The following is a 57,671-nucleotide window of genomic DNA, read 5'->3' on the forward strand; positions in this document are numbered from 1 at the left end:
TCGCTACCAGGGTTTCTACCTGCGGGGCAAGTTGCTGGGAAACGGTTAAATAGGCAGGCAGATGGCGAGTACGCAACCAGGCTTCCGGCAGGCCCATGGCCATGCGCGTGCCGCTAATGGCGGTAGGCTTGCTGACGCGCATGCGCTTATCGTTATGCTGGGCGCCGCGACCACGGCTGGCGATGTATTCGTCGTCGGCGAAGGGGCAGATAATGACCGCGTGTTCGGGACGACCTTTGATTAGACACACCACTGACAGTGCAAAGCCCTTACCGGCAACGGCTAAATTGGAATAACCGTGCATTGGTTCAATTTTCCAGACGATATCCGCGCCTTCGCCTTCACCTGCGCGGTGCGGAGTAAAGCGACCGGTAACACCGTGCTGTGGGTAACCGCGCTCCAACTGCTGAACAATCGTCGCTTCGGCCTTGCGCGCCGTTTCGTCGAGTAGGCGGTCAAGGTTAAATTCATCGTGAGCGTTTTCAATGCGCTCGCGTACACGTAGGAAATGTTCGACAGCGCTGCGTGCAGCACGCAGCGTAAATTGGACCATCGGATTCATGATCGGGCCTTGTGACAGTGATGTTAAAGAACGTGATGCTAGTGATAAAGCATAAACATAGGCGCAGGTGCCGCCTTTGGCGCGCAATTCTAGCAGACCCCTCTCGGGCATACCACCGAGTCATGCTAGACTTCGCGCTTTACCTATTAATGATTTCACCGAGCCTTATCATGCTTGAGCGCATTCGCATTGTTCTTATCGGCACCAGTCATCCTGGCAATATCGGCGGCGTAGCACGCGCCATGCACAACATGGGCTTGGCAGATTTAGCCCTGGTTGCCCCCCGGTGTGAGGTGATTACCCAGGACAGTATTTCCCGTGCATCGGGTGCTGATCATTTGCTTCACCAAGCCAATGTGCATGCCACGCTGGAAGACGCAGTGGCTGACTGCACCCTGGCCGTGGGCGCCAGTGCGCGCTCGCGTACCCTGCCGTGGCCGATGCTTTCACCCAGGGAATTAGCTGACCGACTACCCACCGAGTGTCAGCCTGCCGACTCCCGCGTGGCGCTCGTCTTTGGCCGCGAAGACAGCGGCCTGACCAATGCCGAGCTGCAGCGTTGCCATGCCCATGTGCATATTCCGACGAATGCCGATTTCAGCTCGCTCAATTTGGCCGCGGCGGTACAAGTACTCGCCTATGAGTGCCGCATGGCATGGCTTAGTCAGGCTCAGGCTGATACCCCTTCCGTTGCGCAGAGCGATGACGATAATCTGGCGACCCACGCCGAGCTTGAGCGTTACTTTGAACACTTAGAGCGCACCTTGATTGGCATTGACTTTCATGACCCGGCTCAACCACGTCAGCTAATGGCGAGACTGCGCCGGCTCTATCTGCGCGCCCGCCCTGAGCGGATGGAAATGAATATTTTGCGCGGCATTTTGTCAGCCACCGAGAAAGCCGCGAGCACCAAGCAACCCAAGCCATAATTTATTAGACTTGAAAAGCTAGCTTTGAAGCACTTGGCTTGAAGTACCTTATGCCTGCCCCCATTTCTCGGAGTCAGTTCAGATCGCCTCTTGCGATGCTCTTGCAGATGAGTGACTGCACCTCTACCGCCCAAGGATCACCTCATGTTTCAACGTCTACGTGAAGACATCAACAGCGTATTTGACCGCGACCCAGCCGCACGTAACTTTCTTGAGGTGCTGACCAACTACCCCGGCCTGCATGCCCTCCTGCTGCATCGCTGCGGCCACTGGCTTTGGAAGAAAAATCTCAAGTGGCTAGCGCGGACCCTGTCGACGTTTTCACGCTGGCTCACCGGCATTGAAATTCACCCCGGCGCCACCATCGGACGACGCTTTTTTATCGACCACGGTATGGGCGTGGTGATTGGTGAAACGGCCCACGTCGGCGATAACGTCACGCTTTATCAAGGCGTAACACTAGGCGGCACTAGTTGGAACAAAGGCAAGCGACACCCAACGCTGGGCGATGGTGTGATTGTCGGCGCAGGCGCCAAAATATTGGGCCCTTTCACCGTTGGCGCCGGCGCTAAAATCGGTTCTAACGCGGTCGTCACCAAAGAAGTGCCGCCGGGCGCCACCGTCGTCGGCATCCCAGGCAAGATCGTGAAGCGCGCCGACCCCGATGTGGAAGAGGCGCTGGATGTCGACCCGGCACGGCGCGAAGCCATCTGCCAGAAATTTGGCTTCGACGCTTATGGTGTCAGCCAGGACATGCCCGACCCGGTGGCCCGCTCCATGCAGGCCATGCTCGACCATATGCACGCCGTGGATGAGCGCATTGAGCGCATGTGTTCTACCCTGCGCAAGCTAGACGATAATTACCGCGACGGGCGGTTACCGGCGCTACGTGACGAAGATTTTGCTGACATTCTCGATGAGCACGATACCGGCTGCCCAGACGTCGACCAACGCTCTACAGCACCGACATCTGCTAAGTCATCCGCTGAATCATCGAATACGCCAGAAAATGAGCCAAAAGCGGAGCAAGAAACGCTGCCGCCGCGTAATGGTTGACCAAAGCACTCAGGTTTTCCCATAATGGCGACACATTTGCCGTTAGTGCGCTGAGCGTTCAGCGTCGAGGGGCTTGCCATGCGCTTGACCACCAAAGGCCGTTACGCCGTTACTGCCATGCTCGATTTAGCCCTGCATGCTCACAGCGGCCCGACCAGCCTAAGCGATATCTCCCAGCGCCAAGAGATATCGCTCTCCTATTTAGAGCAGCTTTTTGCTCGCCTGCGCCGTGCAGGCTTGGTCAACAGCGTACGCGGACCGGGCGGCGGCTATCTGCTTTCGCAGCCACCCGAGGCAATTAGCGTTTCCAAGGTGATTGACGCCGTCAATGAAAGCGTTGATGCCACCCGCTGCCAGGGGCTTTCAGACTGCCAACAAGGCGACACTTGTTTGACGCACCATTTATGGTGTGAGCTTTCCGTGCAGATACGCCATTTCCTTGACGATATGACGCTGGCACAACTGATGCTGCGTCCTGATGTCATACGCATTGCATCGCGACAAAAACAGCGTGCTGAGGCGGGTATTCTCGCCTCTTCACTCTGAGCCAGTTCATTCAAATCAATGCACCGATCAACCGCCGGAACGTAACGATGACCACTCCCACGCTGCCCATTTACCTGGATTACGCCGCCACTACGCCGGTGGATGCCCACGTGGTCGAGGTTATGCAGCGTTATCTAACGGTTGATCAACTGTTCGCCAACCCTGCTTCGCGCAGCCATATGCTGGGTTGGCAGGCAGAGCAAGTGATTGAGCAAGCGCGTCGCCAAGTAGCCGATGTCATTGGTGCCGATCCCAGGGAAATCGTCTGGACCAGCGGCGCGACCGAAGCAGACAACTTAGCGTTGATTGGCTTTATGCGCGCCAATCGCGAACGTGGTTTGCACTTGGTCACTTCCACCATTGAGCATAAAGCGGTGGTAGACACGGCCCAGGCGCTAGAAAAAGAGGGTTTTGAGGTGACGTGGCTCACGCCTGGGCGGGATGGCTGCATTCAGCCTGATCAGTTGCGTGCAGCCATGCGTGACGATACCGCACTTGTCTCAGTCATGGCCGTTAACAACGAGCTGGGCAGTATTAACGATATTGCCGCCCTCGCCGACGTTGCCCACGAGTTTGGTGCGGTCTTTCACACCGATGCCGCTCAGGCGGTAGGACGCATTCCCCTGGATGTGGTGGCCCAGCAGATTGACCTGATGTCGCTTTCTGGGCACAAAACCTACGGTCCCAAAGGCGTCGGGGCGCTATATGTGAAGCGCCACCCCGATATGCGTGTTGAAGCATTGATTCACGGCGGCGGCCACGAACGCGGCATGCGCTCAGGTACCCTGCCCACGCACCAAATTGCCGGTATGGGTGAAGCCTTTGCGCTGATACAGCAGCATTACGATGACGACAACGCCCATATTACCCGTTTGCAGCAGCGTTTTTTGCGCGGCCTTGAGGATGTGGAAGGTGTGTTTTCAAACACCCCGCTAGACGATGCTGAAAAACGTGCCGTCCCGAACATCCTCAACCTGGCGTTTGAAGGCGTCGACGGCGAATCGTTGCTGATGGCGCTTCGCGATGTCGCGGTCTCGACTGGCTCGGCGTGCAATTCAGCCAGCGTCGACCCCTCTTACGTACTGCTCGGCATCGGCACGCCGCGAGCCCTTGCGCTCTCGTCGCTACGCTTCAGCTTTGGTCGCTTCACCACCGAAGCCGAGATTGATCATGCGCTAACGCTCATTCGCCACGCGGTGAGCGGTTTACGTACACCGCCCCGTTAAGCGGCTGACTATTTTTAAGGAGGACGCCTCATGGCAACACTCAATATTACCCCGGCTGCCGCACAACAAATTCGTCACGTGCTCGATGAGCGCGGCCAAGGGCTTGGCCTGCGTGTTTCGGTCAAACCAAGCGGTTGTTCCGGCTATAGCTACGTGCTCGATTTTGCCGATACCGTTAGCAGCGATGAAGTACATTTTGAAGCCCACGGCGCCAGCGTCTATGTCGCTCCCGATGCCGTAGAGATGCTCAACGGCAGCGAAGTGGACTATGTGAGCGAAGGCCTGAACCGCTTTTTCCGCTTCAATAACCCGAATGTTAAAGACGAATGCGGCTGCGGCGAGAGCTTCACTGTCTAATCTTTGCTTGGCCAGGTTTCATCACCGGTATTCAACCCCCGGCTTAAGCGTTATAATCGCGCCCCTGGATACCTAACATCAGGCAGCGGGGCTTTCCCGTGCGCTGATAAACGCTAGCTGCTGAAACGCTATTAGCCGAATCATTTTCTAGGCCGCCCCGGCTTTCTGGGGCGGCAATTTTGCTTAACCCCCTTTTAAGGAGACCACTACCATGGCTACTGAACGCACTCTTTCTATCATCAAGCCTGATGCCGTTGCCAAAAATGCAATTGGTGACATCATCGCTCGCTTCGAGAAAGCCGGCCTGAAGGTTGTGGCCGCCAAGATGGTACATCTCTCTGAAGAGAAAGCTGGCGGCTTCTACGCTGAGCACAAAGAGCGCCCGTTCTTTAAAGACCTAGTCGGTTTCATGACGTCTGGCCCGGTGGTTGTGCAAGTACTGGAAGGTGAAGGCGCCATCGCTAAAAATCGTGACCTGATGGGCGCGACCAACCCGAAAGAAGCGGCTCCCGGCACTATTCGCGCTGATTTTGCGGAAACAATCGACGCGAACGCTGTCCATGGTTCTGATTCTCCGGAAAGCGCTGAGCGCGAAATTAACTACTTCTTTGGCAACGACGAAATCTGCCCGCGCTAAGCCTGTTAAGGTAGCGCCGCCGTATCAACTTTCGTTGCCGGCCATTTTGCGGGGGCCATGCCCCCGCCCCTTTCTATAACGCTGACCGCCATGACCACCACTGTAGCCCAACATACGCCCGCCCCCCGCCCCGGCGCCGACAGTACTGTAACTGATCGTTCTGACGCCGCCGCCCGCACACCTGCTGCAAAAGCGACGCCTGAGCGCCAAAACCTGCTTGGTATGTCCCGTGAGCAGATGGAAGCTTTCTTTTTGTCAATCGGCGAAAAGAAGTTCCGTGCTGCGCAGCTAATGAAGTGGATTCATCAAGAAGGCAGCGATGATTTTGCTGCCATGACAAATCTCTCCAAACCGTTGCGTGAAAAACTGGCGCAGGTGGCAGAAATTCGTGGCCCCGGCGTGGTTTATGAAGGCACCTCCAGCGACGGCACGCGCAAGTGGGTGCTAGAGGTAGAAGATGGCAGCTACGTAGAAACGGTATTGATTCCGGCCGAAAATGGTAAACGCCGAACACTGTGCGTCTCGTCACAGGTTGGCTGCTCGCTGGATTGCAGCTTTTGCTCCACCGGCAAGCAGGGGTTTCAGCGCAATTTAACCGCCGCTGAAATCATCGGCCAGGTCTGGGTCGCCCAGCGTAGCGTTGGACCACGCCGGGATACGGCGAATCGCCCGGTGACTAACGTCGTGATGATGGGCATGGGCGAGCCGTTGCTCAACTTCGATAACGTTGTACCTGCCATGAAGCTGATGCTTGACGACAACGGCTACGGACTGTCCAAGCGCCGTGTAACGCTGTCGACCTCTGGCGTGGTGCCGATGATCGACAAGCTCGGCGATGAAATGGACGTCAGCTTGGCGATTTCGCTGCACGCCTCGACCGACGAGCTGCGCAACGAGCTAGTGCCGATCAACCGCAAGTACAATATTCGTGCCCTGCTGGATGCGTGTCATCGCTATCTGGCCAAGTGCCCGGATAATCGTCAGGTCACCATCGAGTATACGCTGATCAAGGATGTTAACGATCAGCAGGAACACGCCGAGCAGCTCGCCGCACTGCTTAAAGAGCTACCGTGCAAGATCAACCTGATTCCGTTTAATCCGTTCCCCAATTCAGGGTACGAAAAGCCATCGCGTAACCAGGTCATGCGCTTTCAGCAGTGGCTCTACGATTTGGGCTACAACGCAACCGTTAGAACGACCCGTGGTGAAGATATTGACGCAGCCTGTGGCCAACTCGTTGGGCGCGTAAAAGACCGCACCAAGCGTAGTGCGCGTTATATCCAATCGGTACAACTTGATGCGGACTAACGTTATACGGACAGTTTGTGCGGTTGGTCTGTTGAGTCCAAAACAGGGCTTATCTTGACTTCCGCTTAGCACGGCGCTTTGATGGTCACGGTTTTTATGTAGCATCAGGTTAGTTGTAGGACGTTCACCACAAGAGGATTTACATGATCGCTCACCGCAGGCGCCAACACCCATTTCGGGTGACCATGCTAACCGTTCTTATCGGTAGCTTGTGGCTAGCCGGCTGTGCCTCGTCCAATACCCTGACACCGCAAGCCAACCCAGCGGCGGCAGATGCCTATACCCAGCTTGGCGTCGCCTATCTGGAACGCAACAATCTTCCCCGCGCACTCAATGCACTGGACCGGGCGCTTGAAATTGCCCCACGCCATGCAGAAGCACTGCAGGCATTGGCTCTGGTTTATCAACGCCAGGGCGAGAGCGCGCTTGCTAACGACTATTTTCAACAAGCGGTTAATGCCGAACCTGACTTTACCCGTGCCCGCAACAACTATGCGGCTTTTTTATTCGGACAAGGTGAGTTTACCGCCGCCTGCGAACAGTTAGAAACCGCATCAGAGGATGCCCAGTACGCCAACCGAGCCCAGCTATTCACTAATTTGGGGCAGTGTTACCTGGCGCTGGAAGAATTTGATAAAGCACGTGCTCGATTGGAGCGCGCGCAGAGTATTGATCCGCGTAATTCACGCGGCTATTTAATGTTAGCTGAACTCGAATATTCGCAGGGCAATTATTCTCAGGCCTGGGCGCCGCTGCAAACGTATTTACAGCTCGCCGAGCCCGACCAAGCAGCATTAAGAATGGCGGTCGATATCGCCCATTCACGCGGCGAGTATAATGTCGCCGCTGATTACCAGCGCCAGCTTGGCGATGAATGACGATTAATTGACGCCCTGATCACCGCTTATTTAATGAAGGATGCTCAGCCATGAGCGATACACAGTCACAAGAAAGCGTCATTGATAGCACCAGTACTAGCATTAACGCCTCCCCCGGCGAACTGCTTTCTCACCAGCGTGAGCAGCTCGGCATTCCCCTCGCCGATGCAGCCCGTGCACTAAATCTGCGCCCCGCTGTGGTGGGAGGGCTTGAGCAGGATGATTATCAAGAGATACCGGTCGCCGCTTATCGACGTGGCTATCTACGCGCCTACGCCAAATACTTGGGCATGGACGACCGGCTGGTACTTGAAGCCTACCAAGCTCACAATGGCAATATCGACACCGAACGCAAAGTTACACCGGTGTCGACTGCAAGGCCCCCTTCCCGTATTGGTGCTTGGTTGTTTAAGCTCGTTACCTTATTGGTTATTGTCGGCCTTATCGCAGTGACCGTTATGTGGTGGCAAAGCCGGGGGGGCAATGAACCGCCTGGCTTTGGCGCTGCTTCTACGGAAGAAACCGCTAACACCCCAGCGGAGCCAGCCGATGAACCGGCTGAAGCAGAGGAAGAAAGTGCTGCGGCTAGCTCAAGCTTCACAAGCGGCGACGAAAGCAGCACCCAGCCGAGTAATGCCACCAGTGTCACGCCTTCGCCGACAGCTTCGCAAGACCAAGCACCCAGTGCGCAAGATGACGCTGATGCAATCGAGGGGCTTAACGAGTCAATACTGGATAGCGATAACGGCACGTCCATTACTGCCGCGGGAAGCGATGAGTTAAGTAGCGCTGAATTGAGTGCTGAACAAAATAGTGCTGAGCAAAGTAGCCCTGAACAGAATAGCCCTGAGCAGAGCGGCGCGGATAGCGAGCAAACCGCTGCTGCCGAGCAGACCGCCAATGCCAATGTGCTTGAGCTGACGTTTAACGAACAGTCATGGACTGAAATTTTTGATGCCAGCAATCAACGTGTCTTCGTTGGTCTGCAAACGCCTGGCACCTCAACGACCGTCGAAGGCGAGCCCCCGTTTCGTTTAACCGTGGGTAATGCCACCGGCGTTGAGTTGCGCTATCAAGGTGAGGAAGTTGATCTTCCCGCCCGCGCAGGTGCCAACAATGTCGCCCGATTCACCTTGGGAGAGTGATCCGTCCTATGCACGCCCCTTCTCCGATAAAACGCCGCTTTTCCCGCCAGATCCAGGTCGGTAACGTTCCTGTAGGCGGTGACGCCCCCATTGCCGTGCAAAGCATGACCAACACCGACACACTGGATGTTGCCGCCACCGTGGCACAAATCCAGCAGTTGGAAAAAGCCGGTGCCGATATCGTGCGTGTCTCCGTGCCCGATATGGACGCTGCCGAAACCTTTGGTCAGATCAAAAAGCTCGTCAATGTACCGCTCGTTGCCGACATACATTTTGATTACAAAATAGCCCTACGTGTCGCCGAGCTAGGCGTCGACTGTCTGCGCATCAACCCAGGCAACATCGGTCGTGAAGACCGCGTACGCGCAGTGGTTAGTGCGGCCCGTGACCATGGCATTCCGATTCGCATTGGTGTCAATGCCGGCTCATTGGAAAAAGACCTACAGAAAAAGTATGGCGAGCCAACGCCTGCCGCGCTGGTGGAGTCCGCCATGCGCCATATCGATTATCTCGATCGTCTCGACTTCCCAGATTTCAAAGTCAGCGTCAAAGCCTCAGACGTGTTTATGGCGGTAGCCGCCTATCGCGACCTTGCCGCACGCATTGAGCAGCCGCTACACCTGGGCATCACCGAAGCGGGTGGGCTACGTTCAGGCACGGTGAAATCATCGATTGGCCTCGGCATGCTGCTGATGGATGGTATCGGCGACACGATCCGCGTATCGCTGGCCGCAGACCCGGTAGAAGAAATTAAAGTCGGCTTTGATATGCTGCGAAGTCTCAAGCTGCGCTCTAAAGGTATCAACTTTATTGCCTGCCCCAGCTGCTCGCGCCAGAACTTCGACGTCATTGGCACAATGAACCAGCTCGAAGAGCGGTTGGAAGACGTGATGACGCCGCTGAACGTCTCGGTGATTGGCTGCGTGGTCAACGGCCCCGGCGAAGCCAAAGAGACCGACATTGGCCTGACCGGCGGCAGCCCCGCCAACTTGGTGTATATCGATGGCAAGCCAGCGAGCAAGCTGCGCAATGACCATCTGGTAGACGACCTGGAGCAGCTGATTCGTGAAAAAGTACGCGAAAAACAGCAGCAGCAAGACGCTATGATTGCCCGCAGCGTTTAAGCGTTGGGGGTCGCTGCCAGCTTGGGCGGCCAGTGCCTGATGGCAGAATAAGGAGTTTTCTTTGAGCAAGTCCGCCGTTAAAAAGATTCAAGCCATTCGCGGAATGAACGATCTATTGCCCAGCGATAGCCCGCGCTGGCAGTTTTTTGAAGCCAAAGTTCGCCAGCTAATGCTGCGTTACGGTTTTAATGAAATCCGCACGCCTATCGTTGAGCAAACCGCGCTGTTTGCGCGCTCTATCGGCGAAGTCACCGATATCGTCGAAAAAGAGATGTACACCTTCGATGATCGCAACAACGAGAGTTTGACGCTACGTCCCGAGGGCACTGCAAGCTGCGTGCGCGCGGCAATGGAACACGGCCTGCTGTATAACCAAACGCAGCGGCTGTGGTACCAGGGCCCTATGTTTCGCTACGAGCGCCCGCAAAAAGGCCGCTACCGTCAGTTCCATCAAATTGGTATTGAGGCCTTCGGTTTTGATGGCCCCGATATCGACGCTGAGGTAATTCTGCTCTCAGCTCGTCTGTGGCAAGAACTGGGGCTGATGGAGCACGTTACCCTCGAGCTAAATTCGCTGGGTTCGTCTGAGGCGCGGGCGGCTTATCGAGACACGTTGGTGGCCTATTTCGAGCAACACCATGAAGTCCTTGATGAAGACTCCAAGCGCCGCCTAACCAGCAATCCGCTACGCATTCTCGATTCCAAGAATCCGGCCATGGCCGAGATGTTGGATGCTGCGCCGCAGTTGATGGATCATCTGGATGAAGAGTCCCGCGCGCATTTCGATCAGCTAACCGCGATGCTTGAAGCGGCGGGGATCGATTATGTGATCAACCCTCGCTTAGTGCGAGGGCTGGACTACTACTGCCGCACTGTCTTCGAGTGGACGACAACGGCACTGGGTAGTCAGGGCACCGTTTGCGCAGGCGGCCGCTATGATGGCTTGGTGGAACAGCTAGGCGGCAAATCGACCCCGGCGGTTGGCTTTGCGATGGGCATTGAGCGTTTGATCCTGCTGCTCGAAACCCTTGAGCTAATTCCTGATGAAGCCCTCGGCGGCTGCGATGTTTATGTGTTGCCGATGGATGATAACGCCACCATTACGGCTATCACCCTGGCTGAGCAGTTGCGTGGCGAACTACCTGAATTGCGTTTACAACTTCATTGTGGCGGCGGCAGTTTCAAAAGCCGGATGAAAAAAGCCGATAAAAGTGATGCTTCGATGGCCATCCTGCTCGGCGAAGATGAAATCGCACAGCAATCGGCAACGCTCAAATTTTTACGCGATGACCGCGAACAGCAAAATGTCCCTCAAGCAACATTAGGCCGCACGCTGCGCGGACTATTAGCCCCTGGTGCTTAGTAAGCGTCTATACGAGCCCAGATAGACAAGCTTAGACATACGAACATCACAACACGAACGTCGACAAACGAATTTAGCAGACTAGGAGCCCGCCCGTGGTGGAGCTGAGAAGCGAAGAAGAGCAGCTAGACGCGGTAAAGCGCTGGTGGAAAGAGAACGGCATGTCGTTGATTGCAGGCGCAGTCCTGGCGGCGGCGGGGGTGTTCGGCTGGAATGCTTGGCAGAACTACCAGCAAGGTCAGGCCGAAGCCGCCTCCATGCGCTATCAACAATTGGTCAGCATTAGCACGGGCAATGAGCTTAGTGACGAACAGTTGGCCACTGCGCGGGAACTGGTTAGCGACATTACCGACGAACATGGCGATACGCTCTACGCTGAACTCGCCCTGCTACTTGATGCACGCCTGGCGGTTCAACAAGGCAACTTGGAAGGTGCGCGTACCGCACTGGAAAACGCTGCCGAATCGTCGCGACGCTATGTGCAAAGCCTTGCATGGCTGCGCCTGGCCCGTATAGAACTCACCGACGGTAATCCTACACAGGCACATGCGCTGCTAGACGAGCCGATCAGCGACGCATTAGCAGCCCAGCGTGCGAACGTGCGGGGCGATGCGTTTGCCGCCCAAGGCGATACTGATGCGGCCCGCGATGCCTGGGAAACCGCCTTGGAAGTGTCTCAAACCCAAGACCAGCCGCTTTACGGCGTACAGTTCAAGCTTGACGATCTCGGCGCTGAGGAGGCGACACAATGACTTTAGGTATCCCAACGAAACAGCTGATACGGGTAAGCTTAGGCGCACTGACGCTGGCTCTATTGGCCGGTTGTGCCAGCAAAGGCGAGTCGGCCTATTCGCCTAAAGAATTGCGCAGCTTCGACGAGACCTCTTCACTAGACACTCAGTGGGATCGCAAGGTGGGTGAAGGCCTGGGTCACGCTCGCTACCCTATTGCACCAGCACGTGAAGGTGACACCGTATTTGCAGCGGGCGTTGAAGGCGTGGTGATGGCCATGAATGCTGATAGTGGCGACGTTGAGTGGAAAATCGATCTGGATACGACTATCTCCAGCGCGCTCACCGCAGTTGCAGGCCAGGTTTACCTAGCCACTGGTAACGGCGAAGTGATCGCATTGGATCAACGTGACGGCAGCGAAGAATGGCGCTCACGGGTTTCCAGCGAAGTGCTTGCCGCGCCCCAGGCCAACCAGCAACTGTTGGTCGTGCAAAGTGTCGATGGCCGTGTGACTGCCTTGGATCGTGCCAGCGGCGAAGAGCGTTGGGTATACACCAGTTCGCAGCCGTCACTCACCCTGCGCGGCACCGGCACGCCGATGGTCATTGACCCGGTCAGCTTTGTCGGCCTAGCCAATGGCCGCCTGGCCACGCTGGATAACCGTAGCGGCCAGCCGCTATGGGAAATGCAGGTTGCCACACCGCGCGGACGTAGCGAAGTAGAGCGCTTGGTTGATCTTTCCGGCCAGCCGATCATTAGCCCTGATGGCCGTCTGTTTGTGACCAGCTATAACGGCCGTGTGGTAGCGCTGGAAGCGACCCAAGGCGACGTGCTTTGGGAAGCGGATCTCTCCAGCCGCCATACCCCGATTCTGGTCGGCGACTTCCTGTTCGTTGTCACCGATGACAGCCAGGTTGTTGCACTGGATGCCAACAATGGCCGCGAAATTTGGCGTAATGACGAACTTCAAGACCGTTGGTTAACGGCACCCGCCTTTGCCGATGGCCGTTTAGTCTTCGGCGATTTTGAAGGTTATGTTCACCTGATCGACGCTCGCGAAGGCGATATCGTGGGTCGCACTCGCGTGCATAGCTCGGGCATCACCGTACGCCCGGTCACTGACGGCAGCACCATTCATGTCCAGGCCAACAATGGTCGCCTGGAAACCCTGGAAGTAACTCCATGACACCCGTCATTGCTTTAGTCGGTCGACCCAATGTGGGCAAATCGACGTTGTTTAACCGCCTAACGCGCTCGCGTGACGCCCTGGTGGCCGACTTTCCTGGCCTCACCCGCGATCGTAAGTACGGCAACGGCATGCTGGGCGATAAGGTCTATACCGTGATCGATACCGGCGGTATCAGCGGTGACGAAGAGGGCATCGACGCGGCCATGGCTGAGCAGTCTCTCGCTGCCATTGATGAAGCCGATATTGTGCTGTTTATGGTCGACGCACGCGCCGGCCTCATCGCCGCAGACCAGGCGATTGCGAACCACCTACGCGTTAATCAGAAAAAGACCTGGCTGGTGGTGAATAAAACCGACGGGCTGGAAGAACATTCGGCGATGGGCGATTTTTGGTCGCTGGGGTTAGGCGACCCCTGGCCGATTGCTGCCGCCCACGGACGCAACGTTTCTACCCTGATGGATGTAGTGCTCGAACCGTTTCCCGAACGTGATGCCAGCATCCCTGCCGACACCGGTAGCAAAGGCATTCGCATCGGCGTGATTGGTCGCCCCAATGTGGGCAAATCGACCCTCGTTAATCGCCTGCTGGGTGAAGATCGGGTGGTGGTCTTTGATGAAGCAGGCACGACGCGCGATGCCATTGAGATTCCCTTTGAGCGACGCGGCAAGCCCTATGTGCTGATTGATACCGCGGGTATCCGGCGCCGCAAGAACGTGCGCGAAATCGCCGAAAAATTTTCCATTATCAAAACCCTGGATGCGATTAAAGAGTCGCATGTAGTGATCATGGTACTGGATGGTTCCAGCGGCTTGGTGGAGCAGGATCTGCACCTGCTCGACTACGTGCTGACCACAGGGCGCGCGCTGGTGCTTGCGGTCAATAAGTGGGATGGGCTGGAGACCGAAGCCAAAGACAAGATGCGCACCGAGGTTAAGCGCCGCCTGGGCTTTGCAGATTACGCCGAGCTGCACTTTATCTCTGCTTTGCATGGTACCGCGGTAGGCGATCTCTACCCGTCGATTGACCGCGCCTTTGATGCGGCCAACGCACACTGGTCGACTAACCGCCTCACCACGCTGCTGCAGGATGCGGTCAGCCAAAACCCGCCTCCCATGGTACACGGGCGGCGGATTAAACTACGCATGGCCCACCAGGGCGGCAGCAATCCACCGATTATTGTCGTCCACGGCAATCAAACCGAAGCGCTGCCAGAAGCCTACCGTCGCTATCTGACCAATACGTTCCGTAAAGTATTAAAAGTGCGCGGCACACCGATACGTTTTGAGTTCCGCTCAGGCAGTAACCCGTTCGATAACATGGCGGGTGCCAGCGATAAAGAGAAGGCTAAAAAGCGCGAGCTTAACCGCACCAAAGAGGCGCGCAAGAGCCGTCGCTAAGTCGCACATCACGTTTTCTTCTTTTACGCCCGTTTGCAACGTCAGACGGGCGTTTTTGTAAGCGACCTAACGAGCTTCATTAGCGATTAATTTTTCTTGACAGTGGGTGGTTTCGGCACTCAAATAGCGGCGTTTTAACGGTCCTACCACACTTTTCCTACCAAATATTAACACCACGTTTGCCCTACTGCTGTGCTACCTGTGCACGCCGTAGGGGGAGATATCTTATGCTTTATGCTGCTCGCCGCTGGCTAATCCTACTGGGCGTTGCCAGTCTGTTAACTGGCTGCCTCGCCCTACCCCAAACCGGCCTATTTGCTTTTCGCTTAGCCGTTACCTCCCTGGGCATTGAAGATGTGCGAATCGGCCCTTACAGCGTTAACGCTGGCTTGGATACTAGCGATTTAACCAGCCTGATTGCTTCCAGCCTAGGCGCAGGCAGCCTGCCTGTGCAGGCCACTATTGCCATGGGTTTGGGGCTGCCCGCAGGCATGCCACCGGTAGAGATGTCAGGTTTTCGCTGGTCACTGGATATGCCCGGCGTTGACCCTGTGCAGGGGCATTATAAGCAGGACGTTACGCTAACCTCCGGCAACGATGCCAACTTACGCTTACCCGTCGCCTTCGACGTGCTGACCACCGGCCCCCAACGCATGACGCCGATGCTGGAGCTTGCCAGCCAGCTAGCAACGCAGGGCGAACTGCCGGCCGGTAGTGAGCTGGCCATTACCCCTGGAGATCTACGTGGCTTGGGCATGAAACTCCCATCTGGGCTACTGACGCCCAAGATTCGCCTAAACGTAGGCGCTGACGGGCAGTTAGTTCCGCAGCACTAAGGGCTACTCAGGTCAGCATCCATGTCATCCTCCAGGTGGGTTATGATGGGGGATTGATTTACTGCTACCAGCGGTTATCTTGTGTGCAGGAAAACCATTCGTCTATAAGGAAACCATCTCATGCGCTGGCTTCGTCCCCTCGCTGTTACTGCTCTATGTGCTTCTATCGCCGCTTGTACTACCTCGCCCACCGGGCGCTCACAGCTGTTGCTGCTCTCAGACAGCGAGCTGAATCAGATGGGCCGTCAGGCGTTCACTCAATACCAGCAGGAACTTCCCAGCGCTGGTCAGGCTAGTCAGCGCTATGTCCAGTGCATTGCGGATGCCATCGTGGCGGAACTTCCCGCCGAGCAGCAGCAGTTAGACTGGCAAATCCGCGTATTTGAATCCGAGCAGCCCAACGCGTTCGCGCTTCCCGGCGGCTATATGGGTGTGAATACCGGCATGCTGGATATTGCCACTAACCAAGACCAGCTCGCCTCGGTCATAGGCCACGAGATTGGTCACGTACTGGCGAACCATGCCAATGAGCGCGCCTCTACCGAAAGTGCCACCTCACTTGGCCTATCGGTAATTTCCAGCACCTCCGGCATGCAGTCCGCCGGTGGCCAGCAGCTGATGGGGGTGCTTGGCATGGGCGCGCAGTACGGTATCGTCCTACCCTTCTCGCGCGCCCATGAGAGCGAAGCCGATGTGATTGGGCTGGATCTGATGGCACAAGCTGGCTTCAATCCCCGTGAGAGCGTCACCCTATGGGAAAATATGCAGGCAGCGACAGGCGGCGGTGCACCCCCCGAGTGGATGTCGACCCACCCTGGTCAAGGCCAACGCATTCAAGGCCTGCAGGGCAATATGGATCAAGCGCTTGCCCTGTATGAGCAGGCTCGCAGCAATGGTCATACCCCCAACTGCCCACGCCCGTAAGGCTCACGTTGTGGTCTGACGGCGTCAGGCTCTTGAGGTTTAAATGATTAAATTAGGGTTACTATTGCTGGTGCTGCCGCTGTTTGTGCTGATGGGCGTTTATTTCTGGGAGTTGAACGATGTGCGCGCCTGTCAATTGGATGGCGGATATTGGGATTATGTCGCGCATGTTTGTAGGGACACGCCACAGCCGTTTGTTTCTTGGCTGGAGCGCTCACCGCTACTCGTCAATGGCGGCATGCTGCTCTCGGTGGTTGGCCTAGCAATGTGCATGGTGGGGTTATACGTAAAACGCGCTAATTGAAGCGTTTTTAGTATCTGTATCATGACAGCGGGGTCGGATAAGTCATCCGACCCCGCTTTCTTTTGCGGCGTTATTGAGTTCGCTTATTGATAATTAAGCGATTGGCGTAATATTTCGCGCACAGGAGCTGTTTCCGGACGCACGTTGCGCCATAGGAAAAACGACTCAGCGGCTTGCTCTACCAACATGCCTAAGCCATCAAGCAGCTTCGCGCCACGTGGTCCCGCCCATTGTAAGAACACCGTCGGTTCGGCCCCGTACATCATGTCGTAAGCCCAGGCATGCGGCGGAAATACTGTGTCTGGTAGGGGCAGCAGCTCCCCGGCGAGACTGGCGCTAGTGCCGTTAATTACTACATCAAAAGTACCGTTCAGGGCATCAAAACCGCCGCCACTAATCCGCCCCAGATCGGCAAAATCACTGACCAACTGCTCGGCTTTGGCAGCGGTACGGTTCACCACGACGATTTCGCTTGGCTGTTCGGTAAGCAGGGGTTCCAAAATGCCCCGTACGGCCCCGCCCGCTCCCACGACTAAAAGTCGTTTTCCGGCTAACGCAACACGGTGATAGGTCAAATCGCGTACTAGGCCTACCCCATCGGTGTTATCGCCATAGGTACGTCCATTGCCACCCAGAATCAGCGTATTCACCGCGCCCGCCCGGCGAGCACGATGGCTCAGAGTATCGCACAGCGCCAAAGCGTCTCCTTTGAATGGCACGGTGACGTTGGCACCGCGTCCGCCCGCATCGACAAACGCACGCCATGCATCCGCAAAGCCATCCAACGGCGTCTCTTCGGCGGTGTACTCAAACGCCTGCTGGGTTTGGTGGGCAAACTCAGCGTGGATCAGCGGCGACTTGGAGTGATTGATCGGGTTGCCAAACACACAGTAACGATCGGTCATAGCGCTTCTCCGCTAATGCTTAACGTTGCATCGCCAGCGGCTTCATCGAGCCATTCACGAGGTTGTAAGAAATCCTGCAAACGCGCTTCAGCGCTACCAGGCATCGGCTCGAAGGCATACTCCCAGCGCGCGAGTGGCGGCATCGACATCAAGATAGATTCGGTGCGTCCACCGCTCTGCAGGCCAAACAGCGTGCCGCGGTCCCATACCAGATTAAATTCGACGTAGCGGCCACGGCGATAGAGCTGAAAATCGCGTTCTTGATTGTTCCACGCATCATTCTTGCGGCGCTTAACGATGGGCAAATAAGCGTCTAGAAAACTGTCGCCCACCGCACGCTGAAAGGCAAAACATTCTGCAAAGCTACCTTCGTTCAAATCGTCGAAAAACAGCCCACCCACACCGCGCGTTTCATCGCGGTGCTTAAGGTAGAAGTACTCGTCGCACCAGGCTTTATAACGCGGGTAAACCTCATCACCAAACGGATCACAGGCGGCTTTTGCTACACGGTGCCAGTGCACTACATCTTCCATCACAGGGTAAAATGGCGTTAAGTCAAAACCGCCGCCAAACCACCAGACCGGCGGCTCGCCAGCTTTCTCAGCAATAAAAAAGCGAACATTGCCATGGCTGGTGGGCACATGCGGATTCTCCGGGTGCAATACCCAGGAAACACCCACCGCGTGGAAGCTGCGCCCGGTCAGTTCTGGGCGCGCGGCAGTGGCCGAAGGCGGCAGTTGGGCGCCATAGACGTGGGAAAAGTTGACGCCGCCTTTTTCAAACACCCCACCATTGGTCATTACTCGCGAGCGACCGCCGCCGCCTTCTTCACGCTCCCAGCTATCCTCTTGGAACCGAGCAGCGCCATCCGCCTCGGTCAATCCAGCGCAAAGCCGTTCCTGTAGATCAAGAAGGTAGTGTTTAACGTCATCGAGGTGCTCGTGGGCCACGGTAACTCCTGGGTGGTGAATAGTGAATGAGAGTAGTAAGTGGTGGGCAGTAAGTGGTGAATAGTTAATTAATGGCGCACTGCTTAAGGTCGCATGATTTTGCCAGTGGCTAAATCTCTAATGGTGCTAGGTTTGGCATTGCCGCCAAGGTCGCCTTTCACCACATAGGCCACTTCATCGCCAAAGATTTTAGTGATCTCAGTGGCGCTCATAGCCGGTGGCTCCCCCGAACGGTTGGCTGAGGTCGACACCAGCGGGCCACCAAACGCTTCGCATAGGGCTTTCATCAGCGGATGGTCGGTCACTCGCAGCGCCACGCGCTCATGGGCACCTCGTACCAGACCATGGCTGCGTCCATTGTCAGGCACTAACCACGTGTTAGGACCCGGCCAACTGGCAGCCAAAGGCGCATGCATCGCGAGCGGAAGTTGGCTCAACCAGGGTAGGAACTGCTCGATACTGGCGGCAACGAGAATGACCCCTTTTGCTGGGTCGCGTTCTTTTATGCGCATTAAGTGGGCTAGGGCTTCATCGTTTTCGGGGTCACAGCTCAGCCCCCAAACCGCTTCGGTAGGGCAGGCAATCACTCCCCCGGCACGCAGCGCGCGAATCGCAGGGGCTAGATCAGTCGCCAAACTCATGGTCTCTCCTTACGGCAACATGCCTTTAATGGTTTTATCCTATCATGGCCGCGGCAGCCGCACCCAGCCTCCCGCCTGCTGGCTGACCCAACCGTCTAACTCAAGCATCAGTAGCCGCTGCTGGCAGTCGCTGACCGTCACGCCGGTGGCATGCACCAATAGGTCAATAGGCGTCGGCGTGGCCGACAGAGACGCTAACAAGTCATCAGGCAGGGTTTCGGGAAGCGACTCGGGAAGTGGCTCTTGATTAGAAGGTCTTTCTACACCGGCCGATACACCTTGCTTCGCGTCGTCATCGGGCGGAATAAATGCCTCTGCCCAGTGGCCGAGGTCAGCGATGATATCGTCGACACCACAGGCCAGATGAGCACTTCCCTGGCGTAATAGTGCTAAGCATCCACGTGCTTGCACATTGTGCAGTGAACCGGGCAGTACAAACAGTTCGCGATTTTGCTCTAGCGTGAGCCGCGCACTCACCAGCGAGCCGCTTTTTTCGGTGGCTTCAACCACCAGTGTGCCGAGTGAAAGACCGGTAACAATTCTATTCCGCCGCGGAAAAAACGCTGGGCGGGCCACAGTGCCAGGCGGATGCTCCGATAATACTAGGCCACCGGGCAGGCGACTAAGCTGTTCGTGAAGGTCACGGTGGGAGGCGGGGTAGATCACATCCACGCCGCAACCCAGTACGGCAATAGTGCTTCCACCGGCATTCAGGGCTGCGCGTTGGGCAACACCGTCAATCCCCAATGCCATACCGCTGACCACACACCAGCCGCGGCGGGCCAGGTCGCGCGCAAACGCTTGCGCGTTATGTGTGCCCTCGCCTGTCGGGCGGCGGGTGCCCACCATAGCAAGCTTGGGGCCTTCCAGTGCGCCAAGATCCCCCTGCGCCCAGAGTACTACCGGCGGGTCGGGTAATTCATTGAGCAGTGCAGGCCAAGCGGGGTGGTCACGATGCAGTATGTGCCGACTTGGGGCGCTCTGCTGCCATGCCAAGGTCTCATCAATAACGTTTTGCAGCGGGCTGCGTGCGGGGTGCTCAAGCCATAGGCGCAATTCGCTGGCCGCACGGCTAGGCAGTGCGGCCAACCAACCTGCCGGCCACTGTGGTTGGCGGGCCAACAACTGCGCGATACGCAGTGCCCCCATACCCGGCAGCGCATTGACCACCAGCCACTCATGGGCGTCCATATATCCTCCTTATAAACCCATTTTTTGCCGCCCGCTAGTCAGCCGATGACATCACCTGGTCACCCACTTCCAACACGTGCGATGCCTGCATCACCAAGGCGTAACTGACGTGATCATAGGGTTTAAACACCATCACAAAGCCCGCTTCAGTGTTGGGCAGTTGAACCAACTCCTGAGTACGAGGATCGTTGATCAACTCCCCTTGCTGTTTCACTTGCAGCACATGGCCCGGCTGCAAGCCATCCAGAGTGCCACGATCGAGCGTAACGATCTGAAAGCGCCCAATAAAGCGCACGCCACCCGGTACGGCAATAATCCGCCCTTCTATAGCACTTAACGGTGCACGGGGTATTAATTCTGTGCTCAGCTCGTGGTCTTCCAGCGGCAATACGATATCGTTAACGCGCACTTCCTGGTGAGAACTCTCTACCTCAAGCTGAACAATATCGCCTTCACTACTAACATGCCGAGCAGCGCCCACTTTGATTAATTCGTTACCAAGCGGTGTGCCTTCCAGCGTTTGATAGGCCTCCGATTGCCGGTAGATGCCCAACTGGCCATGACGCGGCACGTCACCTCGTGCGTAAAGCTGATCCCCCGCACCACTAATCAAGCGACGATCATCTCCCGCGATGACATAAGCCAACGCTTGCAACGCCTCGGCGTTGTCGACCACACGGTGTTCGCGTAGAAAGGCCCGCGCTATCTCCATAGGGATCGGCTCAACCGCTTCCCCATGCGGCAAGGTGCGCACCTGTGGCGAGAGTTTCACCACGTTTTGCTCTCGCTCCCACGCAGTTGCATCAGCGCTTACCAGCATGACGATAGTCAGCAGTAATGCGCCAAAACCGTCACGATAGGCGTGTTGTTTAGCCGCCATCCTGCTTTCCCCTATTCGCTGATTAAATACGATGAATAAATGCGCTGTTAAAGATGCTCATTGAAGACAGCCCCTATCGGGCGCCCATGCCCAGAAACGTTGACAGCATGATATAGTGACCCATCATAAAGTACCTAGGTTAGAAGACGCTCGTCACTGCCTAGCTTGACTTAATTTAGACTCAGCATAACGGTGATTGTAACGCCATGGCCAAACTTCCTATTCTTGAATTCCCCGATGAGCGCCTGCGCACCAAGGCAGCTGCGGTGGAAACCGTCGATGATGAAGTGCGTAAACTCGTCGACGATATGCTGGAGACCATGTATGACGCCCGTGGTATCGGTCTAGCGGCAACGCAGATTGATGTTCATCGGCGTGTTGTCGTCATGGATGTTAGCGATGATAACTCCCAGCCGCTGGTGCTCATCAATCCACGTTACACCCCGGTTGGCGACGAAAAAGAGCCGCTTTCAGAAGGCTGTCTGTCGATTCCCGAGTACTACGCCGAAGTGCCACGCTATCTTAAAGTGCAGCTCAATGCGTTGGACCGTAATGGCGATGCCTACGAGCTAGAGGCAGATGGCCTGCTGGCACACTGTATTCAACATGAGTACGACCACCTTGAAGGCGTGCTATTTGTTGATTATTTATCGCCGCTTAAGCGTGACCGTATCCGCAAGAAGATGCAAAAACGCCATAAGCAGAGCCAGGACGCTTAGCCCGCTTTCCTACTTACATGTCAGATACGTCAGGTAGCCCTCAACTTATGTCACGATTGCGCGTTGTTTTTGCCGGCACGCCTGAATTCGCCGCTTCTAGTCTTGCAACGCTGCTGCAAAGCCAGCATGAGGTGGTCGCGGTTTATACTCAGCCCGACCGCCCCGCCGGGCGCGGTCGCAAACTTTCGCCCAGCCCGGTCAAACAGCTGGCTTTAGAGCACGGCCTGCCTGTTTATCAGCCCCAGACGCTAAAAGCGCCTGCTGAGCAAGCCGAACTGGCCGCACTCAATGCCGATATTATGGTCGTCGTCGCCTATGGGCTGCTGCTCCCCCAGGCCGTGTTAGACATACCACGACTAGGCTGTGTGAACGTGCATGCTTCGCTGTTGCCCCGTTGGCGCGGCGCTGCCCCCATTCAGCGAGCGATTGAAGCGGGTGATAGCGTCTCGGGCGTCACCATCATGCAGATGGATGCTGGCTTGGATACCGGTGCGATGCTCTCAGAAGTACGAACGCCGATTACGCCACGTACTACCGGTGGTGATTTGCATGACCGACTCGCCATTCAAGGCGCCAATGCGCTGATCAATACGCTGGATGCGCTGACCACTGATTCCGCCCATGCGACACCTCAACCTGATGAAGGCGTCACCTATGCCGCCAAGCTCAGCAAGGCGGAAGCCGAGCTCGACTTTCATCAACCTGCGCAGCAACTTGCCAACAAAATTCGCGCCTTCAATCCCTGGCCAGTTGCCTGGTGCGCGCTAGGCGAAGATCGTCTGCGACTGCTAATGGCTAGCGTGGAAGAAGGCGAGCACACGACGCCTAACGCGCCTGGTACCTTGCTCGACCATGGCGACGATCACCTGCGGATTGCCTGCGGCACCGATGGCCGCGAGGTACTTTGTGTGACCAGCGCGCAGCTGCCCGGCGGTAAAGCCATGGCTGTGCGTGACTTACTGAATGCGCGTCACGCGCGCCTTGCCACGGGCACTCAACTTGGCGCTTGTCTTGACACTCGTCTTGGTGCTCGTCTTGAAAATTCTGCAGCTCAGGTCAGCGAAGGAGACACACCATGAGCCAAAAACGCCCCCCTCAAAGCGGCGGTAGTGGCCAGGAAGTACGCGCCGCCGCTGCGCGCGCGTTGGCCCCCGTGCTCAGCGACCAAGGCTCACTGGCAGGGTTGGATGAACATAGCGTAGTTGCCCGTGACCGCGGGCTGCTAAAAGAGCTCTGCTTTGGCACCTGCCGCCGTTTACCCCGCCTGGAAGCCTTAGCGGGTGTGCTGCTCAAGCAACCGTTTAAAAAGCGCGATAGCGATGTGCAGGCACTGCTCTTGGTGGGTATTTACCAACTTCTTTATATGCGCATCCCCGCCCATGCGGCGGTCGGTGAAACGGCGGGTGCTGCCCGACTCCTGGGCAAAGAGTGGGCCACTCGCGTACTCAATGGCTGCCTGCGACGTCTACAGCGCGAATCCGAGTCACTTCAGGCTCAGGTAGATAAGGATGAGAGCGTGGCGTTAGAGCATCCGCCATGGCTACTCAACGCGTTACGCCAGGCATGGCCCGAACAGTGGCGCGCTATTATTGAAGCCAATAATCATCCTGGTCCGATGACATTAAGGGTCAATCAGCGCTACAACGACCGTGAAGCCTACCTGTCGTTGCTGACCGAACAGGGATTGGATGGCCACTTGTGCCCTCACGCCCCCGACGCCATCACCTTGGAAACACCCTGCGATGTCACGGTGCTGCCCGGCTTTGAAGAGGGCCATGTCAGCGTTCAAGATGAGGCAGCACAGCTATCGGCAGTGCTGCTGGGCCCCGTACTTGCACCACGGCCAGGCGCGCACGTATTGGATGCTTGCTGCGCGCCTGGCGGTAAAACCGCCCATTTACTCGAGCAGTTTGATATTAATCTTACCGCGATTGATAGCGATAACCAGCGCCTGGCGCGGGTGGAAGATACCCTTAGCAGGTTAGGCGTTGAAGCGGTGCTCGAACACGCCGATGCAACCGAACGCGACTGGTGGAGCGGCACACCGTTCGACGCCATTTTGCTCGATGCACCTTGCTCGGGTACCGGCGTCATTCGGCGCCACCCTGATATCAAAAAACTACGTCGTAAAGACGATATCCGCCCGCTCGCCAAGCTTCAGCGTCAGTTATTAGATAACCTGTGGCCGATGCTGCGCGAAGGCGGCACCCTGCTCTACGCCACCTGCTCGGTGCTGCCGGAAGAAAACGGTGAACAGATTGAGGCGTTTCTTGCCCGCACCCCAGACGCACACATCACGACGCCTAACGACGTTGCCTGGGGTATAAACAGCGGTGCGGGACGCCAGCTGTTTCCAGCGCAAAACAGTCACGATGGCTTTTTTTATGCCAGACTAGAGAAGCGGTCTGTCTAGGCACTAGCTGATGCCTTGGCAGTGAATTTATGACGAAGAAGGAGACACTATGAGTCATCACACTTATAAACACGTAGAACTGACCGGTTCCTCCGAGAAGGGTATTGAAGAAGCAGTACAGAACGCATTAGCCAAAGCATCCCAGACTATCCAGCACATGCGCTGGGTGGAAGTGGTCGACACGCGCGGTCATATTGAAGATGGCCAAGTTGCGCACTGGCAGGTCACTGTCAAAGTTGGCTTCACGTTAGAGTAATCCTCACCTGCTTTTTGGCGGTGGCTGGTTTACACTGGCCGCCGTCTTTATTGCAGCGCATGATAGACGTTCCTGACCGACCGATTACGTCTTGAACGTCAGGACAGAGTCTTAAGGCCTCCTTCCGGTCTTACCGACATCGCGCTGGCGCTTTTAATGGAACCGATGCTTAGCAATGAAAATCATCATTCTCGGCGCCGGCCAGGTCGGCGGCACCCTGGCAGAACACCTCGCCCGCGAGGAAAACGACATTACTGTCGTTGATACTGACGCCAAAAAACTGCGTGACCTACACACCAAACTCGATATCCGTACCGTGACCGGGGCGGGTTCTTACCCCATTGTGCTGCGCCAGGCAGGCTGCGAAGACGCCGATATGTTGATCGCCGTCACCAACAGCGACGAGATCAATATGATCGCCTGTCAGGTCGCCCACACGCTGTTTCGGACCCCGACCAAAATTGCCCGCGTGCGCGCCACGGCGTACCTAACCCGCAAAGGGCTGTTCGCCCACGAAGCGATTCCTATTGATGTATTGATCAGCCCCGAGCAGGTGGTCACCGACCACGTGCGCCGTTTGATCGAACACCCCGGTGCCTTGCAGGTATTGGAGTTTGCTGGGGGATTGGTGCAACTGGTAGCGGTAAAAGCATTTTATGGCGGCCCGCTGGTGGGCCAGGATTTGGCTTTTCTACGTCGCCATATGCCCAACGTGGATACCCGCGTGGCGGCTATTTACCGCCGCAGCAGGCCCATTATTCCCCGCGGCGATACGGTCATCGAGGCTGACGACGAAGTGTTTTTCCTCGCTGCCCGTCGGGATATTCGTGCGGTAATGAGTGAACTGCGCCGGGTCGAGCGGGACTTTCGCCGGGTGGTGATTGCCGGGGGCGGCAATATCGGTGAGCGGTTGGCGGAACATCTGGAGCATAGCCACCAGGTCAAGATCATCGAGCATAACCTGGAGCGCTGCACCACGCTGTCCGAGCGGTTGGACCGCACCGTGGTGCTCCACGGCAGCGCCACCAGCAAACGTCTGTTGGAAGAAGAGAATATCGAAGAGTGCGATATTTTTTGCGCGCTGACCAACGACGACGAGGTCAATATTATGTCGTCACTGCTGGCCAAGCGGTTAGGCGCCAAGAAGGTGCTGACGCTAATCAACAACGCCGCTTACGTCGATTTGGTACAAGGCGGTGAAATCGATATCGCCATCTCGCCCCAGCAGGCCACTATCGGCAGCCTACTCACCCACGTGCGCCGCGGTGACATCGTTAACGTCCACTCGCTGCGCCGGGGCGCTGCCGAAGCCATTGAAGCCATCGCCCACGGCGACAAGCAGTCCTCCAAAGTGGTGGGGCGCACCATTGGCGAGATCGATCTCCCCGAAGGCACCACCATCGGCGCCATTGTGCGCGGCAAAGAGGTCATCATCGCCCACGGCAACGTGAGGGTAGAGAGTGGCGACCATGTGATTCTGTTTGTGATCGACAAGCGTCGCATCCGCGATGTCGAGCGACTGTTCCAAGTCGGTCTTACGTTCTTTTGATAACCCCCGAACCCCTGCCACCGGCAGTTAATAACAGGAGCATGCGACAACCATGAGTCTGCGGGTTATTTTGCGCATTTTGGGGCTGCTGCTGATGCTTTTCAGCCTGACCATGCTCCCCCCAACGCTGATCTCTCTCTGGTTTCGCGATGGCGTCTGGAGTGCTTACATCAGCGGCATCGCTATTTCGGTGGCGACCGGGCTGCTGCTCTACCTACCCAATCGACGTTCGCAAAAAGAACTGCGTATCCGCGATGGTTTTATTATTGCCGCCATGTTCTGGACGGTGCTGGCGCTGTTTGGCTCGCTGCCTCTGATGCTCTTCGGTGAAAGCTCGCTGGGAATTACCGATGCCGTCTTTGAGTCGTTTTCCGGCCTGACCACCACTGGCGCCACCGTGATTACCGGTATCGACTTTCTACCCGAGTCCATTCTCTACTACCGTCAGCAGCTCCAGTGGCTGGGCGGGATGGGTATTGTCGTGTTGGCGGTCGCCATTTTGCCCACCCTGGGGGTCGGCGGCATGGCGCTTTATCGCACCGAGATACCCGGCCCTCTCAAAGACTCAAAGCTTACGCCACGCATCACCGAAACCGCCAAAGCACTCTGGTATATCTACGCCACGCTTACTTTCGCCTGTATGGTGGCTTATATGTTGGCGGGCATGAGCTGGTTTGATGCGTTAAGCCATAGTTTTTCAACGGTGGCTATCGGCGGTTTCTCCACTTACGACGCCAGTATTGGCTACTTTGATAGCGCCACGATTGAACTCATCTGTGTCACTTTCATGCTGATTTCAGCATTCAGTTTTAGCCTTCATTTTATCGCTTGGCGTGAAAAAAGCCTGGTGCACTATTTCCTCGACCCCGAAGCGCGCTTTTTGATGCTATTTCTGCTCGCCTTGGCCACGGTGACAGTGATTTCGCTGTGGTTAACCGACACCTACGATACCCTGCGCGGTTTACGACACGGGGTTTTCCAGGTCGTTTCGGTCGCCACCACAGCGGGCTTTAGTGTCGCCGACTTCTCCCTGTGGCCAGGGGCCCTGCCCTTTTTGCTGTTTGTTGCCGCTTTTGTGGGTGGCTGCTCCGGGTCGACCGGCGGCGGTATGAAAGTCATACGGATTATTTTGATTCTTAAGCAGGGAATGCGTGAAATCATGCGACTGATCCACCCCAACGCCGTCATTGCGGTCAAAGTGGGCAAAGTCAGCGTTCCCGATAGTATTGCCCAAGCGGTATGGGGGTTCTTTTCAGTTTATGTGCTGCTGTTCTTTTTAATGCTGGTGGGCGTGATGGCGACCGGGGTGGATCAGGTAACCGCGTGGTCCACGGTTGGGTCAGCGCTCAACAACCTAGGCCCAGCGCTGGGAGAAGCCAGCACCCATTATGGTGACATGCCCACTCTAGCGAAATGGATTTTGGTCCTCGCCATGCTGCTCGGTCGCCTGGAAATTTTTACGGTACTCGTGCTGTTCACACCCGCTTTCTGGCGGCGATAAACAGAACATTGCAGACCACTTATTGATTTTGAGAGCCCTCAATGTCCCACGAAGAAACATCTCACGAAGAAACGTCTCACCAAAAGACGGAGCCGATGGCCGAAACGCCGAGCGCGTTACCGACGACCAGCGGGCCATTAAAAACGTTCACTGTCGGCGAAACCCACTACACCCTGCTGGGCACAGCCCATGTGTCGGCGGAAAGCGCAGAGGATGTGCGTAAACTGATAGATAGCGGTGCCTTTGATGCAGTAGCCATTGAGCTCTGCGACGCTCGTCACCACAGCATGTCCAACCCCGACGCCATGGGCGAACAGGATCTGTTCCAGGTATTTAAAGAAGGCAAAGCGGGCATGGTGGCGGCGAGCCTGGCGCTCGGCGCGTTTCAACAGCGGATCGCCGATCAATCCGGCATTCAACCGGGGGCTGAAATGCGTGCCGCCGTAGAGGAAGCCAGTCGGCGGCAACTACCGCTGTTGCTAGTCGACCGCGATGTAGGCGTGACGCTGAAACGCATCTACAGCAACGTGCCGTGGTGGCAGCGCTTCTCGCTTTTTTCAGGCCTGATAGGTAGTGTGCTTTCCCGCCAGGATGTTTCCAAAGAGGATATCGAAAAGCTCAAAGAGGGCGATATGCTGGAAGCAACCTTCAGTGAGTTTGCCGCCGAATCGGAAGCACTTTATACCCCACTGATTCGCGAGCGCGATCGCTATATGGCTCTCCGTTTAGCCGAAGAGGCGCCGCCGGGACGCTACCAGCACGTACTGGTGGTGATCGGTGCGGGCCACCTAAAAGGCACCGGCGAACACTTGGAAGCACCGCTGCCCGCCGACCCTAAAGTAGAGCGCGAATCGCTGGAAGCCACGCCGCCGCCGTCCAAGCTCTGGAAAGCGATGCCGTGGCTGATTACAGCGCTCGTGCTCACTGGCTTTGCAATTGGTTTCTCGCGTAATACCGACCTTGGCTGGCAGCTGGTACTTGAGTGGTTCTTGATTAACGGTATTCTTTCGGGTGGGGCGACGATTATCGCGTTGGCGCATCCTGTGACAGTGGTTGCCACCTTCTTTGCCGCTCCACTAACGTCGCTAAACCCCACCATCGGCGCTGGTTTTGTGGCCGCGGGAGTTGAGCTTTATATGCGCAAACCCAAAGTGCGCGATTTTTCATCGCTGCGCCACGATGTCACGCAGCTAAAAGGCTGGTGGCAAAATCGCGTATCCCGCACTTTGTTAGTGTTTATTCTTGCCACGCTAGGCTCTGCTGTGGGCACCTGGGTAGCTGGGTTCAGAATCGCTGGCGCGCTGTTTGGCGGCTAGGCGTCGCATCGTTGCAGTAGGCGGGTCGATTTTATGATGCAATCGGCTCGCCGCGTAGCTATCGTTAAACACCTCAAAATAATTATCCAACACATCCGCAGCAACCGTATCCCCGCCCTGACGCAGCAGCTCTATAGCTACTTCTGCAGTACATAAATGCGCTTTTGACGCCGGCTTGCGCAACCGATAGCGGGTTTCCCGCTCGGTGCGCAGTGGCAGCACCGGTAACGCATCAAGGTAAGGGCTTTTGCGGAACATACGCCGCGCCTGACGCCAGGTGCCGTCCAAAATGATAAACACCGGAATACGCGCCTCATGCTTTACGGCGTGCACCACCTCTATATCCACCACACGATCTGCGTAATCGGGCTGATCATCGGGGAAGATCACAAAGGGCGCATAGCGCGGGTCTCCCAACAGCGCAGCCAATTGAGCATCCGGCGCCGTGCGGTACCAGGTAAATACCTGCGTGGTCGGCAGCACATCGCGAATCAAGCGCCCGGTATTAGTCGGTTTGTAATGCTCCAACGGATGCGTCAATAACCATACCTGGGCGACACTTTCCGCCTTCACTTGATACGGGCACAAGCAGTTCAGTATAGGAAGCTGACAGTTATCGCAGCGCGTGACAAAACTGCCACGCGCTTTGAATTCGCGCCGCGGAAGTAACGGATGCTCGGCGGCACCATCTCCAGAAGAGCGGTCTTTAACAGAACGGTCTTTAACAGAGCTATCAAAGGCAGACATCCGCGCTCCATAGGGTTGGCTAACCAAGAGAAGAAAGGGCGCAGAGTATAAATGAGTGCGCCGTCTTTTGACGAATGTTTCCAACGCCACTGTAAACCCAAAAAAACTTCCACGTTGACACCTAAAGTGCAACGCCGCTAAAGTCTCGGCACTGCCTCGTCAACTATTAAAGTTAAGAAGGTTTACATCATGACCGTGCCCCGCGAGCAATTTCACGAACAGCGCCAGCAACAAGGCTTTCAGCAGCGCCACGACTGGACGCTAGACGAGATCAATGCGCTTTTCGCGCTGCCGTTCAACGATCTGCTGTTCAAAGCCCAGCAAGTTCACCGCGCCCATTTTGATGCTAACGCGGTACAAATCTCCACCCTGCTGTCGATTAAAACCGGCGCCTGCCCAGAGGACTGCAAGTATTGCCCTCAGTCGGGCCACTACAACACCCAGCTGGAAAAAGAGAAGCTGCTGGAAATCGAAAAAGTCGTCGAGCAAGCCAGGGCCGCCAAAGAAGCAGGCGCCAGCCGTTTTTGCATGGGCGCGGCGTGGCGCAGCCCGCGTGACAAGGATTTACTGCTGGTCGAAGAGATGGTGCGTCAGGTGAAAGCGGTGGGCCTGGAAACCTGTATGACGCTGGGAATGGTGGACGGCGAACAAGCCAGTAGATTGGCCACAGCGGGGCTCGATTACTACAACCATAACCTGGATACCTCACCGGATTACTACGGTGAGATCATCACCACTCGCACCTATAGCGACCGCTTGGAAACGCTCTCCAACGTGCGCGCTGCGGGCATGAAAGTGTGCTCTGGGGGCATTCTTGGCATGGGCGAAGATGCTCAGGATCGAAGTGCCCTGCTTCAACAACTGGCCAAACTGACCCCGCACCCTGAATCCGTACCGATCAACATGCTGGTCAAAGTCCCCGGTACACCGCTCGAAAACGTCGAAGACCTAGACCCCATCGAATTCATCCGTGCCATCGCCGTGGCCCGTATCATGATGCCGCAAAGCCACGTGCGACTTTCCGCTGGCCGCGAGCAAATGAGCGAATCAACCCAGGCTCTGGCGTTTTTGGCGGGCGCCAACTCAATCTTTTACGGCGATAAGCTGCTAACCACAGGTAACCCTCAGGCAGATCGTGACCGCGCCCTGTTTGCCAAGCTGGGCCTGCACCCTGAGAAGCGCGAAACCTGCGAAAGCGAAGCTACCCAAGCGGCACGCCTTGCCCAACAGGCACAGCAGCAGGTGCACGCCGAAAGAGTTGCCGAGCTGGCGGTAGACGCCAGTGTCTGACGCGTGGCAACAGCGCTTGGCAGATGCCCGCGCTAATAGCCAACAAACACAGCGCTGGCGGACTCGGCAGGTAGCCAAAAGCAACACCCTTGACTTTGCCGGTAACGACTACCTGGGTCTTTCCCAGGACCCCCGCGTATGCGAGGCCCAGGCGGCGGGCGCTCACCGTTACGGTGCGGGTGCTGGCGCTTCGCATTTGGTCAGTGGCCATCTGGAGGTTCACGACGCCTTGGAAGAAGCATTAGCGCGCTGGACAGGCCGTGAACGCGCGCTGCTGTTCTCCACCGGCTATATGGCCAATATCGGCGTGCTGCAAGCGTTGGCGGATCGCCATACGGCTATTTTCCAGGATCGACTCAACCACGCCTCGCTCATCGATGGCGCGCCCCTTAGTGGTGCCCGCTCGCGGCGCTTTCATCACCGTGATACAGACGACCTGGAAAGCCTGCTTTCGCGCAGTGAGTCCACTCATAAACTCGTCGTCAGCGATGGCGTGTTTAGCATGGATGGCGATATCGCTGACATCGAAACCTTAGTCACCGCCGCGCGACGCCACAATGCCTGGTTAATGGTCGATGATGCCCATGGCATAGGCGTGCTTGGCGACAACGGCAGCGGCTGCGTGGGCAGCAATTGGGGCAGCGTTGACGTGCCGATTTTAGTCGGCACATTGGGCAAAGCGTTAGGCACCGCTGGGGCCTTTGTGGCCGGAGATGCCGAGTTAATCGATCATCTGACTCAGTTTTCGCGCAGCTATGTGTATACCACCGCCCAGCCACCGGCAATTGCTGCCGCTACGCTAAAAGCGCTGGCGATCGTTCAGGAAGAACCTGAACACCGCACTCGACTCAACGCCAACATCGCTTACTTTCGCCGAGAGGCGCTGGGCTTAGGGCTGCCGCTTAGCACCTCGGCAACGCCCATCCAGCCGCTAATATTAGGCGATGAAGCACGCACTCTGGGCTGGGCGATGCGGCTACAACAGCAGGGCCTACTCGTCGGCGCCATTCGTCCGCCCACAGTGCCTAATGGCAAAGCAAGGCTGCGTATCACGTTAAGTGCTCGTCACACCTGCAGCAACATTGACCATTTGCTGGAAAGTTTAAAGCGCTGCCAGCGCGAGGAGGCAACGTGCCTCGTCAACGCTTAGTGCTGCTTTCAGGCTGGGGAGTCGGCCAGCGTATTTGGCAGCCGCTTGAGGCGCACTGGCCCACCTGCCTAGCTGCCCAGACGGTAGAGTGGCCCGGCTACGGCGATACGCCGCCGCTTGCGGCCGACGCGACGCTGCAAGAGCTGGCAGACGCCATGGCGGAGCCGTTAGCCAGCGATGGGGTCTGGGTCGGCTGGTCACTGGGCGGGCTACTGGCGACAGCGCTACTGGCGCATCTGCCCCCTCCGCGCGGACTGATTCTACTCGGGGCCAGCGATGCTTTCTGCGTCAAGGGGCAGACCAGCGCCCATGGGGGCGTCACTCGCGCCGAGCTGAACGCCTTCCAACACGCCTTTCAGCGCGACCCCGCCGCGACCTGGCAGCACTTCTTGCGCTGGCAGGCACAAGGTGAGCCCAGCCCTCGGCAGGCTTACCGGCAACTGCGTGATCGGCTGGGCGATATGCCGCCTGCCGATAACACCACGCTCACGATGGGCCTGCAGTGGTTAGCGTCGCTTGATAATCGCTCACGCTTAGCAGCGCCGCCTTGCCCGGTTGTGCGTCTTATTGGCGAACATGATCCACTAATCGCCCCTACCCAGCGCAGCAATAGCGTAACCCTAAGCGATGTCGGCCACTGCCCCATGCTCTCACAACCCCAGACACTCGCCGCTGAAATTGCCCGTTATGTCGCCCCAATGACTAACGCCAACACGGCGGTTTTATGAGTGATCTAACGCTGAAAAGCGAAGCTAACTGGCAGGCGCGAGTCGCCCACGCTTTCTCCCGGGCCGCTCCTCGCTACGATGCACTCGCCACGGCCCAGCGCCAGATAGGTCAACGGCTTTGGAATGCGCTACCACCGGTTGCTCGCTACGTGTTGGATATAGGCTGCGGCACCGGCTTCTGGACACAGCGGTTGGCTAAACGTTACCCACGCGCTCAGATCACCGGGTTAGATTTAGCGCCCGGCATGTTGGAACAGGCGCGCCAGCACCACGGTGAAAGCATTTATTGGCAACCGGGCGACGCTGCGGCCCTGCCGTTTGGTAAGCATGCATTTGATCTGGTGTTTTCCAACTTGGCAGTCCAATGGTGTCGCGATATTGGCGCGGTGATGGAGGAGCTTTACCGGGTTCTCTCTCCTGGAGGGCAGGCGCATATCACCACGCTGCTGCCCGGCACTCTGGAGGAGATCGCCTTTGCCTGGCAGCGCCCCGAGGCGCTGCTGCAAACGCCTGTTCGCGCCAGCGTCGGGAAGGCCATAGGTGAAAGCGGCTTAACCATCGCCCGCCAGGCGGCCACCGTTGAGCGCTTTTATTACCCTGATTTGAAGGCGGTGATGGCATCTATCAAAGGTGTCGGCGCCCAGATTGCCCGGCCACAGGCCAGTCTTAGCCGAAATGACATCGCCGCCGCACAAGCGCGATTTGAACAACTCCGCCAGCCGGAAGGCCTACCCGTGAGCTATCACTGCTTAACGCTGCAATTGGAAAAATCGCTATGAACGTCTGGTTTGTAACGGGCACCGATACCGATGCGGGTAAAACCCTGGTGACCAGCGCGCTACTATATGCCGCCCGCCAACAGCAGTTGAGCACGCTGGGCTTAAAACCCATCGCGTCCGGCAGCGAGCGTACTTCACAAGGACTACGCAATGGTGATGCGCTTGCCCTGCAACAGCAGAGCAAGCCTCCGGTGAACTACGCCACGGTTAACCCCATCACCTTTGAGCCCGCGATTGCGCCCCATTTAGCCGCGCTGGAAGCCGGCCAACCACTTAAGGTTGGTTCCCTCTCCCGCTTGTTGCACGACACACTTAGCCAAACACCCAGAGATATCACCCTGATTGAAGGCGCCGGTGGTTGGCGCGTGCCGTTAAACGACCAGGAAGACTTTGCCGACCTGGCGAAGGCGCTTGAACTGCCGGTAATCCTGGTCGTTGGCTTAAAGCTGGGCTGCTTAAATCATGCCTGCTTAACCGCCGAAGCCATTCGCGCCGACGGCCTGGTGATGGCAGGCTGGGCGGGCAGTGTGGTTGACCCCGCCTTTGCCGCCGACGCTGATCGTTTTGAGGCCAATATTGCCCATCTAAACGCCAAACTGGCAGCCCCCTGCTTGGGCATTATTCCGCACCTTGATCGCCCCAACGCCATCACTGCCGCACGCTATCTCTCCCTGGAGCCGTTATGAAAACGTCTGTTTGGCATCCTTATGCACATTTAAAAACCCAGACACCCGCGCCTAAGGTAGTGGGCGGTGACGGCGCGCACTTTGTACTAGAAAGCGGAGAACGCCTGCTGGATGCCACTTGTTCCTGGTGGTGCATGATCCACGGCTACGGCCACCCGCGCTTAGTGTCGGCTATTCGCGAACAGGCGGGCGAGCTTTGCCATGTCATGCTCGGCGGTTTAACGCATGAACCCGCCGACCGGTTGGCCCGTGAACTGGTACGCATTACCCCAGCCGGGCTGAACCACGTCTTCTATTCGGATAGCGGCTCGGTGGGCATGGAAGTGGCGATGAAAATGGCCCTCCAGTACCAGGTACTCACCGGCCACCCCGGCAAGCAAAAGATGCTCTCCCTGATGAAGGCCTACCACGGCGACACCACCGGCTGCATGGCGGTATGCGACCCGGAAGAGGGCATGCACAGTTTGTTCGCCAGCCTGTTACCCCAACACTATTTTGCTCCAGCCCCCACGGCGCCTTTCGACGCCACGGCTGAACAAGTCGAGTGGGACCTTAGTGCGCTGCGTAGCGTACTTGAGCGTCACCATGATGAGATCGCCGCGCTTCTAATGGAACCGCTGCTACAAGCCGCTGGCGGGCTCAACATGACCTCGCCCGCCTATATTACTGGCGCCAGGGAACTGTGCGATGAGTTTGGCGTGCTGTTGATTTTCGATGAGGTAGCCACCGGCTTTGGCCGCACCGGCAAACTGTTTGCCGCCGACCACGCAGGCGTCACACCGGATATTATGGTGCTCTCTAAAGGCCTGACCGGCGGCTATTTGGGTCACGCTGCAACGCTCGCCACGGATCGCGTCCATAACGCCTTTATCGGCGACACTCCCCAGCACGCTTTTATGCACGGGCCTACCTTTATGGGCAACCCGTTGGCCTGTCGCGTGGCGTTGGAGAGTCTGCGCGTCTTCGAGGAAGAGAATTACCTGGGAAAGATTGCCACGCTCAGCCAGCAGTTGCAGCGAGAGCTACTCGAAGACCAGGCGCTGAACGCCCACCCTGCCGTGGCCGACGTTCGCGTACTTGGTGCTACCGCTGTGATCGAAGCGCACTCCGCTGAAGCGTTAACGGGTATAGGCGACTTCGCCCGCGAGCGCGGCGTTTGGCTGCGCCCCATTGGGCGCTGGCTGTATACCATGCCTGCCTACATCACCTCTGAAGCGGAAATCACGCAGATTACCCATGTAATGAAGGCATGGTTTCTTGAGTAACAATAGGCTCAGGAAAGCCGCAGGTTACCCTGCTGCTTCCAGCGATTGACCAGCGCCGGAACGCCCTCCCCAGCGGTGGTATTAATGGCCAACACGCCTGGCGGGCTGAGCATATCCGCTTCCGGGTCGACCAATGCGCAGGGGGTATCATAGTCGATATAGGATAACAGCGAAGCGGCGGGCATGACGGCCAGTGACGTACCGACGACCAGTAGAAAATCCGCATGACTCACCAGTTCGCAGGCCTCTGCAAACAGCGGCACCGATTCGCCAAACCAGACCACATCAGGGCGAAGCTGGCTGCCTTTATCGCAGATATTACCTAACTCGATACCGCCTTTAGGCAGCGGGTAGCGCATACGTTCATCTACCGATGAGCGGGCTTTTAAAATCTCACCGTGTAGATGTAATACATTACGCGAACCTGCCCGCTCATGAAGATCATCAATATTCTGAGTAATGATGTTAACGGTAAATCCCGCCTGCTCCAGGCTTGCCAGCGCTTTATGGGCAGCGTTGGGTTTAGCACGGCGGATCTGCTCGCGGCGCTGATTATAAAAATCCAATACTTGCTGGGGATTACGTTTCCACGCCTGAGGAGTAGCAACCTCCTCGACCGGGTGGTTTTCCCATAGGCCGTCGCTGGCGCGAAAGGTTTTAATCCCGCTCTCCGCGCTAATCCCCGAGCCGGTAAACACCACCAAATGCGGGCTTACTGCCATGATGACCTCATCGTTTCTGTTTCACTTCACCTTAAACAGAAGCCTAATATACTAGCTGCCCGATGTTGCCCGCAAAACGCTGCTTATTGCGGTAAGGGTAAACATCGATGACACGGCCATCGACAATCGCCTGCTGCAGTTGCAACCAGTACTCCGGGTCGAATAGTTCGGGGTGCTGGGCCATGAACATATCGCGCAGCGCCTTATTGGCGAACATGAAAGGGCCAAACTCCTCCGGAAAAATATCATTAGGGCCAATGGATAACGTATCGCCCCCCTGGAAGTCATTGCCGTGGGATTTAGGTATATGCCTGAAACGGCATTCGGTGAGGTAACAGACTTCATCGTAGTCGTAGAAGATCACGCGGCCATGGCGAGTAACGCCGAAATTCTTCAGCAGCATATCGCCGGGGAAAATATTCGCCGCGGCCATCTGCTTAATGGCGTTACCGTAATCCTTAAGCACCGTCTCCTGCTCTTTATCGCTGCACTGCTCCAGGTAGATATTCAAGGGGGTCATCATGCGTTCGGTATAGCAGTGCTTGATGATGACCTTGTCGTCTCTCAGTATCACCGTGGAAGGCGCTACCTCAAGCAGATGTTCCAGGCACTCCGGCGCGAAGTGGTCCTGGCGGACAATAAAATTAGAGAACTCCTGGGTGTCGGCCATCCGTCCCACCCGATCGTGACGCTTTACTAGCCGATACTTTTCGCGCACTACGGCATGAGTAACGTCTTTGGCCGGATCGAATTTATCTTTTATGATTTTAAATACGGTGCGAAAGCTAGGCAGTACAAACACCGCCATCACCATGCCGCGCACGCCTGGGGCGATAATAAACTGATCCTCGCGCTTGGCCACTTGACGATTCAATGCTCTGAAAAACTCGGTTTTGCCATGCTTGAAAAACCCAATGGCAGCGTAGAGCTCCCCTTCGGGTTTGTGCGGCATTAATTGCTGCAGGTAATCGACAAACTCCCTGGGCACCGCCACTTCGACCTGAAAATAGGCGCGGGTAAAAGAGAAAATAATCGACACCTCATCGGTTTCGATCAGTACCGTGTCCAGATGAAGGCAGGGATCGGCATCGGCTTGGTCACCATAGCCTTCACCATGAAGCACCGGCAGCACCAGAGGTACCTGCTCGCCACCTCCCGTAATTCGACCGACGAGATAAGCGCCTTTATTGCGATAAAAAACGCTCTTTAGCAGCTCTATTTCAATGTCATCAGCGTTCAAAATCGTCGCGGGTAAGTGGTGCTGTAAGAAGGTGGCGCCGAGGCTTGTATCCCGGCCTATATCTGCAAAGCGATTATCGAACGGGGCATCCATAAGCGCCCACTTGAGCGCGGCCTGCCAGTCGCCATTGACCCTGTGCCGTCGACACAGCTCGATCCCCGAGTGGTGAGCGGCATCCTCCCGCGAGCTATACACGAACATCCAGTCGTTGCGGATATGGCGGTGGTGGAAAATGGCACAGAACAGTGAATTAAAGAAGGTTTCAGCGAGCTCATAATCGAGCCGGTGGCTGATCAGCTCGGCGTAGTGGTTACGCGCCTCGCGCCAGCACTCGCAGTGGGATACCACCTCGGGATCGAAAGTGCGCTTTAGGCGCCCCAGGGTAGTATCGATTTTCTCCTTATAGAGATTGATCCGCTCCGCGGATGCCTGCTGCGTTTCGCGCCAAGCCGCCTCATGGAAACGACGGCTGGCATCGGCAGTGATCTCTTTAAAACGTGCACGGTACTCATCAAAACCGTGCAGAATTGTCGTCGCTAAGCGGTACGCAGGTGAGTGCTTCACGGGCCAGACTCCTGATCATTTTTACCAGCTTCGCGTAACGGGAAACTACATGCGAGGCGACCTTGGTGGGGAGCCTAGCAAGTCAATGGACGCTCTCAATACACTTGACCCGTAAACAGAAAGCCCCAGCAGTGCGATCAGCAATCAAGAAACCGATTTGATAAATGTCGTTTGGCGTTATAGCAGGGGCATCGCTCAGCACTGTGCCACGACGCACCGCTTCAAAAGCATCCCATGAAAAGTGCAGTGTTTCCCAGTGGTCTTGAGGTGGTGTGAATTTTACCCGGTAAGCAGACGCATCACCCAAGGAGCTACTTTTCAAGCGCAGTTGATAGGTACGCCCATCACCCTGCACCGTCAACGCGATGCCCTGGGCATCCGCGAGCGTTGGCTCGAAACCGTTAGGCTCACGGCGAACGGAGGCAAAGCCTCCGCCATTTTCCAGCGACACCTCGCCATGAAACCGTCCTTCATCGTCGGCAACGCTAAACCCGCTCTGGGACACACCACCCATTACACCGTCATCGACGGAATACCAGCGCCGCTGTTCATTAGGATTATCAAAGGTCAGCGTCATAAGGCCACCTCGCAACGGTTAATGGATAAGAAAAAGCCCCTGGCGTCTTACCGCCAGGGGCTTCACAGTAGCCTAATCGTTGGTTCGCTTACAGCTTAGCGGCGGCAGCCGGTGCGGGTTCGCTATCGTCTAGCTCCTCAGGAGAAGCGGAAACAAGCGCAAACTCTTCCTCAGCAGTTTTCGCGACAAGGTGATGCTTGCTGTAAAAGAAGAAGTAGGCAGCACCAACAATAAACAGCACGATGGTGTAGTTGAAGGCACGCGGGTCGAAGGCGTATACCCCAGTCAGCGCGACCAGGGAAAGCACCAGTGCAATCCCTGAAGTGACGACACCACCAGGGGTTTTATATGGGCGCGGTAGGTCGGGCTGTTTTACCCGCAGTAAAATATGGCTGAGTGCCATAAGCGCGTAAGAAATGGTCGCCCCCACCACGGCCATTCCCAGCATCAGGTCGCCTTCCCCACTGAGTGAAACCAAAAAACCAAACACGCCGGGTACGATCAACGCCAAATAGGGTACTTTGCGCCCGCTGGTGAGCGATAGCTGCTTAGGCAGATAGCCCGCCCGGGAGAGCGCAAACACCAACCGACTATAGCCATAAATAATCGAAAAGAAGGACGCAATTAGTCCCGCCAGGCCCAACACGTTCACCACGGTCGCCAGGGTCGGATTGCCTGCTGCGTTCAACGCATCCACCAGCGGTACGCCGCTTTGGCCGATCATTTCAGCGCCCGCGGCACCGGCCAGCAGCACCACGACCAGCAGCGCGGTGAACAACAAAAACAGCACCGCCGCGATAATGCCTTTGGGCATATCACGGGCAGGGTCTTTGGCCTCCTCCGCTGCCAGCGGTACACCTTCCACCGCCAGAAAAAGCCACATACCAAACGGCAGCGCCGCCCAAACACCGTACCAGCCAAAGGGCATAAAGGTGCTCGCACCCACCGCATCGGTGGCAGCAATATCGAACAGGTTGGCAGCATCAAAATCACCGATTAGCGCCACCGCGGTTGCCAGAATGGCGAACACCGCCAGGCCACTAATCACCATCATGACTTTTAGCGCCTCCCCCACGCCCGCTAGGTGGATGCCAATAAACACGGCGTAGAAAATCAGGTATACCAGCGGGCCGTTAATGCCTAGCAACGACTCCACGGCGGCGCCGATAAAAATCACAATCGCCGCGGGGGCCAAGGCGTACTCAATTAGCACCGCCAGCCCGGTTAAGTAACCCCCGGCAGGCCCCATGGCTTGGCGGGCAAAGCTGTAGCCACCGCCCGCCGCAGGAATCGCCGCTGACATTTCGGCAAGCGATAACACCAGCGCCAAATACATCAACGCCATCAAACAGGCGGCAATCGCAAAGCCGCCCCAGCCCGCTTCGGCGATACCGAAGTTCCAACCGGCAAAGTCGCCGGAAATCACGTAGGAAACCCCAAGCCCCGCCAACAATATCCAGCCCGCGGTGCCTTTGCGCAGCTGACGTTTCGCCAGGTACGACGCCTGATCAATCGATGGTTGTGTCATCGTTTTGCCCTTTCAGTGTGGAACGAAATCGTCTTCAGCGGCGTGCTGTTGTTTACCAACGTTGTTCCATGTTGTTGTGTATATGTTGTAATTGGGGTGCTGCTCTTTCGGTGTGCACGTTCGTTAATCAGCGACCAGAAAGTTTCGCGTCGAGCTTGGTGCGCCTGATGCCGAGTCACCTTCCAGCACATCGTCTTCGCTGCGGTCTTTTAATTTAACGCCCGACAATTTGAGCTGACGGGCCTCTTTTAAGAGCAGAAAGAAGCGTCTAGCCGCTTCCTCGACCTGCAACCCAGCCGGTCGAACATTGGAAATGCAGTTGCGTCGGTCGTCCCTTAGCCCCGGCTTAGGCGCCCAGGTCATGTAAAGCCCCAAGCTGTCCGGCGAACTGAGCCCGGGTCGTTCACCAATCATCACCAGTACCGCATCGGCATTGAGCAGTGCGCCAATTTCATCGCCAATCGCGACCCGCCCTTGCTCGACGATCGTTAACGGCGCTAGCTGCCAATCCGCGGCATCGCCGCACAGCTGTTGATAAAGCGCGCGAAGAAATGGGGCACTATTCTGCTGGACAGCCAACGCCGAAAGCCCATCGACTACCACTACCGCCAAATCAAAGCGCTGCTGAGAAGCGGTGGCTTGCTTCAGGTGCTCACGCAGGTGTTCACGGCTATCGTCGTTAAGGCGACGGCCATAGTCGGGCCTTTGCAAGTACATGGCGCGATCTTGGGCGTGGCTGTGCAGGCACAGCGGCACCTTAGACAAATTGAGAGCTTGGGTCAGCTCGGTGGAGAGCGCTTTTACATCCAGCGGGCAGTGGACCGCATCCTGTGCTTGGGCGTGGGCCAACTGAAACGCCAGCAGCTTGCTGGTCGGTAGGCTGACGCCTGCACGCCCCAAGCCAATTCGCGCATCGGTAAAGGCATTCAGACGCTCCCAGGGGTTTTCCACCACGACGGGGGACGATGGATCATGTGCCATGACGCGGCTCCTTGGGCAGGTGGCGCAGGCTGTTGGCAAAGGCGGCGGGAAGCTTGTCGTTGAGCCGGTGGGTGCTGACATCGTGGAAAATCTGCATCTCTTCGAGCCAGCGTTCAAACTCCGGCGCTGCCTTCAGCCCCAGCACCCGCCGCGCATACAGCGCATCGTGGAAAGAGGTGGTCTGGTAATTGAGCATGATGTCGTCAGAGCCGGGGATGCCCATGATAAAGTTGCAGCCTGCCACGCCGAGCAGCGTGAGCAGATTATCCATGTCATTTTGATCGGCTTCGGCGTGGTTGGTGTAGCAGACATCGCAGCCCATGGGCACGCCTAACAGCTTGCCGCAGAAGTGGTCTTCAAGGCCCGCACGGGTGATCTCCTTACCATCGAATAGGTACTCGGGGCCGATAAAGCCCACCACGGTATTGACCAGCAGCGGATTGAACTTGCGCGCCACTGCATAGGCGCGGGCTTCGCAGGTTTGCTGATCGAGCCCGTGATGCGCGTCGGCGGAGAGCGAGCTACCCTGGCCGGTTTCGAAATACATGACATTGCGGCCTACGGTGCCACGATTGAGCGACTGCGCGGCCGCTTCGGCCTCGGCGAGGGTGCTCAAGTCAAAACCGAAACTGCGATTAGTGGCCTCGGTGCCGCCGATCGACTGAAACACCAGATCGACCGGCGCACCCTGTTCAATCGCCTCCAAAGTATTGGTGACATGGGTGAGCACGCAGGACTGGGTGGGGATTTGATACTTATGAATCACCTCATCCATCAGGCGCATCAGCTTGACGCTCTGGGCAACGTTATCGGTGGCGGGGTTAATGCCAATCACCGCATCGCCACTGCCGTAGAGCAAACCGTCGAGAATGCTCGCGGCAATGCCGGTCACATCATCGGTGGGGTGGTTGGGCTGAAGCCGAGTAGAAAGCCTTCCCGGCAAACCAATGGTATTGCGAAAGGCGGTGGTGACCCGGCACTTTTTAGCGACCAGTATCAAATCCTGATTGCGCATCAGCTTGCTGACGGCAGCGGCCATTTCGGGGGTAATCCCCGCTTTCACCTCCGTTAATACGTCACTCGTCGCGTGATCGGAGAGTAGCCAGTTACGAAAGTCGCCGACGGTCAGGTGGCGAATGGGAGCGAAGGCGTCGGCATCATGGTCATCCATAATCAGCCGAGTGATCTCATCTTCCTCGTAAGGGATCAACGCCTCGTTCAAAAAGGTGGTGAGTGGAAGTTCGGCCAACACCATTTGCGCGACCACGCGCTCTTCTGCACTCTCTGCCATCACGCCAGCCAAACGGTCGCCAGACCGGGGCGGCGTGGCTTTGGCCATCAACTCCTCCAAGCTTGCGAAGCGGTAGCTGTGGCTACCCACCGTGGTGTGATAGGTCTGCGCCATGGGCTTTCCTTTGTCATTACTACTACTTTAAATCGCGCTGACTGCACGTTGAGGTACAAAACTTGCTTGTTTCCACCATAGCGCTATCCCTTAAGAGGGAGTATCAAGTTTTGGCAAACTCGTTGAAATTTCTTATATCTAAATAAATACAATCGGTTAACACATCAACCAAAGAATATTTAACAATAATAACGCCCTGAGGAGAGCTTTATGTCCACGCTCGCTAGCCCATTTGCACCAAAAAGATACACTCAGGAAGCATTTGATGCCGATGAGCATGCACAGAACTTAACCCGGTGGCAGCAGGAGTACGACCAGCTCAGCCCAGGGAGCTTCTATGGTCGCCTTGATGAAGTGGCGTTAGAAACCATGCAGGTGTTTAAGGAGCACACTGGGCAAGCGCTACGCCAGCAGTGCCGAGTATGGCCGGACTCGCTGTGGATCGGTATTCCCGCCAACCAGCAAAGTTCACGCATCAATGGTCAAGCACTCACCGCTGGCGAGGTAATGTGCCGCCCCGGCGGGCAGGATTTTGAACTGGTAACACCGGGCGCTTTCGACATCTACGGGCTGGTGATCCAGTTACCCGCGTTGTCAGCAGCAGCCGAGCGACAGGGAATCAGCTTGGATACCCACTGGCACTTTATGCCGCGGCGAAAAGTTGCTCACGAAACGCTTTATGCCGTGTCGTTTCTTATCGAGCGGCTACTCGCTAGCCAGACCCTGGCGATTGCCAGCCATATCCATCAAGACATTCTTTTGATGGCGCTATTGGAGCTATTGCAGGTCGAGCAGCCCAACGTTGTGCTGCCCCCTAGCTACGCCCATCGCAAGGAAGTGGTCGATCGCGTCAAACGCTACGTGGATGAACATTTGGACGGACCCGTGACAATGGATGAACTTTGCCAGCTTACTCACGTTAGCCGCCGCACGCTGCAGTACAGCTTTACGGCTATTTTAGGCATTAGTCCGCTGCAGTTTTTACGTTTAACGCGGCTCAATCGTGTGCGCCGGGCGCTGCGGGCGGCGTCGCCACCGCAATCGGTTACGGAAATAGCCACCTATTGGGGGTTCTGGCACTTGGGGCAGTTCGCCCATGACTATAAGCAGCAATTCGGCGAGTGCCCGTCGCAAACGCTCAATGTGCCAGCATGATTAAGCGCGAGCGTCGTTAAACAAAACAGCAAACTTAGCTAAACGTAGGCAAGTATTTAGATTCACGCCCTGGCAGACCCAAGCCGAACCAACTGTGATGCGCCCTGCTGTCGACCCATACGCGGTAATGCAGTTGCGACATCATCACCGGATCATCCAGAAAGTCCAACCGCTCTCGTGAGTTCATCCCCGCGGGCCCCTCCGCTACAGCGCGAGCAACCCGCTCGTCACGACGCTGGCGAATGGGTTCAACATCGTTATGGCGTGATGTTCCTAAGGCCGTTGCCAAGGCATTAGGCACGGGGTCTACCACCACTTGGGCAAACGAGGGGGCTGACATTGCTGTGTTCATCCGGGTGAGCAAGTTCACCATGCGCCGTAGCACGCGGGGCGGTTGCGTTTCTTCGGGAATCCGGAAAAGCCGCTTTTGAAAGCAGAACCGGCCTAACGAGACGCGGCTCGACAGTGCCGATACCGGAATCGATAGCATTAGCGCAACGACGATGGGCGAGAGCCACCAAAGAAAGGTGGGCTCCATCACGTAAACACCCGTCGCCCACACAGTTCCTAATAAGGTTTGGCTCCAATGGGTGCGGATGGCATCTCCCCACGTAGTGTCGCTGTTCTCACGCGAAGGAGAGCGCCATTGAACCGCCCAGCCCATTAATGACGTCAGCACAAAGCGGGTGTGAAACAGCATTCTCACTGGCGCTAATAGCATCGAAAAGAGCGACTCAAGCACCATGCTCGCCAATACCTTGAGCGGCCCGCCAAAGTGGCGGCTACCCTTTATCCACACCAGCAATACGCTTAGCAACTTAGGTAAGAACAGCAGTAATGCCGTCACGCCGAACAAGCCCACCGCTAAAGTTGGGTTCCATTGCGGCCAAACAGGAAACAACATCCCCGGCTCAGGAAAATAGTCGGGCGTGCTAAAGGTATGCACGGCTAAAAGGGCCGTAGAAAGAACTAAGAAAAGACACCATAGCGGTGCTGAAAGATAGGACATTAAACCGGTCAGGAAAACGGCACGGTGTACCGGATGAATACCTTGCGAGAAAAACAGCCGGAAGTTCATCAAATTTCCGTGACACCAGCGCCTGTCGCGATTGAGTTCATCCAGCAAGTTAGGTGGCATTTCTTCATAGCTGCCTTCCAACTGGTAGGCAATCCATACTCCCCAACCAGCGCGCCGCATCAGCGCCGCCTCGACAAAGTCATGGGATAAAATCTCCCCCGACATTGAGCCCTTACCGGGAAGTGGCGCGAGTATGCAGTGCTGCATAAAGGGGGCGAGCCGAATAATCGCGTTATGACCCCAATAGTGCGACTCGCCTAATTGCCAAAAATGTAACCCCGCGGTAAACAGCGGCCCGTAAACCCGCGTCGCAAACTGCTGCATACGCGCGTAAAGGTTGAGACGCCCGGAAGCGCGTGGTGCCGTTTGGATAATGCCCACCCTGGTATGCACTTCCATCATTTGCACCAGGCGGGTAAGACATTGACCGCTCATGACACTATCGGCATCCAACACCACCATATAGCGATAGCGCGCGCCCCAGCGTCGGCAAAAATCGTCAAGGTTACCGCTCTTACGTTTGACTCGGCGCTGTCGACGGCGATAGAAGACCTGCCCGAAAGCGCCCAGGTCACGGCACATCCCCAGCCAGGCATAGGTTTCCTGGATAGCAATATCGGGATCAGACGTATCGCTCAGAATGAAAATATCGAAATGCTGATCATTACCCGTGCTGCGCAATGACTCCAGGGTGGCGCGCACCCCGGCAAACACTCTGGCCACGTCTTCGTTACAGATAGGCACCAACAGCGCTGTGCGTGCCTCATCATCAATCGGCTCATCACCCACTTCGCTATCAATGGCATAGCGGTCATGGCTGCGTAATAGCTGGAAAAACCCCATCAATGCGGTCCAAAACCCGGCGGACACCCAGGCGAACAGCAGCACGAACAGCGACAGAATAGTGATTTCAAGCCACTGCATGCCCTGGCCGGGGAGTACCGTACGCATCTGATTGGCAGCGATGATACTTTGACCGAAAATCAGCACCAGCAAAATCCAACGACGCCTCGTGGCGACCCACTTCCAGGACGCGGAGGGCGACTCTCTTTTGCGCCGTCGAAAATCACCGTTAGCCCAGCGCTGAAAGCGCCGACCCATATTGACGAAAGGATTGGTCGACCACTGCTGGGGTGCCAATGGCGTTCGTTGCATCGGCGGTGCTGTGCGCAAACGCGTAATACCGGACGTATCCGTTGACAGCACATCTGGCGGGGCTAGCGGCGGCTCGGCATAGGCCAGCGCCAAGCGTCGACCCACTGACAGCGCTGCAGGATCCTTATTGCCTTCACTGTCTGTTTCGTTATCCCCACCCAATGCAGCATGCAGCGAAGCTATGTCGTGTTGATCAAGATCACCAACCAGTAACTTGTAACGCTCTTTCCGATCCTGGGTCTGCAATGCCAATCGCTCTAAATAAAAATCCGTTGGCGTTGGCTGTGCTGAAGTCATAACATCAGCCATTAGCGGGCAACCGGTAGTACCACGTTTCCGACATTTGCTTGCCATCGAGCATTAACTTGGCCCTGATATCCAAAGGCTGATTGCCGTTACTGCGCCTCACGTTGACAAACACACGCCAACCGTTGGTCGCTGGGTTATGAACAACACGGCTAGCGGCTAATTCGCCATTATCGCCCACGCTTGCCTCAACACTCATGTTCGCATCGCTGCCGATACCGGAAAGCGAGGGTCCTATAAAATCGAGGACGAAGGCGAGGGTCCCGTCGGGCTCACGCACTAGGTCGTCGCGAATCACCTCTCCGCGTGAACGGCGAGTTTCTTCAACCCACGCAAGCTGAGGATCAAGGTGACGGCTTTCATCGGTTGTGAACGTAATGCGGTAATCGAATGCCAGCGGTGTTCCCGGCTCATGTGCTTCATCAGCCAGCCACATCGAGACGATGTTGTCGTTAGTCTCGTTGTCTGTGGGGATCTGAATCAACTCGACGCTACCGGGTCCCCATTCGTTGAGTGGTTCAACCCAGGCGCTTGGACGCAGATCATAACGTGAGTTGATATCCTGATAGTCACTAAAATTGTGACCACGTTGCATAAGACCATAACCGCGTAACTGAGGCGTTGCTTGCCTATTCATCATCAATCTGGACGGATTGGCTAGCGGGCGCCATGACCAACCATTTTGCGCATCATTGATTAATAGGCCATTAGAGTCATGGATTGCCGGGATATAGTGTTGGGTCGAAGAGGGCTGCTCTGGGCCATAAAAGTACATGCTGGTTAGCGGAGCTATCCCCAATTTCTCGACAGACCGACGTAAATATAGGCGCGATTGTACGTCTACCAGGGTGTCTTCTCCGGGACGTAGTACGAAGCGGTAGGCACCGGTCACGCTAGGCGAGTCAAGCAGGGCGAAAATCGTCAAGTATTGGCTTTCTGGGCTAGGTTCGATGATCCACATTTCTGTAAAGTGTGGGAACTCTTCGCCCGAAGATAGTCCTGTATCAACGGCCAGCCCGCGTCCTGAAAGACCATAAACCTGTCCTCTGCCAATCGCACGAAAATAGCTGGCTCCCAGAAAGACCATCATCTCATCTTTCCGCTCATCATCATTGAGTGCATGGTTAATCCTAACCCCGGCAATACCAACGCCGTCACTATTCTTAACGTCGTCGGAGATATTTAAATCACCGTAAGTAAAGTCATCAGGGTTGTAGGCAAAGCCGTGAACCTCGCCCTCCTGATCAATACTGTTTAGTTGGATGGCACTGTCATAATGCATGCCTTCAGGGATAAAGCTCAGGGTGAAAGGTACGTCGTTACCGCTCCACACGTCCCGATCTCGCTTGTATTGTATTTGCCCATACTCCGCATAGCTGAGTTCGCGCAGCTCATTGGGCAATGACGTTTCTGGGGCACGGTAGCCCTGCTGGGCAAGCTCTTCTGCCCTTCTTGCAACGTCTTCGAAGTCAAAAGCAAAAGCCTCGACAGGGATGCTTCCAACCAATAGGCTGCCTAGAGCAGCTATTGAAAAAAAACCTTTGCAGCTTGAAAATTTACTTAGCGGGATCGATCCACTCATTTAGCGTCATGCTCCTATCCAATCCTTTGACTGAATTCAAGTTCGCTTTTTTGCCGAATCAACATACGATAGAGTCCATTCGATCAGCTAAATGCGTCCTTACGCTATTGCTCGTCATTGTTTAGATACATACCATGCGCGTATGTAAAGATGAAATTACATTTTAGGTATAGCATGAGTCTAGACTAATTAGCACCCCTGACTGACCGGGCTTTTTGAAAGGACTGAGGGGGAAATGAGAACTTGTTCAGCATGTTGAGCCGCGTGGAGAGGCACCATATCAAGCGTGTGGTCTATACAAGCAGCCGTTCGGAGAGGGGCATTCTCCCCCTTAATACAAAAACTATGGCCTGAGCCAACGCTGAACAAACTGCTCGGCGGCCAGTGGCCGGTCAAAGTAGTAGCCTTGTCCCTGAGTGCAGCCCATAGCCAGTAGTGCGCCAATTTGATCTTGGTTTTCAATCCCTTCCGCAATGGTCTCAAGGCCCAGCGTGTTTGCCATGGCAATAATCGTCGCCACAATTACACGGTCGTTGTCGCTGGTGAGCATATCGCGGACGAAGGAAATATCAATTTTAATTTTGTCGGCGGCGAAGCGCTTCAAATAAGCAAGCGAAGAATACCCGGTGCCGAAATCGTCAATAGAAAGGCCTAAGCCTTGATGCTTAAAGACTTCGGTCATGGCAATCGCCTTTTCAGGATTGTCCATAATGCCGCTTTCGGTAATTTCCAAACTAAGTTGCGAGGGCTCAATGCTGAAATTAGCACAGCTATCGAGTAGGTTGGCGACCAAGTCTTCTTCATCAAACTGTTGGGCAGCAATATTGATCGCTAGCTGGCCCGGCATTGAATAGCCCTGCTCCCGCCACTGCGCCAGCTGTCGACAAGCTTCTTCAATCACCCAGTAACCAAGCGCAACGATCATGCCGCGCTCTTCGGCAATAGGAATGAACTTGCCGGGCGAAACATCGCCAAGTTCCTCGTCGTGCCACCGGCAAAGGGCTTCAGCGCCAATCAGAAGACCGCTGCTTAAATCTACCTGGGGCTGAAAGTGTAGGCTCAACTGCTTTTCTGCAATCGCAGACGCTAGGCGCTTGGCAATAAACAACTGTTCAGCAATGACCTGCCCCATCCAGGGCTCAAATACACACGCAGCAAGCTTTTGCCGTTTAGCTTGGTACATTGCAATATCAGCATATTTCAATAATTCTAATGGGGTTGCCGCATGCTGGGGATAGAGCGAGACACCAATGCCCACTGAAACTTCGAAGGAGTGCTGTTCGACAATAAGAGGACGTACGATGCTGTCGCACAGCCGCTGAGCCGTGGCTAACGCGCCACTCACTTCCATCCCAGGGCAAACAACGACAAACTCATCGCCCCCTAAGCGGGCCAAGAATTCCCCCCTGCCGAGTGAGCTAGCAAAACTTCTTGCAACGGCCTTAAGGACTAAGTCGCCCAGGTCGTGCCCAGCGGTATCGTTAATCTCTTTGAAGTGGTTAAGATCTAACAGCAATAGCGCTAGTCTGGTGGTGTTTGCAGTGGCAAATTCGCGCTCCAGATAGCGCATAAAAGCGGCGCGGTTGGGCAATTGAGTGCCAGGATCACAAAAGGCTAATTGGCGTATTCGTACTTCATCGTGCTGGCGCTCAAGTTCAGAGGCTGCACGCGCCGCAAACAGCTGCAGTACGTTACGCACAATATCCACATCGTTCAGTGGCTTTTTAAACATAACGCCAATAAGGCCCATCGGCTGGCCGTGACTGTTATCTAGCCGACGCCCAACATAGCCGTTCACCCAATTCAGTGCACCATTGCTCTCCCTAGGCAGCATGATGGCAGCACCCTCATGTACAACGCACTCCTGCTCAACCATTACCTTATGGCAGGGAACACCGGGGAGATAGTAGGCAAAATTATCCTGAAGTTGGCCATTTACATACAACGTTATGGTATGCGCAATATCAGTATTTTGCTCATCTAACAGCGCAATAAACCCCACCTCTGCAAACAAAGCCTCGGCCATATGCATGGTTAATTGATGTAGAAACGCTTCACCATTTTCAGCCGAAACCGCCGTCGCTACGTTAATAACAGCGTGTTGAAAGCGTTGCTGTTCATGAATGGTATTAACCAATACTTTGTTGTGACGACCAATGCGCTGCAGCTCTCTTTTTTTATATAACAGCCGCTCGCGCGTTTGGCTTTCGGCCAACTGACGTGATAGTTCTGAGCCTGCCAGCGCGGAAGCAATGCGTAATACGTCATCGGCGTATAGAGGAAGCACCAAGGGCGAGGAGTGCATCAACGCGATAACGCCTAAAAAGCCACCATCAGGGGCGGTGATAGCGATACCTAAATAACTCTCAACACACATTGCCGCTAGTTGCTTATCGTTTGGGAACTGCTGGCGAACCTGGGAGTGAACAAAAAACTTTGCAAGGTGGGTAACTTGTTGGCAAGGCGTGGCTTCCACAAAATAAGGCGCCCTTTCATTGAAGGCTTCCTGTGACCACATCGCCAGCGTAGTCGCTATTTCCTGGTGGCTATCGACGTGCTCTACCGTGACATAGTCAACTTTGAGCACATCTGCCAAAGTCCTCACTAGATGGTGAAAAAAACCTTCTTCACTGACATAGGACAGCTTATCCGCTAACTGGTGAAAAACTTCTGGTGCAGTAGTAGGAGGCATGCTATTAAACGCCTTCGGATTTAGTCGTGCCAGAACACAAGCTATTTTCTAGCGCGTTTTGAACAACATTTTTGAAAACACCGATCCCTACCCACTGCATAAAACATTCCCAGTCATTAATTAGACTTCAAAAACCGTGCATAGGAAAAAGCTCACTACATACTCAAAAATTAGCTTTTTCATTCTTTGCTAACAACATTCCAGTTAAAAAACTCACTTTCATTATCGATAAAGGTTTTAGCTTGCTATTTTTGCGCTGCATTTATTCATTGTTTTTTCAAATTAAGCATTTCATCTTTTTCCCTTAAAAAGCCTCAAACTTACATCTATACAACTAGGCCGTTTTATATTTACCGAACACTCAATTAAATTAATTTATCACCTTTCACTAGCTTTTAGGGAGTAACCAGATGAAACAAAAAGTTACCTTTAACACCCAAATCAACCTTAGAGGATGATATTCAACCCAAACAGTCCTTCATGTCAATAGGTCGTTCCTCAACCATCTAGGTCTAATGGAGGACGTTGTGAATAAAACTGAACAGAAACGGTTAGCAGGCAGTATTGGCCGAGCCATTGCCAAACAGCGGGTTCGTAGCAAAATGACCCAAGAAGAAGTGGCTGAGCGCTTAGGAGTTGGCAATGAAGCCGTTTCGCGTATAGAACGCGGGCGAGTAATACCCAACATCGTACGTCTTATTGAGCTTGCTGAGATTTTTAATTGCGAAGCAGCTGAGTTGCTTGGACAAGCAAGTTTTCACGTTGATGATCAATCAAGCAGAATGAAACAACTTCTCGCGCCTTTAAACCAAGAGGATCGAAAGCTCATCATTGACACGGTGGAAACCCTAACCATACGCCTGCAAAAAGGTTAACTTATTAAACCATGACCATGCACCATTAACATGATAAAGCTAAGCTAAAAAAACAACAGCTATGCCAACACTAATCCAGGCGATTATCATTAAAACCTTACATTTAAAATTCATTTATTGTAGCTATAACCTATTTAACAGGGCTGAAATAACAATACTCTACCGCACGCGATTGCAAATAAAAGAAAAATGTACTCGAGCTCGTTAGCACGCTCTCTTGGTTGGATTACCGCTTTCATGCTATAGATAGTCGGACCCTGACGTTCAGCAACCGCAGCGTTGCGCTGCATAGAGGCGTTATGTTCAACACTACTGCGTGGAACCGCCTTCGCTATACCGCTTATGCCCCTTTCTATGATGCGATCGCTGCCCGCGCCTTCCGTAGACCACGACGTATTGCGCTTGGTCAAGTGGATTGGGAGCCTGGCATGCGCGTACTACTGGTGGGTGCCGGAACGGGGTTAGACTTGCCTTTTCTGCCTTGTGATATCGAATTGCACGCCACCGATATCGCCCCGGCGATGGTTAAACGCATAGCCAAAAGAGCTGAAACGCTGCGCCGCGATGTTGAATGCTGCGTTATGGACGCTGAAGAGCTTGACTACCCCGACGAGCACTTTGACGCTGTCATCATGCACTTGATCATTGCGGTCATGCCTAATCCACAGAAAGGACTCACCGAGGCACATCGTGTGCTAAAACCCGGCGGCCAATTGTGTGTGTTGGATAAGTTCCAGCCGGATGCACACCCTGCGGGGGCGGGTCGACGTTTTCTGAACCAACTCACCTCAGCGCTCGCGACCGATATTACCCGTCAAGCACAGCCACTGCTGACTGACGCTGGTTTTTTGATCCGCCATGATGAGCCGGTGCTGATGAATAGCCTGTTCCGTGCACTCCTAGCCGCCAAGCCCTCGCCATCTAATCGTTAAGCGTGTGACTTTTTACCGCTGGGCAAAGACTAGCGGTTGCTAAGTAAACTAACTAAGCTGGCTCACTATTTTACCGATACCACTCGGATTCAGCGAATGACAGCCCGTCCCTCTACCCGTACCGGCAAACTGCTTTTTACCCTGCTTAGCCGCCTGCACTTGTATATTGGTCTTTTTATTGGCCCTTTTATCCTCATCGCTGCGCTGTCGGGAATAGCCTATCTACTTAGCCCGCCACTTGAAGAGTGGCTCTATCACGATACGCTTTACGGGGTTACCGAGGGTGAGCCACACCCCCTGGCTGCGCAAATTGCCGCTGCTCAACGCTATCTTGACGATCCGCTGTTACCGAGTGCAGTGCGCCCCGCGCCAGCACTCGGCGACACTACCCGGCTGATGTATAGCGATCCAAGCTTAGGTCCTTCTGAGCACCGGGGGATATTTGTGGACCCGATTACACTGCAAGTAACTGGCGACACGACCGTTTATGGCACCAGCGGTATTTTACCGCTACGCACAGCGATTGATCACTTTCACCGCCAGTGGTTAATGGGTGATATAGGCCGCCTTTATAGTGAACTAGCCGCCTCATGGCTTTGGCTTGCCGCGTTAGGTGGCGTAGTGCTATGGGCTTGGCGGCAGCGCACGTTGAAAACGCTTTCTGGTGCTCACGCCATACGCCGACGCCACGCAACGTTAGGATTGATATTGGCGCTGGGGCTGCTGTTTTTTTCGGCAACGGGGCTGACATGGTCCAAGTGGGCAGGCGGTAATATTGCTGAACTGCGCCACCTCTGGGGCTGGGGCACCCCTAGCGTCTCAACAGCGCTTATCGATGCCGACAACCAAGCTCATGATGAACATGCAGAACATCACGGCCATACATTCTCTGTTTCAGCCCTCATGGCGGTTATGCCCAATGACTTTGATCGTGCACTAAAGGCTGCACGAGCAGCGGGACTATCGGCCAATCGTCTTCAACTCACGCCACCAATGAGTGAAAACCAAGCGTGGCGAGTAGCGGAAATCGATCGGCGCTGGCCTACCCAGGTGGACCAGGTCGCGCTGCATCCGCGCACCATGGCCGTCATCAATCAAACTGATTTCGATACCTTCCCACTAGCCGCCAAGTTCACCCGCTGGGGAATTGACCTGCACATGGGAGTCCTGTTTGGTCTCGCTAATCAAGCAGTACTCGCTTTGATCGCTGCCGGGCTTGTCACGCTGATAGGGTGGGGTTATGTAATGGCTTGGCGGCGACTACGCACCGTAAATGGTCAACGCTTTCCTACGATGACTGAGCCCTGGCTGATGCTCCCGCTCACGGCCAAAATAAGCGTGCTATTCTTCGTTATCGCGCTGGGCGTGGCGCTACCAGTGCTGGGTGTAAGCTTGGCGGTTTTCATCGTGATTGATGCGCTGCGCTGGTTTTCTCTCGCAGATACATAACGAAACCTGCCGTCCTTTAAACAAGCCTATCTCTCAACAGACTTTATTGTTATATTATTACATAACATAAACGAGTTAAGAGGCATGCTAGCAATGACTGCGTTTTCTCCCCTACCCGTCACCGTGCTCTCGGGTTTCCTGGGCGCAGGTAAAACTACCGTGCTCAATCATATTCTCGCCAACCGTGAAGGCCGTCGGGTGGCGGTGATCGTGAACGATATGAGCGAAGTGAATATCGACGCCGCCCTGGTTCGCGGCGGTCCAGGCGAATCGACGCTGGATAGCGATGTGGCCCTTAACCGCTCTGAAGAGCGCTTGGTAGAAATGAGCAACGGCTGCATTTGCTGCACCTTGCGCGAGGACTTACTGATCGAAGTCAGCCAGTTGGCCCGGGAAGGCAAGTTCGATTACTTAGTGATTGAGTCCACCGGCATTTCCGAGCCGCTGCCTGTCGCAGAAACATTCACCTTTGAAGACGAAAATGGCCAGAGCCTCTCTCGTGTCGCTCGGTTGGATACCTTAGTGACCGTTGTGGATGGCGCCAATTTTCTTGACCAGTACCGCGAAGCGCAAAGCTTGACGGAAACGGGCGAAAGCTTGGGTGAAGACGATGAGCGCAACGTCGCCGATCTACTGGTCGATCAAATCGAGTTTTGCGATGTGCTGCTGATCAGTAAGACCGACTTAATCAGTGAAAAAGAGCTGGAGGCTTTAAAAGCTATACTGCGTTCACTTAACCCCGACGCGGAACTAGTACCTATTACCCAAGGCGGCGTCCCGCTCAAAAAGGTGCTGGATACCGGCAAGTTCAATTTTGAGCGCGCCCAGTTGGCGCCTGGCTGGCTTAAAGAAATGCGCGGCGAGCATGTCCCTGAAACCGAAGAGTACGGGATTGGCAGTTTTGCCTATCACGCCCGTCGGCCTTTCCATCCGCATAAATTTCACGATCTACTTAACCAGGAGTGGTTTGGTAAAGGCCTGCTACGCTCGAAGGGCTTTTTCTGGCTCGCGACCCGCCCACAAGCTGCCGGTCAGTGGAGCCAGGCAGGCGGCATCGCCCATCACGGCCCCGCAGGTGTGTTCTGGAAAGCCATTCCCGAAGAGCATTGGCCAACCGATCCCGAAACACGCCAATTTATTATGGAGAAGTGGCAGGAGCCGTTTGGCGATATGCGCCAGGAGCTGGTGTTTATCGGTCAAAACCTCGATCAAGCCAGAATGTGCGAAGCGCTGGATAATTGCCTGCTGATCGAGGACGAACTGCTGGAAGGTATGGAGGCGTGGAAACAACTACCCGACCCGTTCCCTGCTTGGGAGTGAGGATTGACTAGCCCTTATGCGTTGAACTCACTGCGGGATATCTTTTCATCCCTGCAGTGAGCTCCTACTGAGCAACGCAATGACCAAGAAACACAGCTAATGCCGTCCCCGCCCGGTAGTTAAAACATTAGGCTCGGTAGAAAAGTCGATATAGCGGGCACAAAGGCGAGTAGTAACAAACAGGCAATCAAAGCCAGCAAGAACGGCACTACCATACGAGATAACTGACCAATTGAAACGCCGGAAATACTACAGGTAGCAAAAAGGGTAATGCCCACCGGGGGCGTCGCCATGCCAATGGCCAAAGCCACCACGGTGATAACACCAAAATGCACCATATCAATACCTAATTGCTGGGCGATGGGTGTAAATATGGGCACTACTAACAAGATGATCGCGCCTGTTTCCATAAACGTTCCAAGTATTAAATACAACAGGATCATCAGCAAAAGAATGAGATAAACGTTCGTTGATAGCCCAAGGATTGCACTAGAGGCCATCTGCGGAACCTGCTCAATAATCATGATCCATCCAAAAGGGCTTGCTACAGCGATAAGAAGCACAATCATTGCCGAGTTTAAAGACGCTTTATAAAAAACCGGAACGAGGTCTCTCCAGTGAAGCTCCTTGTAAATGAACATGCTGACAAATAAGCCGTATACCACCGCAATACCGGCTGATTCCGTGGGGGTAAAGGCCCCCGACATGATGCCGCCAAGGATGATAACTGGCATCAAAATACCCCAAAAAGCATGCAGTAACTTCTGCCATCGCTGCTGCCAGCTCTGCTTTTTTTCTGCTGGGTAACCTAGCTGATGGGAACGTAAAATGCTGATAGCGATTAACGCGATGGCCAACAGCGCGCCAGGTAAAATTCCAGCAATGAATAATTTCCCGATAGACACATCGGCCACGATTCCAAAAAGAATAAAAGTAATACTGGGTGGGATAACGACCCCTAAGCACGACGCTGAGGCGACGACAGCCGAGGCGTAGGAGACTGAATAACCACGTTTCACCATTTCAGGAATGGTGAGCTCTCCTACTGCGGCGGCTGTGCCGGGAGCAGAGCCGGAAATCGAAGCGAAGAAGGTACAAGCCATGACCGAAACCGCTGCGAGTCCTCCTTTGAAATGCCCCACCAAAGCGCTGGCTAGCTCAACAATTCTTTTGGATATTCCTCCTCGCTCCATAATCGCCCCAGCCATCATGAAAAGAGGAATTGCCAGCAGTGGAAATGAATTAATACCGGCTACCATGCGTTGCGGTAGCATTTCTATCGGCATCATTCCACTGGCCACCAGGCTCGCTAATGCTGCAATACCCATTGCAAAGCCGATAGGTATATTGATCATAAAGCAGATCACAAGAAAAGTGAGGAGAACCGTTAGCATGTCATAACCTCTAAAAGATTATTTTAAGTATTTTTTATATTAATAATTTCGATAAAACTGTAGAAAAATATTAAACAAGCCATGACGGGAATCGACATGTAGATCCAACTCATGGGCACACCCAGCGCTGGTGACGTTTGGGCACTTGTGGCTATAACCACTTTCCATCCGTAGTAAATGAGATAACCAGAAAATGCCATAATGGCGAGATACCCCACTACTTCTACGACCCGTTGCACTTTCTGGTTAAACAGTTCAACCAAGATGCTAATACCGATATGGGATTTTTCGCGTACTCCCATGGCAACACCAAGAAAGCTACTCCAGATAAAGGTGAAGCGTATCGCTTCTTCACTCCAAGAGCTGGATTGGTTGAAACCATAACGCATTATGACCTGGTAGAATGTCAGCATAGCGATGGTAATCATCATGGCAACGAGGCTGATCTTAATTAGCCTATCCAAGTGGCGCACTAAAGAAAGTTGTTTCTTATTAATCACCACTGCCCCCTTTCATTATAATAATTGTGAGAAAGCAGCGCCGGAGCATTAAACTTTTCGCTCCGGCGCAGTGGTTCACTCGGTTTCCATAATGGCTCTAATTAGCGCTTCTCCCCGTGAAGCATCACCGCTACCCAGCGTGGCATAGAAGCTTGGGTAGATTTCTTCAAACGCGGCCTCGATAAAAGCGTCTTTTTCTACATCGTTAATCTGCATCCCGTTTTCTTCGAGAACACTACGCATCTTTAATTCATATTCAACGAGAGAGTCCCGCTGGATATTGCTGGCCTCTACCGCCGCTTGGGCAAGGATTTCTTGATGCTCTTCATCAAGCGTTTGCCACCAGCTTTCAGCAGCAATGTACTGGCGGGGGTAATAGAAGTGTTCGCTAAGTGAAAGGTAATCTTGAACTTCATAGAAGCGCTGACTATAAATCAGGTTCATTGGGTTCTCCTGGCCGTCGACAACGCCTTGCTGTAAGGCAGTGTAGAGTTCGCCAAAAGACATAGGCACAGCTGAGGCGCCAAACGCGTTTATGGTATTGATCATTACTTCACTTTCCATAACGCGGATTTTGAGATCCTCAAGGTCTTCCATAGAATGGATAGGCCGCTGGTCATTAGTGAAGTACCTAAATCCTCCATCATTGTATGCCAAGTGGCGAATCCCTACGTCTGTGTACTTTTCCTGTACGGCCTGGCCAATTTCGCCATCTAATACCTTATGGGCATGATCAA

General features: G+C 55.2%; 54 protein-coding genes (2 of these 54 running past the window's edge). 35 read left to right on the plus strand and 19 right to left on the minus strand.

All coding sequences use genetic code 11. From position 1 onward, the window contains the following. A protein-coding gene (locus tag ACUVOF_RS03545; protein WP_113268896.1) for an inositol monophosphatase family protein crosses the window boundary here: on the minus strand, positions 1 to 562 show its 5' portion. It extends 233 nt beyond the left edge of the window; the window shows 562 of its 795 coding nt (coding positions 1–562); its start codon is at positions 560 to 562; its stop codon lies off the left edge, out of view. 170 nt (positions 563 to 732) lie between these two features. On the opposite strand from ACUVOF_RS03545, the gene trmJ reads away from it, so the two are divergent. The 17 genes from trmJ (at position 733) to ACUVOF_RS03630 (ending at position 16,513) form a co-directional block, all read left to right on the plus strand. Continuing rightward, a complete protein-coding gene (gene trmJ, locus ACUVOF_RS03550; RefSeq protein WP_447043048.1) occupies positions 733 to 1,491 on the plus strand; it encodes a tRNA (cytosine(32)/uridine(32)-2'-O)-methyltransferase TrmJ in 759 nt (252 codons plus the stop codon). 144 nt (positions 1,492 to 1,635) lie between these two features. Then, positions 1,636 to 2,547: a serine O-acetyltransferase gene (cysE, locus tag ACUVOF_RS03555; protein WP_447043049.1), complete on the plus strand. Its 912-nt coding sequence runs from the start codon at positions 1,636 to 1,638 to the stop codon at positions 2,545 to 2,547. Positions 2,548 to 2,625: 78 nt separating this feature from the next. After that, positions 2,626 to 3,093, plus strand: a complete 468-nt coding sequence (gene iscR / locus ACUVOF_RS03560; protein ID WP_447043050.1) for a Fe-S cluster assembly transcriptional regulator IscR — start codon at positions 2,626 to 2,628, stop codon at positions 3,091 to 3,093. A gap of 47 nt (positions 3,094 to 3,140) precedes the next feature. Then, the gene (locus ACUVOF_RS03565; protein ID WP_447043051.1) at positions 3,141 to 4,319 is read left to right on the plus strand and encodes an aminotransferase class V-fold PLP-dependent enzyme; all 1,179 of its coding nucleotides are present in this window, start codon (positions 3,141 to 3,143) and stop codon (positions 4,317 to 4,319) included. A 30-nt stretch (positions 4,320 to 4,349) separates the two neighbouring features. After that, the gene (locus tag ACUVOF_RS03570; protein WP_447043052.1) at positions 4,350 to 4,676 is read left to right on the plus strand and encodes a HesB/IscA family protein; all 327 of its coding nucleotides are present in this window, start codon (positions 4,350 to 4,352) and stop codon (positions 4,674 to 4,676) included. A gap of 211 nt (positions 4,677 to 4,887) precedes the next feature. After that, entirely contained in the window at positions 4,888 to 5,313 is a 426-nt protein-coding gene (gene ndk / locus ACUVOF_RS03575) for a nucleoside-diphosphate kinase (protein ID WP_447043053.1), read from the plus strand. Positions 5,314 to 5,403: 90 nt separating this feature from the next. Beyond that, positions 5,404 to 6,621: a 23S rRNA (adenine(2503)-C(2))-methyltransferase RlmN gene (gene rlmN, locus ACUVOF_RS03580; RefSeq protein ID WP_447043054.1), complete on the plus strand. Its 1,218-nt coding sequence runs from the start codon at positions 5,404 to 5,406 to the stop codon at positions 6,619 to 6,621. Positions 6,622 to 6,764: 143 nt separating this feature from the next. Next, positions 6,765 to 7,499 (plus strand): type IV pilus biogenesis/stability protein PilW, encoded by a 735-nt coding sequence (pilW, locus tag ACUVOF_RS03585; protein ID WP_447043055.1) that lies wholly within the window; start codon positions 6,765 to 6,767, stop codon positions 7,497 to 7,499. A gap of 50 nt (positions 7,500 to 7,549) precedes the next feature. Beyond that, positions 7,550 to 8,644, plus strand: coding sequence for a RodZ domain-containing protein (locus tag ACUVOF_RS03590; RefSeq protein WP_447043056.1), 1,095 nt, complete (start codon positions 7,550 to 7,552; stop codon positions 8,642 to 8,644). An 8-nt stretch (positions 8,645 to 8,652) separates the two neighbouring features. Next, positions 8,653 to 9,768: a flavodoxin-dependent (E)-4-hydroxy-3-methylbut-2-enyl-diphosphate synthase gene (ispG, locus tag ACUVOF_RS03595; protein ID WP_447043057.1), complete on the plus strand. Its 1,116-nt coding sequence runs from the start codon at positions 8,653 to 8,655 to the stop codon at positions 9,766 to 9,768. A 61-nt stretch (positions 9,769 to 9,829) separates the two neighbouring features. Next, a complete protein-coding gene (gene hisS / locus ACUVOF_RS03600) occupies positions 9,830 to 11,131 on the plus strand; it encodes a histidine--tRNA ligase (RefSeq protein WP_447043058.1) in 1,302 nt (433 codons plus the stop codon). Between the two features lie 95 nt (positions 11,132 to 11,226). Continuing rightward, positions 11,227 to 11,883, plus strand: coding sequence for a YfgM family protein (locus ACUVOF_RS03605; RefSeq protein WP_447043059.1), 657 nt, complete (start codon positions 11,227 to 11,229; stop codon positions 11,881 to 11,883). Further along, entirely contained in the window at positions 11,880 to 13,049 is a 1,170-nt protein-coding gene (bamB, locus tag ACUVOF_RS03610; RefSeq protein WP_447043060.1) for an outer membrane protein assembly factor BamB, read from the plus strand. Before ACUVOF_RS03605 ends, bamB begins: the two co-directional genes overlap by 4 nt. Beyond that, the gene (der, locus tag ACUVOF_RS03615) at positions 13,046 to 14,449 is read left to right on the plus strand and encodes a ribosome biogenesis GTPase Der (RefSeq protein WP_113268604.1); all 1,404 of its coding nucleotides are present in this window, start codon (positions 13,046 to 13,048) and stop codon (positions 14,447 to 14,449) included. Before bamB ends, der begins: the two co-directional genes overlap by 4 nt. Before the next feature lie 227 nt (positions 14,450 to 14,676). Continuing rightward, positions 14,677 to 15,285 (plus strand): hypothetical protein, encoded by a 609-nt coding sequence (locus ACUVOF_RS03620; RefSeq protein ID WP_447043061.1) that lies wholly within the window; start codon positions 14,677 to 14,679, stop codon positions 15,283 to 15,285. A 120-nt stretch (positions 15,286 to 15,405) separates the two neighbouring features. Then, positions 15,406 to 16,209 carry a M48 family metallopeptidase gene (locus ACUVOF_RS03625; protein WP_447043062.1) on the plus strand — a complete coding sequence of 268 codons (804 nt, stop codon included), beginning with the start codon at positions 15,406 to 15,408 and terminating at the stop codon, positions 16,207 to 16,209. A gap of 43 nt (positions 16,210 to 16,252) precedes the next feature. Then, positions 16,253 to 16,513 carry a hypothetical protein gene (locus ACUVOF_RS03630; RefSeq protein WP_113268601.1) on the plus strand — a complete coding sequence of 87 codons (261 nt, stop codon included), beginning with the start codon at positions 16,253 to 16,255 and terminating at the stop codon, positions 16,511 to 16,513. 83 nt (positions 16,514 to 16,596) lie between these two features. Here ACUVOF_RS03630 and aroE read toward each other — a convergent pair whose 3' ends face one another. From aroE to ACUVOF_RS03655, 5 genes are all read right to left on the minus strand, one after another. Continuing rightward, on the minus strand, positions 16,597 to 17,418 hold the full coding sequence (gene aroE, locus ACUVOF_RS03635; RefSeq protein WP_447043063.1) for a shikimate dehydrogenase: 822 nt from the start codon (positions 17,416 to 17,418) through the stop codon (positions 16,597 to 16,599). Next, entirely contained in the window at positions 17,415 to 18,368 is a 954-nt protein-coding gene (gene hemF, locus ACUVOF_RS03640) for an oxygen-dependent coproporphyrinogen oxidase (protein ID WP_447043064.1), read from the minus strand. The genes aroE and hemF overlap by 4 nt, the downstream gene beginning before the upstream one ends. A gap of 83 nt (positions 18,369 to 18,451) precedes the next feature. Next, positions 18,452 to 19,009 (minus strand): L-threonylcarbamoyladenylate synthase, encoded by a 558-nt coding sequence (locus tag ACUVOF_RS03645; protein WP_447043065.1) that lies wholly within the window; start codon positions 19,007 to 19,009, stop codon positions 18,452 to 18,454. A gap of 42 nt (positions 19,010 to 19,051) precedes the next feature. Next, positions 19,052 to 20,200, minus strand: a complete 1,149-nt coding sequence (dprA, locus tag ACUVOF_RS03650) for a DNA-processing protein DprA (protein ID WP_447043066.1) — start codon at positions 20,198 to 20,200, stop codon at positions 19,052 to 19,054. 34 nt (positions 20,201 to 20,234) lie between these two features. Then, positions 20,235 to 21,080, minus strand: a complete 846-nt coding sequence (locus ACUVOF_RS03655; protein WP_447043067.1) for a peptidoglycan-binding protein — start codon at positions 21,078 to 21,080, stop codon at positions 20,235 to 20,237. 206 nt (positions 21,081 to 21,286) lie between these two features. Between ACUVOF_RS03655 and def the strand changes: the two genes are divergently transcribed. From def to ACUVOF_RS03690, 7 genes are all read left to right on the plus strand, one after another. Continuing rightward, positions 21,287 to 21,799, plus strand: coding sequence for a peptide deformylase (def, locus tag ACUVOF_RS03660; RefSeq protein WP_447043068.1), 513 nt, complete (start codon positions 21,287 to 21,289; stop codon positions 21,797 to 21,799). Positions 21,800 to 21,846: 47 nt separating this feature from the next. After that, entirely contained in the window at positions 21,847 to 22,878 is a 1,032-nt protein-coding gene (gene fmt / locus ACUVOF_RS03665) for a methionyl-tRNA formyltransferase (RefSeq protein ID WP_447043069.1), read from the plus strand. After that, the gene (gene rsmB, locus ACUVOF_RS03670) at positions 22,875 to 24,212 is read left to right on the plus strand and encodes a 16S rRNA (cytosine(967)-C(5))-methyltransferase RsmB (protein WP_447043070.1); all 1,338 of its coding nucleotides are present in this window, start codon (positions 22,875 to 22,877) and stop codon (positions 24,210 to 24,212) included. The genes fmt and rsmB overlap by 4 nt, the downstream gene beginning before the upstream one ends. Positions 24,213 to 24,261: 49 nt before the next feature. Further along, positions 24,262 to 24,468, plus strand: coding sequence for a dodecin (locus ACUVOF_RS03675; protein ID WP_447043071.1), 207 nt, complete (start codon positions 24,262 to 24,264; stop codon positions 24,466 to 24,468). A 175-nt stretch (positions 24,469 to 24,643) separates the two neighbouring features. Further along, positions 24,644 to 26,017 (plus strand): Trk system potassium transporter TrkA, encoded by a 1,374-nt coding sequence (gene trkA, locus ACUVOF_RS03680; RefSeq protein ID WP_447043072.1) that lies wholly within the window; start codon positions 24,644 to 24,646, stop codon positions 26,015 to 26,017. 52 nt (positions 26,018 to 26,069) lie between these two features. Next, positions 26,070 to 27,518 carry a TrkH family potassium uptake protein gene (locus tag ACUVOF_RS03685; RefSeq protein ID WP_447043073.1) on the plus strand — a complete coding sequence of 483 codons (1,449 nt, stop codon included), beginning with the start codon at positions 26,070 to 26,072 and terminating at the stop codon, positions 27,516 to 27,518. Between the two features lie 95 nt (positions 27,519 to 27,613). Beyond that, positions 27,614 to 28,834 carry a TraB/GumN family protein gene (locus tag ACUVOF_RS03690; protein WP_447043231.1) on the plus strand — a complete coding sequence of 407 codons (1,221 nt, stop codon included), beginning with the start codon at positions 27,614 to 27,616 and terminating at the stop codon, positions 28,832 to 28,834. On the opposite strand, the gene ACUVOF_RS03695 is transcribed toward ACUVOF_RS03690, so the two are convergent. Next, complete coding sequence (locus tag ACUVOF_RS03695; protein WP_447043074.1) at positions 28,769 to 29,581, minus strand: tRNA-uridine aminocarboxypropyltransferase; 813 nt, start codon at positions 29,579 to 29,581, stop codon at positions 28,769 to 28,771. The two genes, ACUVOF_RS03690 and ACUVOF_RS03695, sit on opposite strands and share 66 nt — an antisense overlap. Positions 29,582 to 29,770: 189 nt before the next feature. On the opposite strand from ACUVOF_RS03695, the gene bioB reads away from it, so the two are divergent. The 6 genes from bioB to bioA are packed head-to-tail and all read left to right on the plus strand — an operon-like array spanning position 29,771 to position 35,479. Then, the gene (bioB, locus tag ACUVOF_RS03700; protein WP_447043075.1) at positions 29,771 to 30,871 is read left to right on the plus strand and encodes a biotin synthase BioB; all 1,101 of its coding nucleotides are present in this window, start codon (positions 29,771 to 29,773) and stop codon (positions 30,869 to 30,871) included. Beyond that, positions 30,864 to 32,021, plus strand: coding sequence for an 8-amino-7-oxononanoate synthase (bioF, locus tag ACUVOF_RS03705; RefSeq protein ID WP_447043076.1), 1,158 nt, complete (start codon positions 30,864 to 30,866; stop codon positions 32,019 to 32,021). The genes bioB and bioF overlap by 8 nt, the downstream gene beginning before the upstream one ends. Then, positions 32,003 to 32,749: an alpha/beta fold hydrolase gene (locus ACUVOF_RS03710; protein ID WP_447043077.1), complete on the plus strand. Its 747-nt coding sequence runs from the start codon at positions 32,003 to 32,005 to the stop codon at positions 32,747 to 32,749. The genes bioF and ACUVOF_RS03710 overlap by 19 nt, the downstream gene beginning before the upstream one ends. Continuing rightward, positions 32,746 to 33,528, plus strand: a complete 783-nt coding sequence (locus ACUVOF_RS03715) for a methyltransferase domain-containing protein (RefSeq protein WP_447043078.1) — start codon at positions 32,746 to 32,748, stop codon at positions 33,526 to 33,528. The genes ACUVOF_RS03710 and ACUVOF_RS03715 overlap by 4 nt, the downstream gene beginning before the upstream one ends. After that, a complete protein-coding gene (gene bioD / locus ACUVOF_RS03720) occupies positions 33,525 to 34,214 on the plus strand; it encodes a dethiobiotin synthase (RefSeq protein ID WP_447043079.1) in 690 nt (229 codons plus the stop codon). Before ACUVOF_RS03715 ends, bioD begins: the two co-directional genes overlap by 4 nt. Beyond that, entirely contained in the window at positions 34,211 to 35,479 is a 1,269-nt protein-coding gene (gene bioA / locus ACUVOF_RS03725; protein WP_447043080.1) for an adenosylmethionine--8-amino-7-oxononanoate transaminase, read from the plus strand. Before bioD ends, bioA begins: the two co-directional genes overlap by 4 nt. Positions 35,480 to 35,487: 8 nt before the next feature. Here bioA and ACUVOF_RS03730 read toward each other — a convergent pair whose 3' ends face one another. The 6 genes from ACUVOF_RS03730 to ACUVOF_RS03755 form a co-directional block, all read right to left on the minus strand. Continuing rightward, on the minus strand, positions 35,488 to 36,201 hold the full coding sequence (locus ACUVOF_RS03730) for an SIR2 family NAD-dependent protein deacylase (RefSeq protein ID WP_447043081.1): 714 nt from the start codon (positions 36,199 to 36,201) through the stop codon (positions 35,488 to 35,490). Positions 36,202 to 36,244: 43 nt separating this feature from the next. Beyond that, a complete protein-coding gene (aceK, locus tag ACUVOF_RS03735; RefSeq protein ID WP_447043082.1) occupies positions 36,245 to 38,005 on the minus strand; it encodes a bifunctional isocitrate dehydrogenase kinase/phosphatase in 1,761 nt (586 codons plus the stop codon). 82 nt (positions 38,006 to 38,087) lie between these two features. Beyond that, a complete protein-coding gene (locus ACUVOF_RS03740) occupies positions 38,088 to 38,582 on the minus strand; it encodes a CIA30 family protein (protein ID WP_447043083.1) in 495 nt (164 codons plus the stop codon). Positions 38,583 to 38,670: 88 nt separating this feature from the next. Beyond that, positions 38,671 to 40,110, minus strand: a complete 1,440-nt coding sequence (gene eat, locus ACUVOF_RS03745; protein WP_447043084.1) for an ethanolamine permease — start codon at positions 40,108 to 40,110, stop codon at positions 38,671 to 38,673. 123 nt (positions 40,111 to 40,233) lie between these two features. Continuing rightward, a complete protein-coding gene (eutC, locus tag ACUVOF_RS03750) occupies positions 40,234 to 41,091 on the minus strand; it encodes an ethanolamine ammonia-lyase subunit EutC (RefSeq protein ID WP_447043085.1) in 858 nt (285 codons plus the stop codon). Then, complete coding sequence (locus tag ACUVOF_RS03755) at positions 41,081 to 42,496, minus strand: ethanolamine ammonia-lyase subunit EutB (RefSeq protein WP_447043086.1); 1,416 nt, start codon at positions 42,494 to 42,496, stop codon at positions 41,081 to 41,083. Before ACUVOF_RS03755 ends, eutC begins: the two co-directional genes overlap by 11 nt. 210 nt (positions 42,497 to 42,706) lie before the next feature. On the opposite strand from ACUVOF_RS03755, the gene ACUVOF_RS03760 reads away from it, so the two are divergent. Further along, positions 42,707 to 43,651, plus strand: a complete 945-nt coding sequence (locus ACUVOF_RS03760) for a helix-turn-helix domain-containing protein (RefSeq protein ID WP_447043087.1) — start codon at positions 42,707 to 42,709, stop codon at positions 43,649 to 43,651. A 34-nt stretch (positions 43,652 to 43,685) separates the two neighbouring features. Here ACUVOF_RS03760 and mdoH read toward each other — a convergent pair whose 3' ends face one another. The 3 genes from mdoH to ACUVOF_RS03775 form a co-directional block, all read right to left on the minus strand. Further along, positions 43,686 to 46,181 (minus strand): glucans biosynthesis glucosyltransferase MdoH, encoded by a 2,496-nt coding sequence (gene mdoH / locus ACUVOF_RS03765; RefSeq protein WP_447043088.1) that lies wholly within the window; start codon positions 46,179 to 46,181, stop codon positions 43,686 to 43,688. A gap of 4 nt (positions 46,182 to 46,185) precedes the next feature. Then, positions 46,186 to 47,772, minus strand: a complete 1,587-nt coding sequence (locus ACUVOF_RS03770) for a glucan biosynthesis protein G (RefSeq protein WP_447043089.1) — start codon at positions 47,770 to 47,772, stop codon at positions 46,186 to 46,188. 343 nt (positions 47,773 to 48,115) lie between these two features. Next, positions 48,116 to 50,464, minus strand: coding sequence for a putative bifunctional diguanylate cyclase/phosphodiesterase (locus ACUVOF_RS03775; protein ID WP_447043090.1), 2,349 nt, complete (start codon positions 50,462 to 50,464; stop codon positions 48,116 to 48,118). 527 nt (positions 50,465 to 50,991) lie between these two features. On the opposite strand from ACUVOF_RS03775, the gene ACUVOF_RS03780 reads away from it, so the two are divergent. The 4 genes from ACUVOF_RS03780 to zigA all read left to right on the plus strand — a co-directional run bounded on the left by ACUVOF_RS03780 (position 50,992) and on the right by zigA (position 55,040). Continuing rightward, a complete protein-coding gene (locus ACUVOF_RS03780) occupies positions 50,992 to 51,339 on the plus strand; it encodes a helix-turn-helix domain-containing protein (protein ID WP_447043091.1) in 348 nt (115 codons plus the stop codon). Between the two features lie 299 nt (positions 51,340 to 51,638). Beyond that, entirely contained in the window at positions 51,639 to 52,271 is a 633-nt protein-coding gene (locus ACUVOF_RS03785; RefSeq protein WP_447043092.1) for a class I SAM-dependent methyltransferase, read from the plus strand. A 96-nt stretch (positions 52,272 to 52,367) separates the two neighbouring features. Then, on the plus strand, positions 52,368 to 53,720 hold the full coding sequence (locus tag ACUVOF_RS03790) for a PepSY-associated TM helix domain-containing protein (RefSeq protein WP_447043093.1): 1,353 nt from the start codon (positions 52,368 to 52,370) through the stop codon (positions 53,718 to 53,720). A 93-nt stretch (positions 53,721 to 53,813) separates the two neighbouring features. Beyond that, positions 53,814 to 55,040: a zinc metallochaperone GTPase ZigA gene (gene zigA / locus ACUVOF_RS03795; protein WP_447043232.1), complete on the plus strand. Its 1,227-nt coding sequence runs from the start codon at positions 53,814 to 53,816 to the stop codon at positions 55,038 to 55,040. 119 nt (positions 55,041 to 55,159) lie between these two features. On the opposite strand, the gene ACUVOF_RS03800 is transcribed toward zigA, so the two are convergent. The 3 genes from ACUVOF_RS03800 to ACUVOF_RS03810 all read right to left on the minus strand — a co-directional run. Next, the gene (locus ACUVOF_RS03800; protein ID WP_447043094.1) at positions 55,160 to 56,434 is read right to left on the minus strand and encodes a TRAP transporter large permease; all 1,275 of its coding nucleotides are present in this window, start codon (positions 56,432 to 56,434) and stop codon (positions 55,160 to 55,162) included. A 23-nt stretch (positions 56,435 to 56,457) separates the two neighbouring features. Continuing rightward, positions 56,458 to 56,934 (minus strand): TRAP transporter small permease, encoded by a 477-nt coding sequence (locus tag ACUVOF_RS03805; protein WP_447043095.1) that lies wholly within the window; start codon positions 56,932 to 56,934, stop codon positions 56,458 to 56,460. A gap of 75 nt (positions 56,935 to 57,009) precedes the next feature. Further along, positions 57,010 to 57,671: the 3' portion of a DctP family TRAP transporter solute-binding subunit gene (locus ACUVOF_RS03810; protein ID WP_447043096.1), read on the minus strand. Its footprint extends 364 nt past the window's final position; 662 of the gene's 1,026 nt are visible here — the last part of the coding sequence; its start codon lies off the right edge, out of view; its stop codon occupies positions 57,010 to 57,012.

Source organism: Vreelandella sp. H-I2 (genome assembly GCF_052959335.1).

Bases quoted from the DNA above. Each gene is read 5' to 3' on its own strand.
- ACUVOF_RS03690 (WP_447043231.1), top strand. From the start codon at position 27,614: ATGGCCGAAACGCCGAGCGCGTTACCGACGACCAGCGGGCCATTAAAA.
- ispG (WP_447043057.1), top strand. From the start codon at position 8,653: ATGCACGCCCCTTCTCCGATAAAACGCCGCTTTTCCCGCCAGATCCAG.
- ACUVOF_RS03630 (WP_113268601.1), top strand. From the start codon at position 16,253: ATGATTAAATTAGGGTTACTATTGCTGGTGCTGCCGCTGTTTGTGCTG.
- ACUVOF_RS03740 (WP_447043083.1), bottom strand. From the start codon at position 38,582: ATGACGCTGACCTTTGATAATCCTAATGAACAGCGGCGCTGGTATTCC.
- ACUVOF_RS03625 (WP_447043062.1), top strand. From the start codon at position 15,406: ATGCGCTGGCTTCGTCCCCTCGCTGTTACTGCTCTATGTGCTTCTATC.
- ACUVOF_RS03800 (WP_447043094.1), bottom strand. From the start codon at position 56,434: ATGCTAACGGTTCTCCTCACTTTTCTTGTGATCTGCTTTATGATCAAT.
- ACUVOF_RS03645 (WP_447043065.1), bottom strand. From the start codon at position 19,009: ATGAGTTTGGCGACTGATCTAGCCCCTGCGATTCGCGCGCTGCGTGCC.
- ACUVOF_RS03715 (WP_447043078.1), top strand. From the start codon at position 32,746: ATGAGTGATCTAACGCTGAAAAGCGAAGCTAACTGGCAGGCGCGAGTC.
- zigA (WP_447043232.1), top strand. From the start codon at position 53,814: ATGACTGCGTTTTCTCCCCTACCCGTCACCGTGCTCTCGGGTTTCCTG.
- cysE (WP_447043049.1), top strand. From the start codon at position 1,636: ATGTTTCAACGTCTACGTGAAGACATCAACAGCGTATTTGACCGCGAC.
- ACUVOF_RS03755 (WP_447043086.1), bottom strand. From the start codon at position 42,496: ATGGCGCAGACCTATCACACCACGGTGGGTAGCCACAGCTACCGCTTC.
- ACUVOF_RS03730 (WP_447043081.1), bottom strand. From the start codon at position 36,201: ATGGCAGTAAGCCCGCATTTGGTGGTGTTTACCGGCTCGGGGATTAGC.
- der (WP_113268604.1), top strand. From the start codon at position 13,046: ATGACACCCGTCATTGCTTTAGTCGGTCGACCCAATGTGGGCAAATCG.
- ACUVOF_RS03770 (WP_447043089.1), bottom strand. From the start codon at position 47,772: ATGAGTGGATCGATCCCGCTAAGTAAATTTTCAAGCTGCAAAGGTTTT.
- bioB (WP_447043075.1), top strand. From the start codon at position 29,771: ATGACCGTGCCCCGCGAGCAATTTCACGAACAGCGCCAGCAACAAGGC.
- dprA (WP_447043066.1), bottom strand. From the start codon at position 20,200: ATGGACGCCCATGAGTGGCTGGTGGTCAATGCGCTGCCGGGTATGGGG.
- ACUVOF_RS03590 (WP_447043056.1), top strand. From the start codon at position 7,550: ATGAGCGATACACAGTCACAAGAAAGCGTCATTGATAGCACCAGTACT.
- trmJ (WP_447043048.1), top strand. From the start codon at position 733: ATGCTTGAGCGCATTCGCATTGTTCTTATCGGCACCAGTCATCCTGGC.
- ACUVOF_RS03685 (WP_447043073.1), top strand. From the start codon at position 26,070: ATGAGTCTGCGGGTTATTTTGCGCATTTTGGGGCTGCTGCTGATGCTT.
- mdoH (WP_447043088.1), bottom strand. From the start codon at position 46,181: ATGACTTCAGCACAGCCAACGCCAACGGATTTTTATTTAGAGCGATTG.
- ndk (WP_447043053.1), top strand. From the start codon at position 4,888: ATGGCTACTGAACGCACTCTTTCTATCATCAAGCCTGATGCCGTTGCC.
- bamB (WP_447043060.1), top strand. From the start codon at position 11,880: ATGACTTTAGGTATCCCAACGAAACAGCTGATACGGGTAAGCTTAGGC.
- aroE (WP_447043063.1), bottom strand. From the start codon at position 17,418: ATGACCGATCGTTACTGTGTGTTTGGCAACCCGATCAATCACTCCAAG.
- ACUVOF_RS03675 (WP_447043071.1), top strand. From the start codon at position 24,262: ATGAGTCATCACACTTATAAACACGTAGAACTGACCGGTTCCTCCGAG.
- ACUVOF_RS03655 (WP_447043067.1), bottom strand. From the start codon at position 21,080: ATGGCGGCTAAACAACACGCCTATCGTGACGGTTTTGGCGCATTACTG.
- iscR (WP_447043050.1), top strand. From the start codon at position 2,626: ATGCGCTTGACCACCAAAGGCCGTTACGCCGTTACTGCCATGCTCGAT.
- ACUVOF_RS03695 (WP_447043074.1), bottom strand. From the start codon at position 29,581: ATGTCTGCCTTTGATAGCTCTGTTAAAGACCGTTCTGTTAAAGACCGC.
- ACUVOF_RS03760 (WP_447043087.1), top strand. From the start codon at position 42,707: ATGTCCACGCTCGCTAGCCCATTTGCACCAAAAAGATACACTCAGGAA.
- fmt (WP_447043069.1), top strand. From the start codon at position 21,847: ATGTCACGATTGCGCGTTGTTTTTGCCGGCACGCCTGAATTCGCCGCT.
- rlmN (WP_447043054.1), top strand. From the start codon at position 5,404: ATGACCACCACTGTAGCCCAACATACGCCCGCCCCCCGCCCCGGCGCC.
- bioD (WP_447043079.1), top strand. From the start codon at position 33,525: ATGAACGTCTGGTTTGTAACGGGCACCGATACCGATGCGGGTAAAACC.
- ACUVOF_RS03565 (WP_447043051.1), top strand. From the start codon at position 3,141: ATGACCACTCCCACGCTGCCCATTTACCTGGATTACGCCGCCACTACG.
- rsmB (WP_447043070.1), top strand. From the start codon at position 22,875: ATGAGCCAAAAACGCCCCCCTCAAAGCGGCGGTAGTGGCCAGGAAGTA.
- ACUVOF_RS03785 (WP_447043092.1), top strand. From the start codon at position 51,639: ATGTTCAACACTACTGCGTGGAACCGCCTTCGCTATACCGCTTATGCC.
- trkA (WP_447043072.1), top strand. From the start codon at position 24,644: ATGAAAATCATCATTCTCGGCGCCGGCCAGGTCGGCGGCACCCTGGCA.
- pilW (WP_447043055.1), top strand. From the start codon at position 6,765: ATGATCGCTCACCGCAGGCGCCAACACCCATTTCGGGTGACCATGCTA.
- eat (WP_447043084.1), bottom strand. From the start codon at position 40,110: ATGACACAACCATCGATTGATCAGGCGTCGTACCTGGCGAAACGTCAG.
- def (WP_447043068.1), top strand. From the start codon at position 21,287: ATGGCCAAACTTCCTATTCTTGAATTCCCCGATGAGCGCCTGCGCACC.
- ACUVOF_RS03570 (WP_447043052.1), top strand. From the start codon at position 4,350: ATGGCAACACTCAATATTACCCCGGCTGCCGCACAACAAATTCGTCAC.
- ACUVOF_RS03775 (WP_447043090.1), bottom strand. From the start codon at position 50,464: ATGCCTCCTACTACTGCACCAGAAGTTTTTCACCAGTTAGCGGATAAG.
- eutC (WP_447043085.1), bottom strand. From the start codon at position 41,091: ATGGCACATGATCCATCGTCCCCCGTCGTGGTGGAAAACCCCTGGGAG.
- ACUVOF_RS03790 (WP_447043093.1), top strand. From the start codon at position 52,368: ATGACAGCCCGTCCCTCTACCCGTACCGGCAAACTGCTTTTTACCCTG.
- ACUVOF_RS03620 (WP_447043061.1), top strand. From the start codon at position 14,677: ATGCTTTATGCTGCTCGCCGCTGGCTAATCCTACTGGGCGTTGCCAGT.
- bioA (WP_447043080.1), top strand. From the start codon at position 34,211: ATGAAAACGTCTGTTTGGCATCCTTATGCACATTTAAAAACCCAGACA.